The organism is Paenibacillus urinalis (assembly GCF_028747985.1).
Classification (GTDB): domain Bacteria; phylum Bacillota; class Bacilli; order Paenibacillales; family Paenibacillaceae; genus Paenibacillus; species Paenibacillus urinalis.
The window spans coordinates 1,898,600-1,956,270 of record NZ_CP118108.1 but is presented as its reverse complement, the minus strand read 5'-3'; the positions used below and the strand labels follow the sequence as shown (position 1 = coordinate 1,956,270).

Sequence of the window (57,671 nt, the reverse complement as noted above, 5' to 3'; positions counted from 1 at the left end):
ACAATACTTTTCATCGAAGCATCAGAGCTTTGACTGAGTACAGCCTGCAATAACTCATCGCCTATGGTAACCCCAGTATCAAACATGAACTTGATATCTCCATCACGAATGGTAAACTGCCGTTTTAACGTGATCTCTCCTTCGATAACCCCCGATGGTGTTCGATAGGAAGATGGCCCCGGTGCCCCGTCGTAATACAGATTCGATATCGAAGCACGCCAGTCATAGACAAGAAATTCATTCTCCTGCTCTGATAAAAAGGATGCAATTCCTAAATATATAGGCTCTGCTGTATCCGTTCCCTTCTCCACAAAATCAATACGACCGAAATAGGGATTCCCTTCCAGCTTATTGAGCTTTTTCAGTGCATTAAATGCATTTTTGTGGCTCCGTTCCCGCTCTGACAGCACCTCGGATTGCTGTCTTAAGTTCGTAGAAGTCTCACCGACATCATCTGCTTCACTAAAGTTAATGGTGACTTCATCCCAAAATTCTTTTCGCATCTCAACCACTTCTCCGCGAACAGAACCTACTTCACCCTCAAGCTTGTTAATTGATTGTCGAATTTGTTCTGTAACTTCGTCCACTCTAGCCTGTTCGAGTTGCCATTCCTTGTCCGTACTCAAGTGATCCGCTCCTTCTTCATATTATTGAATTCATTTTAACCAATATATTAGTCCATCCTCAGCTCTTCCACCGTTTCCATCCATCGTGTAACTACGGAATCTGGGTCTATCAGCTGAACCCGAATACCTGCTTCAATATGAGCATATTTGGCTTGATCTATCTTTAACGCATGAATATGCGCAGTGAACCTGTCTCTTTCATGTTTGGCAGATCTTAATGGAGCAAGCGGCTTAACGGCCATTTTGAGATAATAGACTCGTTCTGCATACACAATAACGAGTTCGGCTTTGCCGCTGCGAAGCATATTGTGAGAAGTCGTCGTACCACACCATAATGCCAGCCTTAGTGTATAGGCATCTATTGCTACAATCTCACCGACACTGATCATTGCTGTATGCGGCCAGCCATCCTCCGTTACCGTCTGCAGCATGAATGCTTCATTCTGTTTAGACGAAAGGTGTTCTCCATCCAGCAGCTTCAGTAAGGGTGCAGGAATTGTTATATATTTATTCATATTTTTCCCCCATATTGCATTCTCAATCTTCCGGTGTTAAGCAAAGTATCACATACTCTTTATCAGAAAAACCAAACAACAAGAACAAACCCGGGCAACTTTCTTAGTAGCCCGGGCTGTTCTATTATTGTAGCCAATCAATGGATATCATGCAAATGAACATGTATAAGTTCAGGCTCTTGCTTCAGAATCTTGCAAGGATTAGAAACGGTCTAATCGAAAAGCGGACAAATTATAACGAATGGAATCGCCGTTCACAAGATGGGAAATGAGCTCCCCTACAGCACTGGCAAACTTAAATCCATGTCCAGAGAAACCACAGGCCAGCACCACTCCCTTATGCTCAGGGTGATAATCGATAATAAAATCCTCATCTGGTGTATTCTCATATTTGCATGCTGCTCCTCGAAGGAGTCTACCGCTCGCTTCCGGAATATATTTCTGAAGCGCCTGTCGAAGAATTTCCTCATCTTCTCCGCCTGCCTGAAACGGAAGCAGAGGAGCATTCGGATCTACAGCCGTTCCCCAATCATGGCGGCCGATCTTTAATCCAGAGCCATCCTTGCTGGGGAACCCATAATATAGTCCGTTCTCTGTATCGAGCGTAAATCCAGGGAAGTGCGATACATCGAACAGCTTAGGAGCCTCAAACCATCCGATGACCTGTCTGACCGCTGCAACAGGCGGCTGAATCGATCCTCCCGTTTCAGAAGCCCAGGCGCCTGTCGTAATTACAAGCTGTTCTGCTTCGTACTTCTCTGTCGCCGTATGTACGATAAATCCTGAGCCTGAGGGTTCCCAGTGCCGGACCTTGGCACCTGTAACAAGTCTTGCACCATGCTGACCGGCTAATCCCTTATAAGCCTGAAGTACAGGCTCCGTCAACAGATAGCCTGCCCTGCGTTCGAGAATTCCAGAATATCCTTTTGGCAAATGAAAGCCCGGCCATCTGTGCTTAATTTCCATCGTGCTGAGTCGTTCTACCGAAAGATTAAAGGCAAGTGCATTATTCCACTTCTCTTCGGCTAACGGGTCATGATCAGGAGATATATTTAGCACACCTGAAGGAATTAACAAGGTACTGCTGCTTTCTCGTTCCAGCTGATTCCACAGTTCGTGGGCTCTTACTGCCATTGCATTGTATACGAGATCTCCAGTGTATGCATAGCGGAACAATCGTGTATCCCCATGATGGCTACCTTGCGTATGCGGCGGTTCATAAGCATCGAGCATCAATACGGATTTGCCTGACTTCGCAAGATAGTAGCCGCTGCTAAGACCCATGGTTCCTGCACCAATAATAATGACATCCACCTTTTTCTCCACGGAACACACCTTCTTTATAAGTATTCAGGATGATGATCCAGCACAAAGTCTACTAAATTACCCCGAATTAGATTTTGTAAAGATCATAAACGAATTTACTTCGTCCGTGCAAGTGTACATTTTACAAAACATCTTTATTTTTTCAGCCACGCTGACAGCCCCTCCGAGCTATCCTTCGTTTCTTCGGAGTCTAGAATATGGTCAGCCAAGCGATTTAAACGTTCAAGCTGATAACCATAATCGTACATTGCTGCTGCAACGATCGACAGCCGGAGCATTCCCTCCCGCTCAAAATCAATGCCTTCGATCGCAGATTCCATGAACTCCACATTGGTGCGCACCAGCTCTTCGCCTTCCCGTTCATTGGGCTTAAGCTTATCTTCAAATTTGAGCAGGACATGCTCATGGAATTTAATCAATTTCTCCAGATGCTCATCGAAATACTGATCCGTTCGGTCTGATCGTTCCGCCTGAAAATAGTGTCGATCCACCGCATCCAGCACTGCAAAGCCTTTTTGAAGACTAGATAACATCAGCTTATAGACGACCATCTGCCTCGTTGAGCTGAACTTCGCCCGTCTCAGCTTCTGCTGTTCTTCTTCAAACAGATGATATTTGTCAACAAGGGATTTGATTTGACCTTCAAGATCATTCTTCTCATCACGAAACACCGATTCTTTAATCTCATCCGATATAGAGGTTCTGAGCAGCAAGGACATGCGGTCAAACACACTTCTGATCTGCATCACAAATTGCAGCTTCGGCTTCGGCGGAGAGACAGTGACGTTGATTACCGATGCAGACACGATACCGATCAGCGTCAGAATGAATCTGTCCACTGCATAATGCCAGTCCCCAGAGGCCTCCATAATAGAAACAACCGTGACGAGCGTAAGACCGATCGTGTCGCCCATTTTTAACTTAAGACAGATACTGATGACCAGTATACAAGCCAATCCGACAGCAATGGGTTCATTGGAGAACACCATCCCTCCGATCAGCGCAACGATGGCGCCAAGCGTCGTTGACTGCACTTGATCAAGAAAGTATCGCCAGGATCGGTATATAGAGGGCTGCATTGCAAAAATGGCCGCAATTGCCGCACCCACAGGTGACTGGGAAATGTTCAGCAGCATGCTTATATATAAAGCTAGAGTTACTGCAATCCCGGTCTTTAACACCCGAGCGCCGAAAGACATCCCTATAAGCCCTCCTTCTAGGAATCATGATTAGATATTTTTGTATTATTACCCCAAAACCACAAATTACGTAAACCTGCTTTCTCAAATGAACGATTTATTGTACCATGACTTTCCTGAACTTTCGAGCACATTTGTAACAAATCATTGACAGCCGCGTTCACTTCGCTTAATAGAGCTATTCGACTATTGTATATAATTACCTTGGTAAATCTCTTCCACCTGTATTGCTTAACTTTTCCAAGCCGAGTAATATGGTTTCGCATGGGAACATTTCCAATATTTTTTGGGGCAGGAAGTCTGCTGTTCCTATAGCAAAATAATGTACAACTTAGAGGGGTTGACAACATGTTCAAAAAGAAGCTAGGCCTGCTAACACTCGCTTTCCTAATGGTATTCTCCATGATGGGTGGAGTCGTATCCGCAGCCGCAACAACACCAAAAATCAAGGTATACCTGGACGATGAATTAATGACGTTCCCTGTGACACCTGCCATCAAGAAAGGGGTAACGTTTGTTCCCTTCCGAGCACTATTCGAGGCGTTTGATTACTCGGTGAAATGGAACAATGCAGAGAAACGCATCAACGCAGACAACGGCGAAGTGAAGCTTCAGCTCTACGCCGGTAAGACTACGGCCCACATTGATGGTCAAAGAACCAGCCTTCCTGCCGCACCTTACATAGAGAAAGGCACCACGCTGATTCCACTCCGTTTCGTTGCTGAAGCTACAGGCTACAATGTGTCCTGGGATCAAAACAGCAAAACAATTCATATTTCTACCTCAGCTGGAGAAGAAGAGACCCAGCAAAAGGTAGATGCCTTCCTTACGGATTTCGGCAACGCGGAAAACGAACGTAACCTGAATAAGATTAAATCTATGCTCGATTCTGAATCATACAGCTATGATTACTTCGTGGAATATTATACGGAGTTATTCAAGTCACAAGGAACGACGACTTATTCCAATCTCGAGATTGTTGGTGCAGAGGATGGCGAAATTATTGCCTCAGTCACCCGTACCGAAATTTGGACCGGAGGTCCATTCTTCTTCGACCTCACTCAAGATGAATTGTGGCTGTTCCTGACCGAATCATCAGATGGAAGCTTGAAGCTGAATGATGAAATTCCAGGTTACAATTATTATCATGCACTGGACCTGATCGGTCAGACACCGGCCGTTCCTGCAGAGGATCAAACAAGTATCGAAGAAACACTGCAAGCTCAGTATGATGGATACAATAACAAGGATGCAGACCTCGTATTGTCAACACATGATCAGTCCACATGGATTTATCGCAGTCTTCAACAATTGTTTGATACCGGCTATCTGAACGAGGTAGACTATGATCTCTCCGCTTCTTCTATTAATGTCGTTCAGTATGATGGGAATACCGCTATTGTTCATGCCGAAGAGTCAGATATTGAAGGCGATCTGACAGGGATGTACTATATGGTCAAATCAGAGGATGGAAGCTGGCTCATCGCCGATGCATTCTCCCTTTACCCAGAAGAAGATTACAGTGTAATGTCTCTGATGGACAGCCCGCAGGCTCATAAATCAGATAAAAATCACCGTTAATTAATAGCCTGCCAGACGGTGCGGCTGACCTAAGAATACAAAAAGAGCCCTGATTCCTCTGCAAGCACTTGCAGGTTAACCAGGGCTCTTCTTATATATTTAGCATATTCCTAACGCTAAGCATTTTCGAAGAAAATGCACGATTAACCAGAAATATCACTGCTCTTCCTTGGCACTCTTCTCGCTACTCCCGTCTGAAGAGCCGCCTCAATGACCCGCTCACGAATGGATTTGACAACTCGATCATTAAAAACACTAGGAATAATATAATACTTCGTCCGTTCCTCATCCGATATAGAGGAAGCAATGGCCGTTGCAGCTGCCAGCTTCATCGCTTCATTAATTTCGCTCGCTCTGCAGTCCAGTGCGGCACGGAACATTCCAGGGAAGCATAGCACATTATTAATCTGGTTCGGATAATCGGATCTCCCTGTGGCCATAACCGCTACGATATCCTCTACTTCATTCGGCATAATTTCGGGTACCGGATTGGCCATCGCAAATACAATCGGGTCCTCCGCCATCGTCATGATGTGCTCTCTTGTAAGCAAATTCCCTCTAGAGAGACCAATGAAGATATCCGCATCCTTAATAACCTCATGAAGTGAGCCGGTCTGAAGATTAGGGTTTGTCCGCTTGGCATAATCCTGCCAGATCGGATTATCATAGGCTTCTGTTCTTACAAGAGCTCCCTCGCGGTCAACCCCAATCAAATTTTTGGCTCCGGCAGATAACAAGATGTTACTGCAGGCTACTCCAGCTGCTCCAATACCGCATACGACAATCTTCGTATTCTCGATGGATTTGCCGACCAGCTTCAGTGCATTAATCAGTCCTGCATATAATACGACCGCTGTACCGTGCTGATCATCGTGAAAGACAGGAATATCCAGCTCCTCATTAAGTCTCCGTTCAATCTCAAAGCAGCGAGGAGAAGAAATATCTTCGAGATTAATACCGCCAAAAGCCGGTGATATCGCTTTGATCGTCCGAATAATCTCTTCTGTATCCTGCGTTTCCAGGCAGATCGGAAAAGCATCTACTCCCGCAAGCTGCTTGAACAGCATCGCTTTACCTTCCATTACGGGCATTGCAGCTCTTGGACCAATATTACCAAGACCGAGTACTGCACTTCCATCGGATACAACAGCTACCGTATTTCTTTTGATCGTTAAAGAATATGCCTTCTGCGGCTCCTCCGCAATTGCATTACATACTCTGGCCACGTCCGGCGTATATACTCTCGACAAATCCTCTCGGTTGTTAATTGGTGATTTGGGAGCGATTTCAATTTTGCCGCCCAAATGCAGCAGAAAGGTACGGTCGGATACGTTGATAATAGAGACTCCATTAAGATTTCGGACTGTCTCTACAATCTTTTTGTTATCATCTGCATGAGAAACCGCAACAGTCAAATCTCGAACGGTAATATCCTGGTTAGTGGAAATTACGTCAATGGCAACGATATCTCCTCCGGCCTGCGAGATTGCAGATGCCACTTCACCAAAATTAATGGTCTTGGTCTTCATTTCGAGCCGAATAATAATGCTGTTTCCGTCAAGATTGCGCTGTATCATGTAGGTCCCTCCCGTGAGATGTAGTCAAAGCATTCATGAACTGTGATTTCGAGATACAACCCTCATATTCCTTCTAAACCTTACATAAAAAAGCTCTCCTCGACAGCAGTTTACGGGATAAAGTAAATGCCAATCGTTAGAGAGCTGTATTTCCTATTTTCTAATAAAAAATCAATTTAATCCATTTACCTAGAAGGACGTTTCAAAATGCGAATTCCGTAAGGGGCTATTTTTACCCTCTCTGCAAATGTGTCCTCCCCATCTGCTCCGGTCAATGAAGTACCGATCTCCGTATAGGACCGCTCATCCAAAGGCATAAATTGGATCTCATCTGTGTAGTTCTGCAGGAAGACATAGTCCGTCTGACCATCTGTTCGCACATGGGCTGTTACACCTTGAGGGTATTCCCCGCTAATCGCCTGGGTGATGCTAAGCTCTGTAATTACTAGATTATAAAAGTCTTGATGGAATGGAGCTGTATTGCGTGAAGCAATGTAATACGCCTTGCCAGATCCCAGTGCATTGACAGTAAGTGCCGGACGGCCTTGATAGAAGTCACTGTCATATGCCGCGATTGCCGTCGCTGTCTCCAGATGTATGAGATCACACAGCTCTATCGCCTCATAAGCTCCAGTGAGTCCAAGAACATTGTCTTCTAGAGCTATGACCTTATTAACCTGTCCATCATGCAGTCCGTCAATTTCCTCAGACCAGATGCCGAGTGTCTTGCGCAGCGGTCCGGGGAAGCCGCCAAGGAAACAGAGATCATTCTCGTTTACGATACCTGACCAGTAGGTAGCGACGAAGGTGCCGCCATTCTGAACAAACGCCTCAATGCGTTCACCAACACCAGGTCTTACCATATAGAGCATAGGCGCAATGAGCAGCTTGTATTGGGTAAAGTCGGCATCCATGTTAATTATATCTACCGAAATTCCTTTTTCCCAAAATGTTTTATAGTGGGATTGTATCGTCTCATCGTATTTGATCCCTACATTACGAGGTCCTTGTGAATCTTGGATCGCCCATCGATTCTCCCAGTCGAAGATGATTGCCACTTCCGCAGGTACACTCGTACCTGTAACCTCTTCAAGACCGGATAATACTTCCCCGACCTCAGTTACTTCCTTGAATACACGGGTGTGTTCATTGCCTATATGATCGACGACAGCTCCATGCAGCTTCTCACTGGAGCCCCGGCTCTTACGCCACTGAAAATATTGAACCGTATCTGAACCGTGCGCCACAGCCTGAAGAGAAGACAACAGATGCATCCCCGGCTTCTTCAGCTTGCTGACCTCCTGCCAGTTCGTCATACTCGGCGTGCTCTCCATCAGCATAAATGGTTTGCCGCCTTTAATGGAGCGAACGATATCATGCATGAGTGCAACAGTCATTGCCTGATGGCTGTCATCCTGAGCATCATGCCACGTCGGATAACTGTCCCATGACAATACATCCAGCACATCTGCAAATTGCCAGTAGTCAAGACCATCAAAGTAGCTCATGAAATTGGTTGTTGCCGGCAGCTCGGGATTCGCTTCTTTGAGCGGTGCCAGCTCGTGCTGCAGGAAATCAAGGGTCCGATCGGTAACATACCGCTTCCAATCGAGATTCATCGCATGGACCTGAGTCTCTCCATGAGGAGCAGGGGACTCAATCTGATCCCAGCTCGTATACGTATGGCTCCAGAAGGTTGTCCACCAGGCATGGTTCAGCTCCTCTAGAGTTCCATACTTCTCCTTCACCCATTCCCGGAACCCTGTCTGACAATATTCACAATGGCAGTCTCCGCCAAGCTCGTTGGAAATATGCCAGCCAATGACTGCAGGATGATGAGCATATCGCTCAGCAAGCCTGCTGTTCATCGTGTGTACCTTCTCTCTATATACTGGAGAGGAGTAGCAGTGATTATGACGGAAGCCATGGAGATTACGCACTCGATTCCTGCCAACTCTCAGCACTTCCGGATATTGCTGAGACATCCAGGCAGGTCTTGCACCACTTGGTGTAGCCAGCAGAGCATATATACCGTTCTCGGCAAAGGTGTCCAATATCTGGTCAAGCCACTCAAAGGTAAATACGCCTTCTTCGGGCTCCAGGGATACCCAGGAGAAGATACCGACAGACATCACATTACAATTAGCAAGCTTCATTAGCCGGATATCCTCTTGCAATACTTCTGGATACCGAAGCCACTGCTCCGGGTTGTAGTCTGCCCCATGCAGCATTACAGGCGCTTTCGCAAATAACGGTGAATATTTCTTATTCATATAAGCCCACTCCTTTACGATCGTATCGATTGTCCTATCCATTGGAAACGATTACATTCCTGTTCTATATCTTACACTTTGATGCATATCCGAACAACTTTCGTCCAGAAACACGATTCACTCTATTGTTTAAAATCACCCTTTTACAGAACCAACGGTCATCCCTTTAACAAAGTATTTTTGCAGGAAAGGATACACAAGCAGAATGGGAGCAGCACCTATAAAGATCTGTGCAGATTTAACTGTGGTTTGGCTGATCAGTTCCATCTCCTGCGGATTCATAGCCATTGTGCTCATATCCCGCTGAATAATGACCGTCTGGAGAAATGTTGCGAGCGGAAAGTCCCCGGAATCATTCAAATACAGCAAGCCGTCAAACCAAGAATTCCAATGAAATACCATACTGAACAAGCTGATCGTCGCAATAGATGGCAGAGATATCGGCAGATAAATCGAGAATAATGTTCTAAAATGTCCTGCTCCGTCAATTAGTGAAGCCTCTTCCAGCTCCTTCGGGATCCCTCTGAAGAAATTCAGCATCAAGATGACTAGAAAAGTGTTCACTGCCGACGGAAGCACGAGTACCCAGAACGTATCGATGAGACGAAGGGTTTGAATGACTTCATAGAAAGGAACAAGTCCTCCGTTAAAGATCATGCTGAATACAAAGATCCAGGAGTACAGCGTTCTTCCTTTAAAAGCCGAGTTCTCTTTGGACAGCGGATAAGCAGCGAGAAAAGTCACGATTAAGGTGATGGCTGTACCAATGACGGTCCTCAGCACAGAGACCCAGATGGAATGCAGAAAGGCTGGATTGTTAATCGTCTTTTTGTAAGCCTCTAGCGAGAAATCGATTGGAATCAGCGAGACCAGATTGGCATCTGCCGCTGCTTTGCTGCTAAATGATACGGCAAGCACATGAATCAGCGGTATGATGCAAAGAATGGCAAGCAATATCAGAAACAGGTTATTGAACGCACTGAATATGCGGTATGATCTTGTTTTATGATACATGGTTTCTCCCTCCCTCTCAGGTACATATAATCTAGAAAATACGATAACCGGCCCACTTGTAGGCTAGCCTGTAAGATATGAGAATCAGCACCATACTGATGACCGATTTAAACAGTCCAATCGCAGTACCAAAGCCCATCTCTCCATTAAGTATCGCGGTTCTGTACACAAAGGTATCGATAATATCGCCCGTTTCATATACGAGGGGATTGTATAGGTTGAAGATTTGGTCGAAGCCCGCATTCAGGACGTTCCCAAGTGCAAGGGTACCGACAACAACGGTGATTGGTATTAGTGAAGGTACAGTAATATGGATCGTCTGCTTCCAACGGCTTGCGCCGTCCATCTCAGCCGCTTCATAGAGTGCAGGGTTAATTCCCGCCAGCGCTGCCAGGAAAATAATCGTGTTGTATCCGAACTCCTTCCATACATCAGAGATGATAACCGTCAATCGAAACCAGTTGTTATCTCCGAGAAACAGGATCGGATCAACGCCGAAGCTGCCCAGAACTCGATTGAAGAGTCCTGCGGGAGCGAGCAGATCCACCAGGATGCCGCCAAGAATGACCCATGACAGGAAGTGTGGCAAGTAGACTAATGTCTGGATTGAGCGCTGAAGTCCTACTTTCCGGACTTCGTTAAGCAGTATGGCAAATACGAACGGTACAAGCAGATTGAAGATCATCTTGGCTACAGCAATAATTACCGTGTTCCAAATGACCTGCATACTGTCTTCCCGTTCAAACAGGTATCGGAAATTATCCAGCCCAACCCATTCGGAGCCAGCAATTCCGAGCCACGGTTTATAATCCTGGAATGCCATGACAATTCCGGACATGGGCAGATAACTGAACAGGAATAGAAATACCATGGCGGGCAGCAGCATGATATGAAATGGCCATGTTTTTTTGAATGTTCTCATCCAAGTCCCTCCTATTTACATTTAAAAATGACTCTTTCTCTAGAAATAAGGTATAGAAAAGCAGCATACATGATTGCATGCTGCTTCCATTTCACACGCTTTATTTTACGCTGTCATACCATTCATTCACTTCCTGGGTAATCTGATCTCCTCCGCCGGATTTCCAAGTTTCAACGAAAGTATCAAATGCATCGACAGGCTTGTTGCCATATATGATTTCGTTAAACGTTTGATTTTCAATTTTGTTGAGGTAGTCGAGCTTGGATTTCATCGTTTCTGTCGGAGGACCCGTGAACATATCCTTATAGGAAATATCCTCTTGAGACATCAGCACCTTGGCTGCTTCCGGTGTTTCCAGTCCATAGTTCGCTTTTACCTCGCGCTCAAGTCTTGTTTCGGCTTCTTTACCATCCGCCAAATTAAGAAGTGCCTTCATCTGTGCGTCCGGTATTCTCGCTCCGTCTCTGACGAGCAGGTAACGAAGTACATTGACATATCCGCCTTCAATCTCATCGTACCTCACCTGATTACCGTCTGCGTCCAGTTGATAGTCATACCCTTCAAACAAGCCAAAATCATGCTCACTGCCGGCAGCTGGATCTGCAAAATTGTCAAACAAATAATTCTGATACGTGAAGAAAGCCTCTGGATGCTCCATATCTTTCTTAATCAGCGTTACTCCGTTTGAGAAATGAGTTCCATGACGCATTGCAGTTCCGTCTTCACCCGCAGGAATCGGATAAGGCTTCCATACGGCTTCTGGGTCGTTCTTGACTGTATCCACCAGCGGCCACCCGCTCATCCAGTAAGGACCTGGAATGATTCCTGCTGTACCGGCTACGGCAGGCTCCGCCGTCTTGTTCTCATCCCATAGCGCAACCTCTTGAGGTATATAGCCTTTATCAAACCACTCGCTCAGCTTCTGAAGACCCTGCTTCATTCCTGGATGCACAGAGCCGTATTCCAGCTTGCCGTCTTCACCTATATTCCATTGCTGCGGAAGAGTACCGTAGGCACCAAAGATCCAGGATGGATCAGCCATCCATGTATTCATCGAATTTTTGATTCCGATACTAAGCGGTGTTACCTTATCCGGAGACAGTCCGCTTGGGTTATTGTTCTTGAAGGCTTCCATCACCGCTTCCAGCTCATCAATCGTTGTCGGAGCCTTCAAGTTCAGCTTGTCGAGCCAATCCTGTCTGATCCACAGGAGATAGTCATTGTTATAAGCGTAATCAAGAACCGGAATTCCCATCTTCTTGCCGTCACGCGTATATGCATTCCAAACGGTAGGATCGATATTCATTGCTTCCTTCCATGTATCGGAAGCATACTTGTCGAACAGCTCGCCGACCTCGCCATAGATTCCAGACTCAATCAAGTCTTGAACGAGCTGTGTCTGATCTGCACCAATCGTTAATATATCTGGCATGTCCTGTCTTGAAGACATAGACAATCTCACTTTCGTAGCAAAGGCACCGTTCGTATCGGTTACAGACCAGAGTGAATTAATATTGATTCCGAACTGCTCCTTTGCCCATTTGGTTGCTACGCTGTTCTCAATGGTTTCCCCGTTCTTGAACGTCACCGCGGGATCAATCCCCCACACGGTGGATATCGTTACTTCCGGATCATACTTTTCTTTGTATACGTTTTCAGTACTGACCGGCGCTGTTGCGCTGTCGCTTGTGCTCTCCGCTCCCCGCCCGGAACAGCCCATGAGACCGACACTCGCTGCCATGGTCACTGCCAGAACTGAAAGCGTTGATCTTTTCCATCTAAACCCCATTTGAGTTCCCCCTTAAAGAACTTGTTCCTTACCCTTTTTATTATGAGTGGTGTCGGTCTTTTTTCCTATGATACTAAATTAAGGTTTCTGCACCTTTTTCAACTTATTGCTCCCGAAATTCGTTTGGTGACATGCCAAAATGCTTTTTAAACAATTTGCTGAAGTACTGCGGATTCTGGTATCCGAGTTCAGAAGTGATCTCGTAAATTTTCTTGTTCGTGTGCTTCAGCAGGTACAGCGCCTTCTCCAGTCGAATTCGAATCAAGTATTCACTTAAGCCTTCGCCCGTCTCTGCCTTAAATACTTTGGACAAATACACCGGATGCAGAAAGACCCGGTCTGCTATAATCTTTACGGTCAGCTCATAGCCATATTCGGATGCGACCAGATCCTTGACTTGCTTGACAATATGTCCCTTGGACGGTGGCTTTTCCTGCTGCTGCTCTTCCAGCTTATCAAGAATTCGATACGTATAATTTCGAAGCTCTGCCGGATACTGAATCAGCCTCTCCACATGATGGGGCTCCATGCCATGTACATCCAGCTCGCTGATCCGAAATTCAGTCCGGTGTGTGATATACAAGCAGGCGTTTATGATCGCCAGATAAATTTCATACATATGCTCTCTGGAAACGGGATAGCGATCGATAACATCAAATACTTCGGACAGCTTCTCCCGTACAGACTCCCATTGCCCAAGCTCAATCAGCTGCTGAAGGACAGGCGGCTTGTACAGCAGGCTAAACACTTCTTTGGAAGCGCCTGAAAGAGATCTAGACTCATCCTGAGGAGAATACAGAACCGCTGCTCCTTCATCCGTGCTGGCCAGGTACATCGAATTTAGCATGTGGTGATAGACCGTGCTGGTATCATTCGGAAACTGGAAGCTGGAGCTTATAATAACGGATACATCTCCGTGTAAGTACTGCCTGACATTCTCTTGAAAAGTCCTTAGAAGCGAATGAAGCTGTCTTCGGTCTTTATCTTCCATCTCCATCTCTAAGCCGGAGGTATTATCTGTCTGAATGAGTACAGCCAAGCAGTGATGAGGTGTTCTTCCCTGCCATACTTTATAATTCATGCCGAGTATCTCTTCTGATATGTTACCGATCGCATATTCAATAAGCACCCGGGATTTGGGATCCAGATCCATAAATCCTTGATTCAGCTGAACCAGGATCATGATGGACTCAACATCTGTCTGCAGAGGTATTTCATAATCCTGCAGCTGCTGCTTGACCCGCGACAAGGTATGTGGTGTCCCGAGCAGCAGGCCCTGCAGCATATTTTCCCGAAGCAGGACATAATCCGATTTGCGCTGATACATGAGCTGATGGTATTTATCCGTTTCCTTTTCTCTTTCTTTGATAGCCTCAACTGTCTGATTCACACTTTTTATAAATTCCTCATCATCTACTGGCTTAAGTATGTAATCTTGAGCCTGTAATTGAATCGCTTTTTTGGCATATTGAAAGTCACTGTATCCTGTAAGAAGAATAGATCGTATTTCCGGCCATCTCTCACTCGCCTTCTCAATCAGCTCAAGACCATCCATTCCAGGCATTCGAATGTCTGTCACCAATATATCTACGGGATGGCTTTGCAGCAACTGAAGTGCTCCTGCCGCCGAATCTGTTCTATACACATGCCTGATGCCCATCTCCTCCCATGGAATGGTTGCCTCCAGACTCTCCGTAACATAGCTTTCATCATCAACCAACAAGATGTCCATCATTATGATCGTTCCTTTCATATCTACTCGTATTCTCCCATTGAATGCTTGCCCTGAACCCGCCCATCGCGGATGTATCAACGGACAAATAACTGCTGTCTCCGTACCTTAACTGCATTCGTTGATTTACATTCCACAATCCGCAGCCCGAGTTCTCATCCATCGGCTTCGTCAGGCGTTCCCTCAAATCCTGAAGTCTGCTCTCAGAAATACCGAGCCCGTCATCCTCAACTACAATTCGCATCATTCCGTTCGGATCCTGACAAGCCCCGATGCGTATAAACCCGGCATCCGGGGACCGTTCAATGCCGTGAATGACAGCATTCTCTACAAGCGGCTGAATCACTAATGGTGGAATGGTCTGATCCAGCAGCTCGTCTGGAATCTCGATCACATAGTCAATGCGATTCATGCGCATCTTCTGTATCTTGAGATATGCGACTACAAAATCCATCTCTTCCTTTAGAGTGACCAGCTCCTTCTCCTGCCGGGTGGTATACCGATAATAACGGGATAGATTATGAGACATGGCTACAACTGCGTCCATCTTACCGAGCTTGGCCATACTTGTAATGAAGGAGAAGCAGTTATAAAAGAAATGGGGATTAATCTGAGACTGCAGCTGCTTCAGCCTAGCTTCTTTTACTTGAATTTGCTCCAGATATACATTCTCAAACAGCTCCTGGATCTGCTCCACCATGGAATTGAAGCGTTCTGACAGGAAGCTGAATTCATTCCTTCCCTTGGGTACCACTCGCACCGAATAGTCCCCCATCTTCAGCCGCTGAAACCCGCGAATCAGTCCTTTAACGGGAATTTGGACCTGTACGTACAGCAAGTAAGCAGCCAAGAAGCTCATAAGCAATAGACTCCCTACGGCCCCGTAGAATAACTGATTGGACTTCTCGATCGGTGCAAGCACATCCGTTAGAGGGATATAATCCACCAGGTACCATCCTGTAGCTTGGGATAATACCGTGTGCACACTATAGATGTGACCATCCACCTCTACCGTCCGGTAATCGACATCATTCATCTCGGGAAATTTCAGCTGAGTGAGAAGCTTGGCACTCTGTGCAATATCCTGCGTTCGGTTATAGATAACACCGGTGCCCGGTTTGTAATAGAAGGGATCTCTTCTTCCATTACTCTTAAACTTGTCCAGCATATCCTGTATATTCGTGCTGTCAAATTCGATCTTAACGATACTGTTTGCCTTCGCAGGATCCTGAACCGAATAGGGAGAAACCGTGTACCAGGAAAAAAGATACTGCTCACTGTTGAGCCGCTGCACCTTCTCTACCTGCCACCCTGGCTTAATCTCTTCTCTCAGCTCGTCCGAATCGTACCGCCTGGCATTGCCTTCCGTAATCATCCTCTCCATAGAGGGGGAATAAAAAGTAAGACTGCTTCGCCAATTGGACGAGCTCTCCTGAATACTCAGCTTGTTCTGTACCCGTTTGACCTGATTAATGAGGTCTAAATTCAAATAATCGCTGTCCATATAAATATCTTTGAAGCTCTCAATGTCGGGATCATGGATTAGCAGATTCGTCCAGGAAGATAACTCTTCAATACTCGTATTAACCTGACTTTGAAAAAAGGCAAGCTGATTACTGCTGGATTTGTTCAGCTCACTGACGACGGTATCGGTTGCCATTTTGTTGGAATAGCTGTACAGAAACACGACAGGAATAAGCATGATAATAATCAGCAATACAATCTTCGTAAACAAGGAATATCTGATCATAGTAGAATATACACCTCATAGAATGATGTCGATGTGACTATTGTAAGCGTTTTATGTGGAAAATTAAATCAAAATTAACTTGACTCTGCTTTATCGCGATTTGTGTTAAAACGCCCGAGAACAGACATATCCCGCTGGATCCCACTGTACGATATATAGGAATAATGATTGGGAGGCGGATCGAGATGCGGATTGCTATATTTACGGACACATTTTTACCCGAGGTCAACGGAGTGGCAAATACACTTGGCAGATGGGTTGAATATTTACGAGCACGCTCGATCCCTGTTCTTGTGTTCGCTCCACAGCATGGCAGCCTCGTGAAGACAGATGGCGGTCATGTCGAGCGATTCTTCAGTCTTCCGCTGATTTTTTATCCAGAATGTAAGCTGGCTCTGCCCGGTCGTATGCGAACAGAGCGAATTCTCCACAATTTTCAGCCCACACTGATTCATGTCGCTACTCCTGCCGCTATAGGTCTGCTCGGAGCAGGATATGCTGCCAAGCACGGTATACCTCTAGTGGCATCCTACCATACCCACTTTGATCAATATTTGAAGCACTACAAGTTAGCTTGGATGGAGCAAGCGCTGTGGAAGTATATGCAGTGGTTTCATCGGAACTGTGAACGAATCTATGCCCCTTCGGAGTCCACGAAGCTCAAGCTTGAGGAAAAAGGAATGAAGCATGTAGAAATTTGGAGCAGAGGAATTGATGCGCAGCAGTTTCGTCCAGCGGTGTCTGCTGAGGAACGAGCAAGTCTTCTTCGTAACCGTGGATTGGATCCGGAGCTGACCTATATGCTGTATGTCGGACGACTGGCTCCCGAGAAAAATATCGAACACTTAATCAACAGCTTCGCTTCTCTGCCCTCCCGTATCCTGGATAAGTCCCGCCTCCTCATTGCAGGAGATGGTCCCCTGTATGGACTCTCCCCCTCAATACCCCACAACCTTTCAGAGGAGCACATCCAGTGGCTGGGATATTTGCGAGGAAATGAGCTTCAAGATATCTACACCATGTCTGATTTATTCGTTTTTCCTTCATCTACGGAGACGTTTGGCAACGTCATTCTTGAAGCAATGGCTAGCGGTCTCCCTGTTATTGCAGCCGGTGCAGGCGGAGTTCTAGACATCATTCAGCATGAAAAGACGGGCATACTGTGCCCGCCGGAAGAGCCTGCTTCGATGGTAAACGCAATCATCCATCTCTATGATCATCCTGATATAAGCAAGAGATTAGGGGAAGCAGGGAGAGAGTACAGTCTGAATCGTTCCTGGATTCCAATATTGGATCATCTGCTCAGCAGCTACGATCAGGTCATTGCTGAATTCTCGAAGGAGAATATGAGCAGATCACCGCAGAAAAAGGTTAAATGAGTCGAAGAATATATAAACTTCCCGGAATACCCGAAACACGTTTGTCGAACCGTAATACTAGATATAAACAGCGAGCCGTCATTATTCTGTATGATTCTCCATGCTGTCATTATGGGTCATATCATGTCAGTTAACCATCACAAATATTACGTAAACACTTGCTCTATTCGCTGGATCGCCCATTCCAGTTCTTGATCCGTAATGATCAGCGGTGGGGCAAACCGAATGACGGTATCATGTGTTTCCTTGCAGAGCAGTCCTTGCTGCATTAACCTCTCACAATAGGGCCGCGCAGGTGTTCTTAGTTCAATTCCAATGAACAGCCCTCTTCCCCTTACCTCTTTAATATCTTTGGACGTGATCTGCTTCAACCTGTGCAGCATTCGATTTCCAAGTACAAAAGAACGGTCCGCGAGCTTCTCGTCTTCTGTTACCTTAAGTGCTTCTATAGCAACCCTGCTCGCAAGCGGATTTCCTCCGAAGGTTGAACCATGCGAACCAGGTTCAAATAATCCAAGAATCGATTCATCCGCCGCTACAGCCGATACAGGCAGCACACCTCCGCCAAGCGCCTTTCCCATAATGTAAATATCCGGGACGACCTGCTCCCAATCGCAGGCAAATCTTCGCCCGGTTCTTCCGAATCCGGTCTGTATTTCATCTGCCATGAGAAGCACGTTCTGCTCACTGCACAGCCTGCGAACCTCTGTCAGATAGCCTTCTGGAGGGATCTGGATTCCAGCTTCCCCTTGAATAGGTTCAACCAAGAACGCAGCCGTGTTCTGATTGATGGCAGACGTTAAAGCAGTCATGTCACCATAAGGTATGATCCGGAATCCCGGTGTAAATGGTCCAAAGTCTTTTTGATAATAAGGATCGGAGGAAAAGGAGGTGATCGTCGTCGTTCTGCCATGAAAATTCCCTTCGCAGACAATAATCTCTGCCTGATTATAAGAGATCCCCTTCACTTCATATCCCCAGCGTCTTGCTGCCTTGACAGCCGTTTCGACCGCCTCTGCTCCTGTATTCATCGGTAAGACCATTTGCTTCCCCGTAAATCCGCTTAATAGCTCCATAAGCTCTGCCAAAGGCGCATTATAGAACGCCCGTGATGTAAGAGTGACTTCATCGGCTTGCTGTTTCAGAGCAGCTATGATGCGCGGGTGACGATGTCCCTGGTTCAATGCCGAATATCCACTCAGCATATCCATATAGCGATGCCCATCGGGATCTGTGACCCATACCCCCTCTGCTTGTTGAATAACTATGGGCAGTGGATGATAGTTATGGGCTCCAAACCGTTCCGTCTTGTTCATGATTTCTTGTGAAGAAAACTTCATTAGACTAACCCCTCGTTTCCCTGTGTGCACTCGTTATTTGTGACCTTACATTCTATGCCGTTAGAAAAAGTAGGAGAACACCCACCTTGGCTGCAGCATACGATACAGCACAAGCATACTTGGTATAGCACGAGAGGGTGAAGCATTATGGACATTCATCTATTACCGCTCCATTACGTCTATTTATCGTTCATTATCTTTATTATGATCCTATTAATACGCAGACGGGATACGAGTGTCATCTGTATTTTGGGTATTATAGCCTTGGGTTTCCTTGCATCGGACAGCATCGTGACCTCCGTCTCCGGGATCTTCGGAAGCTTCATCTATGCTGCGAAGGAACTGATCAGCACCATATTCATCATTTCGATCGTTGTAGCCATGAGCCGAGTGCTCATCCGCACCGGAATCAATGAAATTATGGTTGCTCCTTTAACCAAGCTGCTGAGGACACCCGCTCACGCCTTTTGGGGAATCGGCATTATTATGATGATTGTTTCCTTCTTCTTCTGGCCGTCTCCCGGCGTCGCCCTTATCGGAGCTGTCATGCTTCCCGTAGCGGGAAGAGTCGGCCTTCCAGCGATTGGCACAGCCATGGCGATGAATTTGTTTGGACACGGTATTGCTTTGTCAGGTGACTATGTAATCCAGGGCGCACCCAAATTAACGGCAGACGCTGCAGGAATTCCGGTCTCTGATGTTGTAACCGCCAGTATCCCTCTAGTTATCACGACAGGCCTCGTTGCTACCCTCACAGCCTACATCATGCTCCGCAGAGATATGCGCCGCGGTACCATCAACAAGGAATCAGCCGTTTCTCAACCAGCCTCACCTTCTGATCTGTCCCCCTCCAATGACATCCAAATTCCACTACGGACCAAACGGATTATTGCTTATACCATTCCATTACTCTTTGTGCTTGATCTAGCGGCCATGTACCTGCTGAACCTGCAAGGTGGAGATGCAACAGCCCTCATCGGTGGTACAGCTATTGTAATCCTGATCCTGGTAACGATGGTTGCCCACCGAAATAAAGGGCTCGAGGAAACGACAGATTATTTGATCAAAGGATTTCAGTTTGGCTTCAAGGTGTTTGGTCCTGTAATACCTATTGCTGCCTTCTTCTATCTGGGGGACGCGGCTCTCACCGCATTATTCTCTAACCCCCTGCCTGAAGGTTCGCATGGGATCGTGAATGACCTGGGCCTCGCACTCGCACATACGGTCCCGCTGAATGAAGTGGTCGGGGCGATCAGCATGACTGTTGTCGGGGCAATAACGGGGATGGATGGATCTGGATTCTCCGGTATATCCCTTGTTGGCTCGATTGCTCAGATGTTCTCTGCATCCATTGGCTCGACTCCTATGCTCACGGCACTTGGTCAGATTGCTGCCATATGGATTGGCGGAGGTACGCTGATTCCATGGGCACTGATTCCTGCTGCTGCGATCTGCAACGTCAGCCCATTTGAGCTTGCAAGACGTAATTTAATTCCTGTTATTAGCGGACTGACCGCTGCAACCATTGTTGCGATTCTACTCATGTAGAAGATTATAGCTGAATTAACCTCATATGAAGACAAAAAGAGCCGCTTTTGTGCAATGAAGTAATTCTGTCTAATTGACAGCAAGTACTTCGTCCTCGCGCACAATACGGCTCTTTTTTAAATTTAATCGCTAAGACAATGTCTTAGCCTGATGGACTCGAGAAGCTTGTTCCATGCCTTATCAGATCCGCGCCAGTCGTTACCCTTTGGGATGGAATACCTGATGCATCCAGAAGGTTCGACCCATCTGGTCACAGGTGCATTCTCATCGGCCAGCGTATCAATAACAATCAAATCAAAGGAATGCTTGACTTGTTTCTTTAGACTATAATACAGTCGATCACCATCATCTTGTCCACCATTGACACGAACAAACAGGAGCCTCTCCCCTGCCTCCCATGCCTGCAGCATTCGTTCCGTCCTCCGAATAAGCTTAGACTTGAATTCAGGATATGCCAGTGCCCAATCCGCTTCCTTCGCGGTAATCGGGAAATCATGATAGGACAAAATTCCATATCTTGTGTCACGCACACAGTAGCAAGTCCTAAATGCACTTATCTTCTCCAGATTGCCTAAGTCCATAAATTCTGCAAACCTGGCGTCTATCAATCTGATGAGCTGATCTATGTTTTTGGATACAAACCAGTCGAGTGGACCTGCTTCCCGGCGAAGCGATAATCTTCTCAGCTGATAAGCAGTCTGGCAATTGGATCCAAGACTAAACACGGCATCATATTCCTGTATGTCCACGTCATTGGATTGACCATCTGTGCACAAGAGCCGCATTCCCCCTTATATGTCTCCCACCTCATCTTAAGACATATAGCAGTTTATGCTTAGAGACTCCTTCAGGTTTGGACGCTCCGGTGATGCATTCCAGATCAAACGTATTAAGGCTGAATGATATGTTTAACTCTGCCTACTTCTCCACTTTGCAGGCGAACTTTAATGCCATGCGGATGATTTGGTGAATTCGTCAAAATATCCTTTACCCTTCCCCTGGTGAGCTTGCCTGTTCTCTGATCCTGCTTCAACACAATATCGACTTCAAGACCTGGCTTGATGTCTGCACGATGATTACCATTCATTTGAGATTCCCCTTCCCTCTCCCTTGTGTCACTCATTAAGCGCTTTAAGGAAGCTCCATCACTTCTCTTTGCTTAGCCTCCAGCAGCTCGGATACGGTAACACATCTGTATCCCTGCTTCGTAAGCTCAGGCAAAATATGCTCTAATGCCTCAATGGTCTGACTCTTGCCGTGCACATTATCATGAAAGAGCACAATGTCTCCATTTCGAGCATTTCGCAGTACCTTGTTAATAATACGCTGTTTTCCTGGACGGTTCCAATCCCCCGTATCCTGATGCCAAGACCATAGAACGATCGAGTAGCCTCTCGCCTGAGCGCTTCTTACCACGACATCATTGTACACTCCTCCTGGAGGACGAAACAGCGTAGGTCTTACACCGCTCGCATCCTCAATGGCTTGATCCGCATCAGCAAGCTCCTTAAGATACGTATCCTCATCCTTAATCTGGTCTCCAAATGTGTGATGGAAGGTGTGGTTTCCCACCTCATGTCCTTCGGCAACTTCTCTGGCAATCAGCTCCGGTCTTTCTTTTGCCCATTTGCCCAGCACAAAAAAAGTGGCTTTCGCTTTATGCTTCTTCAGAATATCAAGAATTTGAGCCGTTTCATTTCGATCCGGCCCATCATCAAAGGTCAAAGCAATCAGCTTCTCCTTGATCGGGGCTTCCCAGACGATCTCTCCTCTTGCTTCATAATAGGCACGGTCTTTGACAACAGGAGCTGAGCTATGATCCGTCATGGGATGAACGAGCTGCATGAAGACAGCTGCTGCCATGGCTATTTTAAATCCGATAAGATTCATCCCATACCTCTTCTCATTCTGTAATCAATGTTGACTTAGTATCTCTTATGCGCAAGAAATATATAACCAGGTATGAAGCAGCTACTCTTCCCGAAGCAGGTGTGATTCCAGCTGATTCACATATTGTCTTAAGATCGCTGCCATGCTGCGGCTTATGACTCCATTTTCAAACATTTCCTGTACTGTATTTCGCTGCTCCTGGACCGCCTTCATATGAAGCTCCATTTTCTTCTCATTAAAAGCATTGTCATCCAGTTCACTGCTTCCTTGCTTTAACTTAACCAGAAGCTGTTCATATTGAGAGATCACCTTAATCGAAGCTGCTCGGTTTGTCTCGTTCATATGTGCACGCAGCGCTTCAATTGCACTTACGCTGGTATGGATTCTCAGATTTCGAGCAGCCTCAGCCCGGTCCCGCATAGGAGCAGCCGCTTCAGGTCTTTCGATAGCGAAGAAGCGAGCCACTGCTCTGCCGATACTGCGCAGGGAGGACCACAGCTGTGCTTTAATTCGGCTGGACATTCGGATCTCCCATCGATCAAGCACTTTTAAGAAGAACATGCCTGCTTCATCAGACACCATTCCTTTATTCATTAAGTGAATGATTTCTTTCCTCTCGGCCTGGAGTGCTCTCAATCGAACCTCAAGCTCCTGTTTCTGAAGCTCGGTAGCGGTCATTCCATAACTTCCTGCAGAGTACCGGGACAAACAATGATTCAGCTCCGCTATAACAGATAATGCAGCCGGCTTGGTATCCTCATCCGCTTCCAATTTGACCGCTTGAATGGATGCATGAAACATCTTGGCTAGAGCACGTACTTTTAGAACTTCTTTGTCTTCTCCTTCTTCTTTTTTGGCGATGATCGGCAGTAAGAGGCTCGCCAGAACTAAGGTGAGGAGGATAACACCTGCTGATAAAAAGATAATCAGATCACGTTGAGGAAAAGGGGATCCATCTGCCAGCATATAAGGGATTGAAAATGCCCCTGCAAGGGTTACCGCGCCTCTAACTCCTGAGACCGTAATCAGCGCCATGTTCCTGAATACCGGTTTGTCTTGCCTGTCCTTTTTCCACTCGAACAGTTCTAAGGCATACACCCACAAGAAACGCAGGACCAAGAGAAGCAGCGTTATTACAAAGACATAGAATAATACATCCATATGATCGAATACCGGATTGTCCCATATTGCACCCAGCACGAGAGGCAGCTGCAGCCCCAAAATAACAAATACTAATCCGTTTAATATGTAGACAATCACAGACCACGTACTCTCGGCCACCACCTGCATCTTGGGCTGAAGTGTTTCAGCTCTATCACGGTCAATCGCATGAATGATCCCTCCAGCCACAACCGCCAGAATTCCGGAAAATTCCAGATGCTCCGCCGTCAAATAAATGATAAACGGAGTTATGATCTGAATCAGCATATGGACCGTTACATCTTCCATTCCCCATCTACGCAGCAGCATACCGAGTTTACGGAACAAAAAGGACATCACAGCCCCAATGAAGAGTCCGCCTATCGCAATCACAAAAAAGCTGAGCGTCGCTTCCGTCAGGGAGAATACACCCGTTACTGTAGCTGCAATCGCAAATTTAAATGCAACGAGTCCTGATGCATCATTCATCAGTGCTTCGCCTTCAAGAGTTCGAAGTATTTTTTTGGGTAAATGCACGCGCTCTGCCATGGCCCCCACTGCAACTGCATCCGTCGGTGACAGAATAGCCGCAAGAGCAAAGGCTGCAGGTAACGGAATACTAGGAATCAGCATATGTATGCCGTATCCGGCAACAAGTACGGTTAAAAAGACCAGCCCAAGTGCCAATAAGAGAATCGGCTTTCGAAGCTTCCATAAATCTGCTCTTGGCGTTTTGCGGCCATCATTATATAAGAGAGGTGCGATAAAGAGGACAAAAAACAGTTCTGGATTCAAATCCAAATGGACGCCTATGGGGACAAACTCAAATACGACCCCAAGTGCAATCTGGATCAGCGGAACCGGAATAAATGGAACAAATCGATTCAAGATATTAGATAAGCCAATAATAATTAATAAGATCAAAATCGTAAAAAAGACTTCCAAAATGTCATCATTCCCTTCTCGTCACTCAAAGCCTATTGTTCGTATTATGGGGATTGGACATTCACGTCTTTCCTTTTTTAGAGTAAAATACAGTTCGTAATCACTCACAGATAAGGATGAAGCTAATAATGGCATTTGGCATATCACGGCAGGAGCTGGAAAATTGGAAGCATGAGGTGAAATCTGGGAAGCTGGCCTATTTAACCCACTATTGGATCGACCCGCGCTTTCCAGGAGTTACAAGTGTCACCAAGGTGGGCTGTGCAGATCTTGAACAATTACGAAGCTGGTGTATTAAGCATGACCTGAATCCAAAATACATCCATCATCGCAATCCTTTTCCTCATTTCGATCTCTTAGGTCCGAAGCAGAAAGAAATTCTTCAAAAAGAACAGCTCGATGAGCATATTGAAAGATTCCGGCTATAGGTACCGGTAATGACAAAGAACCCTTGAGGCTTAGGATGCCTCAAGAGTTCAGCCGCTTTGTTATTTCAAGACATCCATCATTCTGACATCAATCTTCTTCACAATATCCAGGAATTGATTGCGCTCCTCTTGCGTTAACAAGCCAAGCAGCTCCTCATTGAAATGTCTGCGGTTGGCACGCAGCGTATCCGCTGTTGATGCTCCCTCTTCCGTCAATGACAACCACACGATTCTTCTGTCCTCAGCGCTCCGTTCTCGCATAACGTACCCATCCGCCTCCAACTGATTAAGCACGATGGTCGTCGCTCCAGACGACAGTTGAAGTCTCTTGGCGATATCAACAGCCATTAACCGCTCACGAGACAACATATAAATGATTTGTATCTTCGTTGCATTAAGCTTATGATTCAGGTCTTTTTGATGCTGGGCATATACTTTATTCTTATAACGCACAAATGTCGTCAGAAAATGATCAAAGGCTTCCAGTTCTTGTGCTTGAAGTTCTTGTTCAAGTGACATGATAACGACTCACTTCCTTTTCCCCAATAGTTCTATGCTTATCATATCCTATCTGAATAGAAATAGAAATTAATCCCCAGTAAAACAATATACTTTTTTGAATATATCTTTAAAATGATTGCCGACTAGACCATTTTAATTTATAGTATTATAACATAAGTTACTATTAATAAGTCAGTAACTATAATATATTGACATCAGGTGAAAGTTTATGAATCTATACACAGAGATTTGCATTGTCGGTGCAGGGCCGGCTGGAAGCTTCCTTGCTTATTTACTGGCGAAACAAGGAATATCCGTCATTCTGTTAGAAAGACAATCTACCCTCCATAAACGGTTTCGCGGTGAATTAATTAATGCAGACGGTGAATCCCTTCTCAAAGACGCGAACGTATATCAAGATATCGAGTCACTGGGACTTCTTCCCCTTCAATCTGTAGAATATTGGCACAGCGGCAGTATCATTCATCGGATTGCAGCAACTAGTGAAGAAGCACACAAGGGAATTCATGTGCCACAAGATCATATGTTGCAAGCAATTCTCCATAAGGCGGGCGCCTATCCGCATTTGAAGTTGTACACTGGTGCGGCCTTCAAAGATTATATCGTAGATTCAGACGATCAAATCATCGGAATTAAGGCACAAATTCAAGGTCAAATAGCTTCCATCCATTGCCGAATTATTGTGGGCGCAGACGGCAGAGCTTCCCATGTTCGGAATAAGGCAGGGATTGAGCCCAGAATCAAGCTAAGACCATTTGATGTATTATGGGCCCGAATTCCTGAGCCTTCAGATTGGAGTCCCGCGACACGAATGGCTCTCATTGATGAGCAGCAGCTTGCTTTGTTCTCACAAACGGACGGTTACGTACAGATCGGCTGGAATATCGCCCAAGGGAGCTACCCTGAAATACGTAAAGGCAGCTTTGCTCCTTATATCGCTCGACTTACCGCTGCTTTCCCTGCGCTTGCACAGAGTGTATCGGCGAATATACATTCCTGGAGAGATTTCGTATTACTTCCGGTGTTCAGCAGTTTAAGTGAAACCTGGACCAAGCATAACATTGTACTGATTGGTGATGCTGCTCACACGATGACTCCAACCGGTGCCTTCGGAGTTAATGCAGCGCTTGAAGATGCGTATCAATTGTCTGTGCTGCTGCAACAGCTGTCCTTATCGCAATACTCCTCTATAGAGAAACTAAAGGACTTCGAGACAAAGCGCGTGGGTAAAGTAGTAAGGCAGCTTGAATTACAGAATCAGATGGAAATGGAGTTCCCGGCAAAGATCAAATCGTTTATGTGAGGTCATATGAGAAATATATGAAACGATGTAACCCTAATAAAAAAGCTTGCATGTCCTCAAAAAATGAGTATCCATGCAAGCTTCATATTTACTTATGATTTACTGTCCACAATAATAAGCTCTTCCTCTGGTACAAACCCAAAGGCTTCGTTAACGGACTGTTTAACTTGTTCAACGAGGTAGACGATATCCTTTGCCTTAGCCTCACCTTGGTTTACAATCATATTTCCATGCCAAGCGGATATGGATGCTCCGCCGTAAACAGTCCCTCTCATGTTCAGGCGATCTACAACCTTGCCCATGGGCTCCCCAAAATCATAGTTGTTCTTGAATACCGAACCGCAGGAAGGATAGTCAAAGTGGAATTTGCTTCCCCGGTCCTTGACGACATTATCAAATGATTCTGGCACTACTCCGTTATTCTCATCTGCCCATGTCTTCGCAAGCGTTGTATAATACTTGAAGAAGTTCGGCAGCTGTGACGGATTCTTATATTCAACGATCTTCTCAAGTCGGGTTATTTCCTTCATTCCTGTGGCAAGTGCCTCATGATCAGGATGCTTTAAGTAACCCCCGACGATGATCCAGTCATTTTTCATAAAGATTGAATTCTTATAGCTGTAATCACAAGTATCCACATCTATGGATTGAACCTTGAACTCCGGATCATTCATATCAATGTATAATGCGGTCTCCAGAATATCGCAAATTTGCCGGTTATAATATTTGGCATTCATATATATCCCCGCGCCCAGCGTACCCGGCAGCAAGAAACAGAAATCATAATCTGAAGTGCCTGAAGATAATCCAATCAAGGCAAGATGGGACATCGGCATACCTGCAGATACAAACCAGCCTTTATCGTCAATCTTCATTTCTCTCAGCTCTTTCAGGCTGATAAATAACATTTGATCCTTCGGATTGTCTGGGAATAAAATGTTGGAGCCCATTCCGAATAAGAATTGAGTCAGCTTCTCTTGTCTTGCGTATTCCAGAACCGTCTTTAAATCTTCAATGGTTTCAGGGGCGGCCAAGTACTTTGCCTTGCCACCAATCTCATAAGTCGAATAAGATGATAAATCCACATCGTGTTGAATTAATGATTCCTGTTTGTGTGTATTCACGTGTTTCCCTCCTACTTGCTGCACGAACAAATCCTTCATGATGCCTAATTATTATATACAATTATATAGTATGAAGCCATTATGTATACGCGCCTGCCCGAAGTCAAAATTTAAGCACTCTCATATTGAACATCCTGACGATAGGCAGCAAGCGATTGCTCTAATATGATGCTGATAAACTCAGGTTCCATATCGTCAATCCATTTCAGTCCGTTCTCCCAAGCATTCTCTTCAATTCGAAGTGCAATTTGTCTGCCTCGTACTTCGTCAGCATGATCTAATTCTCTGCTCAGCGAAGCTAAATAAACATCTGCGGCATGACCTAGTTCATGAGCCAGCACGACCTTGAAATAATCGTATACTTGTTCATTCGAGCCAAACAATTGCTGGCACTGCTGTTTAATCACTTCGGTATACATTGTGATGCAATGAGCATTCAAGCTATATTTTCCACCGATCAGGCGTCCACCGGGGAAGTAAGTCTCTATAGTAACGGCAGCACTGCTGCCCGAGCGTAACAATAGTTCAGAAACGATCTGATTTATAGCTACTTTTTCCAAGTTAAGCATAGCCCCTTTTACACTTTTTCGTTCGATGGGAAATACGATTTCATAACATTATAAGATGACATAATGAAAATATGCAATGAAAATTCCACTTTCTTTCATCAGAGATCGCAAATAAAGCTTCTTCTCAGAGCCAAGCCACAGCATGAATTCCATCGTCAAGATTATCTCAGTTATGAATATCCTCTCTTTCGTCCATACTATGAAAAATACAAATCAGCTCAACAGAAAACGAGGGAGGCTAGCTTCGTTTAAATGAATAGAAAACAAACTGCAAACCCATCCGAACAAGCAGCGCATTCACTACCGGTTCCTGTTCACTTTAATCAGAATTGGCTATCAGAACTCGATACACGACTTAACAAAGGAGGACCTTGGGGAGATTACCGTCTGTTTGAGCTTGCTGTAAAAGCCGAAGAGGCATCGCTGGTCCCCAGCTTTGATGATATCCAATGTCTGAAGCATCTGCACGATCTGACCCCTCTGCCCCACCAAATAGATACCGCGCGCAGAGTACTCTTTGAAATGTCGGGAAGAGCGATTTTGGCAGATGAAGTAGGACTCGGAAAAACGATCGAAGCAGGTCTCATCTTAAAAGAATATATAATTCGGGGACTCGTCTCCAAAGTTCTAATCTTAGTTCCAGCGTCACTCGTACTGCAATGGGTCAGAGAACTGAATTCCAAGTTCGGTATACCTGCCGTTGCCCAAAAGAAAGCGTACTCGTGGCAAAACGACGTTGTCGTTGCGTCGATAGATACGGCCAAGCGAGATCCTCATCAAGAGATTCTGTTAAGCAATGATTACGACATGATTATTATTGATGAAGCACATAAGCTAAAAAATAAAAAAACGTCCAATTATCAGTTCATGCTCAAATTGCGTAAAAAATACTGTCTGCTCCTGACTGCTACCCCGGTACAAAATGACCTAAGTGAGCTGTTCAATTTGATTACACTGCTGAAGCCGGGTCAGCTCGGAAGACAAGGTGACTTCGCAGCTAACTTTGTAGTGGATAAGCGGCTTGCCAAGAACGAGGATCAACTAAAGGATGAACTCGCTAAGGTCATGATTCGAAACCGCCGGGGCGAAGGCCCTGTACAGTTTACGAAGCGCAAGGTAACAAATATTAATCTGACACTTTCACCCGAGGAGCAGGCACTATATGAAGGTGTAACATCCTTCGTGAAAGACCAGTTCCATTCCGCGGGCGGAAATTTGAGCAGTATGTTCTCTATGGTCACCCTCCAAAGAGAGGTTTGCAGCAGCCGGGATGCTGTATTCGTCACCCTTGTCAATCTATCTAAAAAATTGCCTGAGGACTCTCCCTGGAGAGATCGAATATGGGATCTGGTAGCCAATATCAAAGCGATCAAGTCTAACACAAAAGCAGAAAAAACGATGGAACTCATCAAAGAAATGAATGAGAAAGTCATTGTTTTTACTGAGTACCGGGCTACGCAGGAATATCTGCTCAATTACTTCCGTGAGCGCGGACTTACGGCCGTACCTTACCGGGGCGGAATGAATCGCGGCAAAAAAGACTGGATGATGGATCTGTTCCGCGGACGTGTGCAGGTGATGATTGCGACAGAGGCTGGCGGTGAAGGCATCAATCTGCAGTTCTGTCACAATATGATCAACTTCGATTTACCATGGAACCCTATGCGTGTAGAGCAAAGAATCGGCCGGGTACACCGCTTAGGACAGCAGAATGATGTCAAAATTTATAATCTGGCAACGTTAGGAACCATTGAAGAGCATATTCTGAATCTCCTTCACGAAAAGATCAACATGTTTGAAATGGTCATCGGCGGTCTCGACGTCATTCTCGAACGATTTGAGAAACAGGAATCCTTCGAGAAGAGTCTGACCAAGATCATGCTGGAATCCAGCAGTGATGAAGAGATTCATCGTAAAATGCAGTCACTCTCTCAAAATTTGAATTCGATCAAACAGGAAGTTGAGCACCTGGAGGATGCTGCACCCGTCAAAAAAGCAGTCGGGAAAGGAGGGTTACTCAAGTGACCATGTCCAAAGAGGAGGTTCACTCCTACGTTGTAACTTATCTGGAAGCAATGGAGTGCCAAATCTTAGAGAAGTCCCCTGCTCATGTTACCGTTAAGCTGTCCGTTGATGCAGACAAAGCACTGACGAATCGTCCATATTATTGGGGATTTGTCGACCGAACCGGTGCCCCTGCTGAGACCATGTCCTTTACATTTATATTTGATGCGGAAGCTCACCTTCAGGCAGAGGAATCAGCGAAAATGAAGGAGCAGGCCGAGTCGGCCAAAGCATCTGGGAATGTAGCAAGCGAAGGCAAAGACAGCATCTTGGGTCGTTATTTTGGTCATGCCCCTTCCCTCCCTCAGATTGGTCCAGGAAGAGTGCTGCGTGAGAATGTCGTCTATGGAAGCTCGAGGCTGAAGCAGATTTTTACGGCTTCTCGTGAAGGCGGTGCTTACGTTAACTTGTTTGAGCAATCCTCCAAGCGTCAAATGAGTGCCTCCACTCCCAAATCCTATGAGCCTTGGCTTGGGGTTTGCTTTAAGATTGAATTTTCCTGTGACATGCGTAAGGAAGAGCTTCATTTTCTTGGTGTATCTCTATTGACTGGAAGAATTGTTGAGAATTTTGGTCAAGTGCTTAGTAAGAAGGACCTCAGTCCTCGTCTTCCCGAGAATATACATGCGCAGGCATCCAAAATTCCACTGGCAGCAGCAGGTGAAATGCTGGAGCAGCACATCTATGCGAGATTAAAGCTTGTCGATTACAGCTGGGCAGAAGCTGCGAAGCAAAGACTTGAGGAAGAGCTGGCTGTCGTTGATATGTATTATGAGGATCTGCTGAAAGAGGAGCAGGAAGAAGAGAAGAAACAGGCTGTGCAGGATCAGTACAATACCAGACGCAGTGAAATGATATGGCAATATGAACCTAAGATTCATGTGAATACGATCAGCTGCGGTATTTTTCATCTAAAGTGAATCAATTTCATAATACCTTTGGCTGCTTCAATCATATAAAATTGATTCAAGTGATGGATTAATTGAATAAATAGGTTCTTTCGTCAAAAAAAGTGCTTGTCCGCCCAAAATTCATAACACCATACAGCATCCTTTTCATTTCCTTATTATTACAATTGGGTTATGAGCAACGGGTGCTGTATTTATCTTCTAACAGTGTCCCGAAGAAATGAGGGTATATAACGTCAATGAAACGTGTTCTGCAACGTATAGCTCTGGTCGTATCCAGCTTATTCATCTCATGCTCTCTGCCAAATATTCCGTCCGTCTACGCTTCAGCCCAGCTCACAGCTCAGCAGAATCTCAACATTCCAGCTGCAGTCGAACAACTTGCACAGGACACCTTGTCCAAGCTCTCAATGGAAGATGAGTTTAGCCCATTTGCTAATGCGGAACTGCTCATCATGCCCTTGGGTCCAGGAACCCACGGCTATATCGTACATATTCTTCAATCAGCTGAGCCGGTAGGTTATCTTATTATCACGGCCACCGAATCCAGCGGTTATACTGTTACGGAATATGGTACAGGCAGCACTCCATTGTTTAGCTCTCTCCTCCATCCCGAAAATATCACATCTTCAATAGACATATATGATTCCCGGTTCATGGAGTACAAAGGTGCGCTCGCCTATTGGCAATTAAGAGATCATGATGGTCATCCTATCTATATTGATGCATCTAATGGAGATCAGCTTCCAGACTTCGTTTCCCATGAATCCTCCCCGAGTACTCTCAGCAAGAATCTCAAAGGCATTCAGCTTGAAGATGAGCCTGGCAGGCTGGAGCTTGCTTCCGTTCCCTTCAGCCCGTCCTCTAATTTGCTGTGGCTGGTATCTGATCCAGTTAAGGTACTGAATGATGCAGGGCTTGTGAAACAGCTTCATCGACATGAGCGGCTTATATTTTCTGCTCATAAGCATAATGTGTGGTATAGCGGCCCACTCGCGATTACCGGCTATCACTCCTGGAAGAGCAAGCAAGTAGAAGAAGCTGTCATCTTCGCTCGAACGGGAACTTCCTCAGCGCAAATACGTTATATTCCGATAGATAAGCTGCTCGGGAGTGGTTCATTTTATGTGCCCACACTCTAATCAATAAATGAAAAACAGCGCTGATCATTGAACTGCCCACCGTTGTTAGATAGCTTCTAACAATATCGAGGAGCAGTTCAATTCTATGCGCTGTTTTTCATTATCATTTGGAGTTCATGTCCATCTTTTTCCGCTTGACCGGTTTTTTAATATCCTTCACCCACATCGATACGCCCATAGGCATCATACCAAACCATTTCATATGCCATGGTTCCTTCACTTTATTCCTTTTATATTTCCGCTCTTCCTTTGGCGTTCCTATATATCCTACAACCTGCTCTGTAATATATCTTACAAGTTCATCTCCCTTGGCCATTGACCTGCTCCACCCTTCCGCATGAATGTATATTTGAAGCTTCTCTCGTTAGTGTGTACGGGAATAAGCCGGATTAAACATATGCAAATCATTCATACCTGAATGAAACCCATAAATCTGCACAGTCTATTCATATGCCAGGAAGGGGGGAAAGCCGCGTGATTACATTTAGCAAATCGTCCATTCTGCTTGCGATCTTATGTATTTTGCTGCTCCAGGAATCATCATTTGCGGCTGCGGAACCGACACATAGCAAGGAGCCCGAAATATCAAATCACTTGTTTCGCCATCCTGTTATTATCATCGACGCTGGTCACGGCGGCATTGATGGAGGAACCTCTGCAGATGATCTACTGGAGAAGGATATTAACCTTGCCATTTCACAAAAAATATTCATGATTCTTAAAAGTAAAGGCTATCCTGTTGTGCTTAATCGTGACGATGATTATGCGCTGAGTGATGATAATCATTGGCTGCGGAGTCATTCCCGCCATATGAGAGATCTGGCACAGCGCAAGGGCCTCAGTGATCATGTGCCTTCCGATCCGATTGTGAGCATCCATGTCAATTGGAGCAAGAAATCTCGCACCCATGGACCCATTGTGCTGCATCAGCAGGAAGCAAGAAGCTATATGCTTGCAGATTCTATCCAGCAATCACTGAACGAGATGTATGACACCAATCGGCAAGTTGAATGGGGCAAGCCCTTTTACCTGCTTAATCATGTGAATAAGCCCTCTGTTATTGTGGAAGCCGGATTCATCAGCAATCCTGAAGACCGCGCTGTCCTAAGCAGCAAAGCGGGACAAAAGAGAATTGCCCAAGCGATTAGCTCAGGCATCATTTATTACTTGTCGGTAATGTAGATTCTGGAGTCCAATGCCAGACCTGCCTTACCATCTCACTAATACTCATCGTTTCAATCTTACCCGACCAGCGATTAATGGAGTCTCGGATCACACCTGCTGTCAAATGACCTTGCGTACCTACGTGACCGATCATTACACAGGTGTCCTGAGTCTCCAGCTTTTGTTCGGCGAGCTTCATCTGCCCAGTAATATGAGAAATCGAGTGATGATCATCCAGAAAGATCTGATTCTCTACAGGCGGAAGTCCCTTCTGTACAGCGAGCTCTGCCACGACGGACTTATGATCGGTTTTGCTGTCGACGAAGAACAGACCTCTTTCTTTACATACATCAAGCACGATGGACATAATACGCCGATCTGTCGTAATTTTCGAGCCCATATGATTGTTCATTCCAATGGCATGGGGCACATTATCGATAGCAGCCTCCACTCTTTTCCGTACCTCTTCATCAGATAGATCTGAAGTAATCGCCCCTGGTCCAAGCCAGTCCCTTCTGCCCTTATGCGGCTCCATCGGCATATGAACGAGCACATCAATCCCTTTTTGATGCGCAAGCTCAGCATCTTTTTTCGTCGTAGGCAGAAACGGCATGATAGCAACATTTACCTTCGCCGGTAAATTCATGATTTCTTGTGTCCCCTTCATCCCGTTACCCAAATCATCAATGATAATCGCAACCCTCTTCAGAGGTTCAGCATGTGCCGCAGATCCGTATCCGTCCGCATTTATACATACCATGCTTAAAGTGAGCATCATCACGATCATTCGCAAACTTCCCCATTTAAAGGAAGAGAGCACTTTCTTTTTCAGTTTTCTTCTTCTTTGCTTGCGTATCGTCATCGTTATAACAGTCCTTCGCGTAAATTCTTGAAGATATATACATTATTTGAATAAACGAGACGAATTATGTGAGCTTTCCAATAAAAAATACAGTCAATAAGTTGATAAAACCAAGCTCATTAGCATAAAATAAGAACATAAGTTCGCTTATGCAAACAAGGAGGGACCCTGATGACAGCGAAAATGCTACCGGAAGAACATACACTGATTAAGAGCTATCTTCAGCTCTTGATGGTCATCAAAATTTTTAAGCGCGATCTTCAAGTGATGAGTAACCATGCCGGGCTTAAGACCCCTGAGCTGTATATGGAGATGATCCGGGCGGGAATCGCTCGCGTAGCTGTATTGCTTGACGAAGTAGAGGAAGAATTCAGACGAATGGACATCCATTTGAACAGAGTAGATATATACGATGGTGCGATTCGGGCATTGGCTTCTATACGGGGACATCGCGTTCACATCTACATCCCAGGAACCATTTATAAAGATGAGCTGTACAAACGGATGCAAGTTTATTTAGGAGTCATACCCTTAACTTTGTAAATAAAAAACCACCGCAATCCATGCTGGGCATCGATTCGGTGGTGTTTGTTAGTTGTTCAATGCAGCTTGGACACGCATAACACCTTGAGACAAGGCATGTCCACCGCCAATTGCAGCAGCTACAGCAACCGTCTCCATAATTTCTTGCTTGCTGGCCCCTTTGGAAAGCGCTTCTTGCACATGATACAGGGTGCACACTTCGTTATTTGCGAACAAGCCGATTCCGAGAGCTATGAGCTGTTTCGTCTTGAGATCGAGCTCGCCTTCCTTGAAGCATTCTCCCGTAAACTCATGATAGGACTTCAGAACATCCGGCAGCGTCTCTGACAAGTGCCCGATTTGATCCTTATACGCATGAACCTTATTATTGATTAATGTCACATCAGCACATCCTTCGTCGAAAGAGTTATATAGACGTATCATTGGTACTTTCTCCACTTGATCTATATCTATGCCGCTCTTTGACGAGGTAATTTTTGGACTTAATCTGCAGCTTACAGGTCGGTCGGTTTTTGTCTGGGCTCTGAATAGAGCTGAATGCTGTAATTTCGATCCAGCTTAACGACTCTGCGGTTGCGCCGGCGGACAAGAATCTGGTCGCTGCTCCAAGCAACAATAATGCCGATGACATCATTGCTCTCCAGATCGTCTCTCACCACACGAATTCGCTCACCTGATTCACGCAATTGGTTTAATTCCTCATCACTAATCATATAATCCCCTCCAATGCAACCCTATTATTTGTGCAAAAAAAGACCTAAATGCGCGCATTTAGGTCTTACGTTGTTATTTACGTGATAAAACCTTATATTGCTTAACGTGAAGCGTGCTCTTTACTGTCGTTTTTCTCAAACCAGAAATCAAGCACCTTCGCCGACATTACCCGTTGCTCAACATACTCTACCTGATGAGGTGTAAACTGCTCTCTCCATGAGAAGGATAATTCTTCACACAGGTTCACTACTGTTAGAAGCTCCGACCATGCGACGTAACGTTTATACCAGAAGAACTGAGGATGTTCAAGCATATAGGGATAAAGGTCATCAAACTCCGTGTGCTTACAATCAAGGGCCCGTTCAAAATGAACTTTGGATTTGACTAACTTGTCAAGGAAAAACTGTTCGTTTGCTTCTTTCCCCATTGTTGTTGCCTCCTCTCCCTAATCTTATTTCATTATAAGCCATTATCCTGCCCCGTGCAAAGATAATGAGCAAAATTAGGCCATTTTAATACAGAATTACCCATCTATGGACTTAAGCAAACCTTACGACTCCGTCTTTGAGTGATTCGATTCTCACAAGTGATTCAACCCGAATCCCTTGTTCACGAATGGCACTCGCTCCGGACTGGAAGCATTTCTCGACAACAACACCAAATCCCGCGAGCGATGCACCGGAACGCTCAACGATCTTAATAATCCCCTTTGCCGCATCCCCGTTTGCAATAATATCATCTATAAATAATATTCGATCCTTCGGATCTATAAATTCCCGCGATACCATAATATCGGTCACAATGCCTTTCGTAAAAGACGGCACCCGTTCACAATAGGCGTCAGGATCGGCCAGCAGCGTCTTCTTTCTTCGTGCAAACACAAGGGGTACTCCCATATGAAACGCAGCTGCGAACGCCACCGGAATTCCCGAGGATTCGACAGTGACAATTCGAGTAATGCCCTCCGCTTCAAAGCGCCGAGCGAACTCTCTTCCCATCTCCATCGTCAATTCAGGATCAATCTGATGATTAAGTATGGCATCCAGCTTCAGCACCTGATCTGATATGACTACACCCTGCTCTACAATTTTTTGTTTTAATATTTCCATGCATATGACCTCCCAGCCTATCCTATGACGTAAAAGTATCACACCTCAGCAGCTTCTTTCAAGAAGTTTATCTTCATCTAAGAGCCAGGTCATGTCCAGGTGGACAAGTGCATACCTTGTAAGAGGGCTTATTTACACCTGTGAAGGTGCTGCTCTGGCATATGTAGATAACAAGGAGGAGAAGCATGAGACAGAGTACCAAGGTGCTGCAAGTCGCATTCACCTATGTTGGAACTATTGTTGGTGCGGGATTTGCCACCGGACAAGAAATACTGCAGTTTTTTACCGAATATGGAAAATGGGCAACTCTTACGATATTGCTGTCCTGCCTGCTCTTTGTTTGGCTGGGGACCAAGATGATGCTGGTGGCACATGATACCGGAGCTAAATCATACGAAGATCTGAACAGCCACTTGTTCGGCAAAAATGCAGGAAAATGGATCAGCTTCTTCACCTTGTTCGTGCTGATCGGCGTCAATAGTGTCATTCTCGCAGGAGCAGGCTCGGTGTTCATGGAGCATTTGCATCTGTCTTATCAAACCGGACTAATAATTACGCTGGTCGGGACCTATCTTCTGCTTGGTCGAGGAATCCATGCCATCCTGCAAATGAACAGCATCGTCGTTCCGCTAATGATGACCCTGTCTTTATTCATACTTTTCCATACCACAGGTCATCCGGGCGCAGCCAATTTTATAAGACTGGAAACCGATCGCAGCATGTTTGCAACTTGGCTGTCACCCATATTGTACAGCTCATTTAATCTAGCTATGGCACAGGCCATCCTTGTGCCGCTTGGCAGTCAGATTACCGATAGACGCGTCATTAAATATGGCGGAATTCTCGGGGGAATTGGGATTGGGTTCATGCTCATGACAGCCCATTTTGCCATGTCGGCTTATATGCCTGGCATTGTGCAGTTTGAAGTTCCCATGGGAAGCATTGCATTCGCTCTCGGCGCAGCCATACAGCTCATGTATATATGTCTGATTTTTATGGAAATCTTCAGTACCTTTGTTGCCGATATTTACGGGATAACCTTACAGGTACGGGAGCATCTCAAAGTATCGCCCAAGCTCATCACCCTATTTATTATGCTGTCCTGCTTCTTGCTCAGCCAGTTCGGCTTCAGCTCACTTCTGTCGATCTTATACCCGATCTATGGAATGCTGGCCGTCGTATGGGTAGCTCACTTGATCAAGAGCCCGCTTGGCTCCTTCAAGAATAAGGACAATAAATAATAACAGCCAGGTTCAATTTGCAGGCTCAAACTTCAAGTACAGCTTCTTCAGCATATGAACAGACCGTCGTAGAGAATATTCCGTTTTTGCCTTTTCACTCGCTGATCGGGCAAGCTCATAGCGGTATGAAGGATCCTGGATGACCTTCTCCAATGCATCAGCAAGTGCCGCAGCATTGTCTTTGGGAACGAGCAGGCCATTAACACCATCCTCAATCTGTTCGCTTATTCCTCCAACATCAGTCCCTACTAACGCCAGTGAACTCAGTGCTGCCTCGGCAAATACGGAACCAAACGCTTCAGCTCTTGATGGGAGAACGAAGATATCAAAGAAAGGGACGAACTCTTCAGGATGAAGCGTGTAGCCATAAAATATCGTTTCATTGTAGATGCCGAGCTGCTGGGCCAATTCCTCCAGTTCAGAACGGATCGGACCATCTCCAATAATGTGAAGTACATAATCATGACCCCGTTTTTTCAATTCGCAGCAAGCTTCAAACAACACATCAATCCCTTTTGCCGGAACGAGACGGCACACCGTTACCAGCTGAGGCACCTCATTCTCATGAGGAATCGGCTTGAATCTTTTCTCATCGAAGCCATTCGGCACGATCTCAATTTTTTCAGGGGATTCCACATAAGGCGACATATAAGTGCGGAACGATTGAGATACAGTTAACATGCAATCGGCCGCATGCTCCAGCTCACCATAGAGAGAGGTTAGAAAGCGATGCTCTAAGCCGTTCTCTTCAATCTTGCCATTCAGGATCAGCTCCCGCTCATAGCTGGAGTGAATGGTTTGGATCAGAGGCGTTGCTGGAAAAGCCTTCTTCATCGCCAGTCCTGCAATCGGATGATGTGCATGGATCAAATCATAAGGCTTATGTATACGAAGCTTGATCCACCATAAATAATCACGGAAGGTTTGGATATATTTCTGAACGATCGGGCTCTCCCCGTACTGCGTCCAGTCAAATGTGTCAAAGCGGATCTCTTCGCTTCCCTTGTTGCGGATTCGTTTCGGAAGCGAGAACAGCTCCATCTCCCATCTTGGGCTGTTGAAGCGTTCCTGGAGGTATGGAATCATAGATGATACTCCCCCTGGCTGCTCAGGAGGGAAAAATAAAGCTTGGAGCAATCGCATCATATAGTGCCCCTTTCGTGGTTTCTTTTGAAAGCAAGTCTGTAATCATGATATATTAGCTCATATGTTCCAGTAAAGAAGATACGAAGGAGTTTTGAAAAAACATGAGTAAGGAAACACTGCCCCAGGACTTTATCGATCAGATGAAATCCATGCTCGGGCAGGAGACGACTGCATTTCTGGATAGCTACAACAAGCCGCGTACACAGGCTCTCCGGCTCAACACCCTGAAGCTCAAGGAAGAAGATATACAGCCCATTGCCCAGCAGTTCCAGCTTAGCAAGGTTCCTTGGTGCAGCACAGGATACTATTACAATAGTCAAGATAGACCTGGCAAGCACCCTTATCATACTGCCGGGTTATATTATATTCAGGAGCCTTCGGCAATGTCCGCGATCGAGCTGCTTAATCCACAGCCATACGAAACTGTCTTGGACCTTGCAGCAGCACCTGGCGGCAAGACGACGCATATGGCTGTCAAAATGAAGGATACGGGTCTCCTCGTCTCTAACGAAATTCATAACGGCCGGGCACGAATCCTTGCGGAAAACGTAGAAAGAACCGGACTAGCCCGGACGGTGGTCGTGAATGCCACTCCTGATGAGCTGTCCGCCCGGTTCCCGGAAGCATTTGATCGAATTATGCTTGATGCGCCCTGCTCTGGTGAAGGCATGTTTCGTAAAGATGTTGAAGCCATTAACGAATGGTCTCTATCCTCTGTTCACATGTGTGCTGCCCGCCAGTGGGACATTCTGCAGGAGGCCTATAAGATGCTGAAGCCCGGAGGACATCTCGCCTATTCCACCTGTACATTTAACCGACAGGAAAATGAGGATACGGTAGAGCGTTTCATAAACGAATATAAGGATATGGAGTGGGTCCGGACCGAACGAATCTGGCCGCATCGGAGTGAAGGAGAGGGACATTTTGTTGCTCTGCTCAAGAAAAAGGCCGCCAGTGAAGGAACCGAACGAGCCCATGGACAGCTGCCTGCAGCCAAGCCGCGAAAAAGAGGGAAAAAGAACGCTGCAGCCGGAGTTACAGAAGCCTGGGCCGGATATCAAGAATGGGCGGACACGAATCTCCCTGGTTTCTCACTACAGCCCGGTAGGCCACTCCTCTATGGGGAAGCATTATACTATTTGCCCGAAACGAGTGGGCTTAGCATCTCAGAGGAACAACTGAAGGGATTAAAAACCCCTCGCCCTGGACTTCATCTTGGAGATTGGAAGAAGGGAAGGTTCGAACCAGCACATGCGCTGGCGATGTCAGCTGCTCCAGAGCAGGCACTGCTGTCCTATGATCTTCCACCCGACTCCACGGAGCTGCAGGCTTATCTTCGCGGCGAGACCCTTACTCTGGATGCCCCGCTTCAAGGCTGGGTAATGGTGACAACAAGGGGTTACCCTGTGGGGTGGGCAAAAGCAAGCAGCGGTCAGCTTAAGAATAAACGACCAAAGGGTCTGCGTATTCACGGATAAGCTCTGCTAACCAGCTCAGAGTCAAGATATATCTCTATCCAAAACAAAAACAGCACTCGAACGGGACTTCGCACTCCTATTAGGAGAAGTCTCGATCGAATGCTGTTTTCTCTTCTACTGGCTATACTGCGTATAGGCTGCTCATGCTTCAAATCATGGTCAATCTAACTCAGCTAGCTCAATCTCATCAATTACGGCATTTCGGTAGAGCATCGTCAGGTGAAGCTCATTCACATCCGTTTCTTTGTCAAGCTCCCGAGCCATGAGCAGAAACAGCTGCTCACGCTGCTCTTCACTTGGATGAATATAAAAGTCGATGTAGCCTGAAATTTCAACATCACTAATATCGACCGTCGCTGTTGCTGCCGGATATCCTCCATTTTCCTTAAAAAACAGCTCATATGTCAGGATATCGCGGTCATGACGAATCAGAGTGGCGTAGCAGTTCTCATTAACAGATTCGTGAACCGTCATTTTCAGCTCCATGCCGTCTTCATCCCAATCCGGTCCCTCATCGGTCTCCTCATCATCCAGCTCGACAAAATCTCGATGCTCCAGCTCTAACAGTGCAACACGCTGACCTTCAAATTGCATATCTATCGTTATTGTATCAATTTCTTCATCGTTAACCTCGGATACCAGCAGCTCTTCCGCAGTTTCAAGGTCCTCTTCGTCAGGGTCAATGAGCCAGTCCACAATTCCCTTGATATCTGTCCCATACTGCTTAAGCACAGCTTCAGCAATCCTATAGCCATTTCCTGTTTGCAGCTCATATGAGGACACGTTCCGGCCACTACTTATCAGTTCAATCTGCATTTCACCAGTCTCAGCTTCATACCGAAAAACCGATGGCTCCTCCGTATGAAAAGCCCCATGCTCAATCAAGCCTTCTTCAGAGCTCTCATCCATAACATCATCAAGCGTGTACTCTTCGTATACCTCTTCATCACCCAGAACGCACTCAACCCTGCCCCACGATAACATAATATCAAAGTGCTCAGCGGCTACTGCATCACGGAATTGAAGCACATATTCTTGCACGTAGGCAATAATCTCATCCTTAGCATCTCCGGGAATACTTTCTGCATCCAACTGGACACTTCCTGCCAGTCTTTGTCCTTCCCGGAATACAAGGATTAGTGAGCCTGCATATTGATGTTCCACCATGATGTCATGGACTTCACCATTCGATGTTCTTAGATCAGGTCTTAGCCGAATATGATAGCTCACGATATAACTACCTCCTAATTATGCCGGAAATTATAACTGTAACCATGTGTTAGCTGGCTATGCATCTAGAATGCCCTAATGAGAGGAAGAATATTACTTACACATTGACCACATGCTTAACTAACGCATGATGAACCCCGCTGTCATTGTTCGACAAGGTAACCTCATCGGCTGCCGCCTTCACTTCGACAGGTGAATTATCCATTGCAATCCCTTTACCCGCAAAGATGAGCATTGTAATGTCATTGTAATAATTCCCTATTGCGAGTACTTCCTCTGGGCGATATCCTCTTTTCTCAGCCAATCGCTGCAGCGCCGCTCCTTTGGAAGCATCCTTGTGCATCAGATCGAGGAAAAAGTCCCCGCTGCGAACCATATAAAATGGACTATTCCACGTTCTCCACTCCTTCTCCAATGCATCCATGGCTTCTAAGCTTCCAAAGGCCGAGAACTTCACTACAGGCTCTCTTAGATCCGCCCATACAGGAAGATCCAACGGTGTAAGGAATACAGCCTCATACATGCTCCGAACCTCTAGCGTCATTTCGTCTGCACGGTCAACATACAGCCCAAACGCCGTATTTACGTCAAAATGAATGCCGTGATCACGGCAGTAATCGATATATGGCATCAGCTCTTCAGCCTGTATCGGAAACTGATCAACCACCTCACGAGACTTGATATCTACCGTTGCTGCACCATTGTGAGTGATGACGTATCCGCCAAGTCCCATACCCTCCATAATGGGAATCGTATTAACAGGACCTCTGCCCGTACATAGAACAAATTCAGCGCCATTCTTGGCAGCCTGCTGTATACTCTTCTTATTTGCCTCTGACAATTCATGATGGTCATTTAACAGCGTTCCGTCCACATCAAGTGCGATTAATCGATATGTCATATCCTATCCATCCTTACTCTCTATTTTGTACAATACATCAAAAATCAATTGATAAGGCTGTTTAGTTCTTCTTCTGTCAACTCCCGATAGGTTCCTATCGGAAGCTCCGGGTCGAGCCTGAGACTTCCCATCGAAATCCGTTTTAAATAGAGCACCTTAGAGTCTACGGATTCAAACATCCGCTTGACTTGATGGAATTTGCCCTCATGAATCGTCACCTGAATATTCGAGATCATTCCCGTATCTGTTTGTTCTCTCGAGGTAACGATCAGCTCTGCCGGCTTCGTAACATAACCATCATCCAGAGTAACCCCCTGCTGAAAGGCTTTAATTTCCTTATCTCCAATACTTCCGACGACCTTCGCCTCATACGTCTTCGGGACATGCTTCCGTGGAGACAGCAGATTATGAGCAAGCTGTCCGTCATTGGTGAGCAGGAGCAAACCTTCCGTATCCTTATCCAACCTTCCCACCGGGAACGGCTGAAAAATGATATATTCTTCATCCAGCAAATCAATAACCGTTTCTTCTCTTACATCTTCTGTAGCCGAGATGACTCCAGGAGGCTTATGCAGCATTAAGTAGATAAACTCTCTATATTTCACCACTTCTCCATCGATATCAACAATATCAAGGTCAGGATCAACCTGCATACCGCTGTCTTTAATCGTTTTACCATTCACGGTAACATAGCCGTTCTTGACGGCTTTTTTTATTTCAGATCGGGTCCCGTACCCCATGTGGCTCAGTATTTTATCAATCCGCAGCTTTTTGACTGTTTTTTTCATCGTGTTCTCACTCATACCGAGGTCCACCTCCATCCTGCCGGATATTCATTTTTGAGTCTGCCATCCTGCCATTTCGCCCAGCCAACGGAATAGCCGTCAACGGTCACGAGCGTGTATCCTTTTGAGGAAGCAGTGCCTGACTTAACCAGTCGATCCTCACTTATTTCCAGTGTTTCACCTTTTAAATATTTGACTGCCTCACTGCTATCTGAGGTAAGCTGTACACTCCGCTTCACTTCCTCTGCGTTCAGTGCGGAAGCTAATGCCTGGGAAGGTATGAATCGCCCATTCTTAACCGATCCCATAAACCATCCTGCACGTATGACTCGAAGTCCTGCAAGCCGTTCCGGCCGAGTGGGCGTCTGGTATACTTTCTCTCCATACAATACCGTTTGTCCTGGCAGCTCCGCATTCAGCTGCTCAGCAGCAAATGCTCGAAAGACCGACTCCGCATCCACTGGCATTTGCTCAGACCGGTTTCTGTGCTTCGCTCCCCCATGCTTGACGTTGTGCTTCTGCTTCTTCATCAGGGCGGCGTTTCTACCGTGAGCGGATCCCTTCTCCACTGTACTATGCACGTATAATGGCTGATCAGCAGGTTCGTCAAGAGGGGTACCGTCATGCTGAAGCACGGCGACAAAATGTCCTTCTCCTTCCACTAAATGCGGCCATAATCTTCCTGTGCCTTGAAGCTGGGCATACAGATCAGGATGCTCATCCTGCGATACAGGCTCGATCTGGAGTCCCTCAAATTGCTCTTCGGCCGCAGCCTGCTCTATCCACTCAGGATGACCACCGGATATCCCGCTCACATGACGGACAGGAACAACTCGGAACGATGGGTTCTTCCGAAGAAACTCTCCAATCATGCCTTCGTTCTCCTCTGGAGCAAACGTACAGGTTGAGTAGACGATTCTTCCCCCAGGAGCAAGCAGCCTCGCCGCGGTATCTAATATATCACGCTGCATCAGGACACAGCGCTCAATGGAGTGGTGCTCCCATTGCCGCACCATGTCCTCATCCTTACGAAACATTCCTTCCCCGGAGCAAGGAGCATCTATTAGTATTTTATCAAAATAATGCGGGAACGCATCGGCTATGCGATCTGGGCTTTCATTAAGCACCACTGCATTTCGAACGCCATACATTTCTATATTTTTGGCAAGCGCTTTGGTCCGGTCCGTACTGATATCATTTGTCACCAGTATGCCGCTTCCCTGAAGCTGTGCGGCGATCTGGGTCGATTTCCCGCCCGGAGCAGCACACAGATCAAGTACATGATCACCAGGCTTGGCTTCCAGCAGCTCCACCGGTGCCATTGCGCTTGGTTCTTGAACGTAATATAGACCTGCATGGTAAAATGGAGTGAGGCCTGGCTTGCTGCCGGCAGGGATATAATATCCTGTCTCACACCATGGGATGGGTTTCAATGGAAACGGAGTGATCTCAGCAAATGACACAGGATCTATTTTTAACGTATTAACACGGATGCCAGCACGAGGCGCACTCTCATATGACTTCACAAATTGTTCATACTCATCGCCAAGCATCTTCTTCATTCGTTCAGCAAATTGTATAGGCAGGCGTATCGCCATTTTTTCATCATCCTGTTCTGACTTAGTTCATCATTTTTATAATTCATCAATTTAGTTCACAAATATAACTTGCTTCCCCTGTTTCACTACACAGTGTAATGTTGTATAATGAATGGCATCTAAGGCTTGTCCTTAGTATTAATTATGACGGGGGATGGATATGAGTTCAAAAACGAAAAACACCACAAAATCCACAGCAAAATCGAATACCAAGGCAAGCAAAAAGTCAAGCAAGGCCATTATCGCCTTTATTGCCGTATTTGTCATCCTGATTGGTGCACTGATTACCATGAATGAGCTGAATAAAAATAACATTAATGAAGTGTATGGTCTTCCAGAATCAGATCTTGCTCCTGCAACACGTGAAATTTTAGAGGATCCAAATTATCAGAATATCATATTACCTGAGGAGCTTGATACTAAAATTTCGAACAAAGAAAGCTTCTTTACTTACTTTTTCGCTTCTGATTGTCCTCACTGCCGGGCAACCACACCGCAGCTGATGCCGATTGCTGATGAAGCAGGCGTTGATCTCCCTCAATTTAACCTCAAAGAATTTGAGGACGGCTGGAGAGGTTACAATATCGAGTTTACACCAACCCTCGTCTATTTTGAAAATGGCGTGGAGAAGGATCGCCTGGAAGGCGGAATGCAGGCTGAAGGCGCAACCGCAGGATATACCGCTGAACAAATTGAAGAGTTCTTTACCAAATATAAAGGGACTGCTGCGGAATGAAGCCAAAAACTTATGGAATTCTGTTTACAGGTCTGATGGTAGGCAGTTTGGTGCTTGCTGCATGCGGTGAGAAGGGAGCTTCCCACGATCACAGTATGCACGGCAAGGATAATGAGCAATATGAGGCAAGTGCATCGATATCTGAAATGCCGGCCTTCCTTGCCAAGTACACGGATAATACCCAAGCAACCTATGCGCTTGTATCCGAAGTGCAGGAAGAGCTCAAAATGCTGAACTGCTACTGTGGCTGTATGGACTATGAAGCAGCGCATGATTCACTCTATCGCTGCTTCATAGCGTCCACATCATCGAGTGAAGTAACGTGGACCGATCATGGTGCACAATGCGGCATTTGCATGGAAGAGGCTAAGGATGCCGCCCGCCTGAAGGCCGAAGGCAAGTCCATCGAAGAAATCCAGAAGTTTATTGATGATAAGTATGCCCCGGATGGGGCTCCAACATCTAGTGAAGTGCATCCCATCATATAAGAAAATAATCCCCCGGTGATTATCTGGACAAAATGTCCTCTCGCCGGGGGATTCCTTTTATTTTATAGGTAAGCAATATAATTTGGATAAGTGTTATAAGTTCTGACCTAATGCCTTTATTCGTTCTTCATATATTCTTCCACGGGTTGGGCTTCGTCTTTGTGGAATAATGGGCATAATCGACTGAGCCCTCACGCGCACAGCTTCATCCAGCTCATCATCACAGATCACAATCGTGAAATCTTGATAAGAAATCGGCTGGCTGTCATAGCTCCGAAGCTTCTTCGCAAGGCTGCGGCTCGTATCGACCAGCAGCTCCAGCTCAATGCCAAGGGTCTGTGCCGGATACTTCTCCAGAATATCCACCGCACTCTCAAGCATCATGTAGCCGCCGCGTATATTTTGATTACGGAAATGATACATGCCGACGGCGACTTGCAGCAAGCCTTTATAGACCGGCTCCTTGTTCTGTTCAAGCCATAGCTCCTCAAGCACTTCATGACATTCGAAATAATCCCGGTCCCGATTAAAATACACCAGATAATCCAAATAGAGAGCCTCGTATTTAGACATCGCTGTTGTCGCTGCCTTTCCTAGCCTTATTCAGCAGTTCCTTCACTTCTACTGACAATTGCTTGATGGCTTCCATATCATGCTGCTGCCAATATTCGTTGAATTTCGCCTGAGCCTCAATGGCTTCATCAACAAGATGATAGAAATAAAGCTGGTGTATGATGGCAAGTGTTTTGGTAATGATGTTGGACTCATCTTCGAATGTTTTCTGTGCATCAAGAATTTCAAGCCGGATGGCTGACATCTCATTATCCAGAATAAAGGCTGCTTCCGCTGTTTTCTTCAATCTGCCTCTTACATCCTCGGGCAAGGAGTCTCTAAATTTGTAATTTAAGGAGTGTTCAATTGTCGCCCAAAAATTCATCGCCAGTGTCCGAATCTGAATTTCGGCCAGTACATGCTTCTGACCTAACGCTGTCTGGACTGGATACTCCACAATCATATGGAAGCTGCGATAGCCGCTCTCTTTGAAATTCGTAATATAATCCTTCTCATACAGCACCTTCAGATCTTTGCGCTCCCGTATATATTCGGCAACCCGCCGAATATCTTCAACGAATTGGCACATGATCCGAATCCCCGCAATATCCTCAATGCCGGTTTCGATCTGGTTCATAGGCACATCGAGACGTTTGGCTTTATCCAGAATACTCGATATTTTCTTGACTCTTCCCGTTACAAATTCTATAGGGGCATATTCTTCACGTTTTTTGAGTTCTGCCCGCATCGTCTTAAATTTAACTTTAAGTTCCTCTACGGCCTGTTCGTAAGGAAGCAAAAATGTCCCCCAATCTCTACCGTCCATAAGTATGCCTCCTGTCTTTTGCTTCTTGCTTCAAACCTTAATCGATACCTGCATCTTTATCGGTGCAGAGCGCCGACGGCTTCCGATATATGACGATATCCGTCTCTCTGCAGCAGTTCACGTAATCCGGCATGAAGCTTTTGATTTATTTCGGGACCTTCATAAATTAATGCAGTATAAATTTCAACCAGACTGGCTCCCGCCTTGATCTTCTCATAAGCATCCTCGCTCGTGAAGATTCCTCCGGACCCAATGATGGGCAGTCTTCCGTCCGTCTGACGATATACTCGGCTAATAATCTCAGTAGACCGCTCGCGCAATGGCTTGCCGCTGAGTCCGCCCGTTTCCTTGGCATTCGCATGGATTAAGCCGTCGCGGCTAATGGTCGTATTGGTAGCTATGATGCCCGAAACACCACTGTTTGAAATCGTATCGACCATGTATTCGAGCTCAGCTTCTGTCACATCTGGAGCAATCTTGACCAATACCGATTTGGAACGCCCATAGGAACGCGATTGCTGTTCCATTTCGTCCATTACCGCGGATAACAATTCCGTCAGCTCACTTCCATGCTGCAAGCTTCTTAAATCCGGTGTATTTGGAGAACTAATGTTTACGACAAAAAAGTCTGCGTATGGATACAAAATTTGGATGCATTTGCGATAGTCTCCTGGAGCATCCTCATTAGAGGTAGCTTTATTTTTACCAATATTGATGGCAACCGGAATGGAAATATCTTTAAGCTTGGATAAGATTCCCGCCATCGCTTCCGCTCCATGATTGTTGAAGCCCATGCGATTCACAAGTGCTTCGTCTGGTGGGAGTCTAAACAGCCTTGGCTGGTCATTCCCCGGCTGTGCCTTTGGTGTTACCGTTCCCACTTCCATGAAGCCAAATCCGATGGAAGAAAACCCAGGCACGGCTTCCCCATTTTTGTCCAGTCCGGCTGCAAGGCCTACCGGTGATGGGAAATGTAATCCGAATAAATCGGTCGCCAGATCCGGTGTTTCCTTAACACCGTACATGGTCTTGAGAAGGCTGGTGCCTCCGGGAAATGAGCCTGCTTGGTTCATTCCACCAATTACAAGATGGTGTGCTTTTTCCGGATCCATTTTGAAGAATAGAGGTTTACCAATATTACGATACAGCAAATGACCCACTCCGTTTACATATTCTTATGGATAAACTGCACTCTCGAAAAGGCAGAAATCCTTCTAAATTTTAGTTTAGCTGTTTTCGTTCTAAAAGAAAAGGGAGAGGGACCCAAGGGAATAACGGAGCTTTGAAAATACTCAGTAAATTGACTACAATGAAGTATACCATCCATTTTAAGCATAGAAACTTATGCATTTAAACGTCTGCTTATATTTTCCATTACGAGAAAGGAGATTCACTTTACATGGCAACCAAACGTCAGAAGCCCTCACTACAGCAAAAAAAAGAAGAAGTGAACCGCAAGGCCGTTTTTTGGACCGCATTAAGTGTATTGCTGCTCATCATCCTCATTGTTGTACTCGTGATTATTGGAGAAATGACAACCGCTTAATTAAGCCAGTGATATACTTTGTCCGGATTCGTCTGTCCGGGGACAAGCTCCGGCTGAAATCGGTCCCCGGCCTGTTCCGGAGCAATGATTTGCGTTGGGGTATCGGCGCTGTCTTTAATCGTAACCCGTGTACCCGGCGGTACAAACGCAAACAATTCTTCTACATCCTCTTGGTGCATGCGTATGCAGCCCAGGGATTCATCAAGCCCAATACTTCCCGGTTCGTTCGTGCCATGAATCGCGTAATCCGTATCTGACAACTGCATGCCTCTTGTTCCGAATTCGCCGTCTGCACGTCCATTCGGATTCACTACCTTATCTGATATAACGAAATCGCCCTCAGGTGTCTTCTCGCCTCCTAGACCCACTTCATAATTTCGCAATACGATGTTTCCGCTCAGCAAAGTCAATCGATGGGTCTCCTTGTTTACTATGATCGAAAGGGATTCCTTCATATAAGGTTCACCGCCATATGTATCTTCAAAGCTGGGAAGTGATGGCCCGTCTTCGCTGGACTGCTCTCCCATGATCGGGTCAGGCTCTGAATCTCTATAGTCTGCTGTGACCGATTGCATATAATCAAGCATCTCAGGATACAGCTCCCGCATAGAAGAACTTACACCGCCAATGTGATTATTCGGAAAAGGCTTCATTAATTGCTCAATACGTGCTGGATACACACCATTTAACTGTTTGTATGCTGTTATTGCACTCCGTAGAGCGATCGCCTGCTCTTCTTTTTGTCCCCAGCTTATAGCACTTGCAGACAGATTCTTAAGATCCTCAGGCGTGCATTTACACCACTCGGGCAGCAAGGATTGGCTCGTCACTGTGCCTTCACCATTACTATGAAATTGATACACTGGCGGCCTTGCAGTTGAAGCCCCCCATATGACAAATTCATTCTCCTGCTCCAAGCCAAGCGTTATAATTGATGCATCAGTACGTCGCAGCTGATTCATCAATTTGCCTGCAGCTTCATCCGTAACCTCCCCATTGATCTGAGGAATTCCCGTAAACCTAGGCGGTTCTAGACCTGCCTCATATGCTTCTGATTCATGTGCAGCACTCTGCTCTTCGGAGTAATCTATAATTTCAAGTCCTTGTTCAGGCAATGATTCTCCTGCAAGCTCTGTAACAACGTCAATATTCATTGCATCAGGTGCCATCGCTGAAGGAACCAGGCCAAGCAACAATAGCCATAAGAGGATGGCGGCAGTTTTGCGCTTGATCTGTTGTTTTTTCCGCTGCTGTTCCAATTGCATGAGCTTATGCTGATATTCCATCCACACCTGGGCAGGAGCTTTACTGTGCTCAAATGCTTCATATATTCCTCCTGAACGTTCAAAGCAATAGTTCGCTTTCGCTGTCTGACCGGATCGTTCATAATCCTTCCCTAGCAGATACCAGGCCATTTGATTATCCGGATGCTTCTGAACGTAGGATTTCAGATCGTGCGGCATGCGCATGACTTATCTCCCCTTGATATAGGTTATGAATGATATATCGGATAAAACAAAAAAAACCTGATACCGTATTGGTATCAGGTCTCAAAAAATGAAGGACGTACATTAGCCTTCCTTGTTAAAAGGATCATCTGCAATTTTGATGGAGTCTGTCGGGCAACCATCACAAGCATCTTGCATATCATCATGAAGATCTTCAGGAATTTCTATAACTCCACGGTTGGAATCGCCATCAAAGATGACCTCTGCCAGACCCTCGTCATCGTAGTCGTAGATATCAGGTGCCGTCGCTCCACAAGCTCCGCAGGCGATGCATGTATCTTTCTCTACCCAAGTATATTTAGCCATTTCTTCTCTGCCTCCTATTAATTAACACCAAACAGTAGGTTCAACTATGCTAACAATCATATTAATACAAAGTGAAAACAAATACAAATCATTTTGGGTTATTATCCCTCTTATAATCCACCCTATTCCGGTCTCGGGAGATTGTCTTTTTGCAAGGAAGTACCCCGTTCCTTATAGTTTCTGATCAGCACCGAAGGGTCATTACCTAACATACCCGCAGTTAATACTGCATTCTCTCCGAACTTATTCCGAAGCTCATCCATGACATGGGTTAAGGACTCTCGCTTGAATTGCTGCTCATAGTCGAACAGGTCCAATTGCACGGCAGATTCACTTTTTGGAATCAAGCTGTGAAGCGTAATCCCGAGCAGTCGAAGCGGCTTACCCGCTCCAAACTGTCGATAGAATAGTGAAGTTGCTTCCTTATATATATCCTGATCATGATCGGTCGGCGTTTGCAGCATCTGCGAGCGAGTTATTGTCTTCATATCAGGCGTGCGGATCGTAATTTGAATCCCCTCTGTCACCATCCCATGCCTGCGAAGTCTCCGGGCCACCTGGTCACTTATATTGAGCAGCACACGATTAATATCCGCCTCACTCGAGATATCCTCGGGAAGCGTTGTCGTGTGACCAATGGACTTGTTCGGCTCCCGCACCGGGCTTACCTGGGAATCACTAATTCCATGAGCTGCTTGTTTCATCCACGTTCCGAGCACTCCAAAGTAATCCCGCAATAAGCTCTCTTCAGCCTTTGCGAGTTCTCCAATCGTATGGATGTTGATCTTGCGCAGCTTCTCTGCTGTTTTGCGGCCAATTCCGAATAGCTCTCCGCATGGTCTATGCCACAGCTTCTTCTGGACATCCCGCAGCCGCAGCACCGTGATTCCGTTCGGTTTTTTCATATCCGAAGCCATTTTGGCCAGCAATTTATTGGGGGCAATTCCGATGGAACATGGGATTCCCAGCTCCTCGTTAATCCTGTTTTGAATCGTCTCTGCAATCTCCATCGGGGTTCCAAATTGCTTGGAGCCGGTAATATCAAGATAACATTCATCTATGGAAGTGGCCTCCAGCTGCGGAGTATATTCGTAAGCAATGCTCATGAAGGCTTTAGAGTATTTTCGATACAGATTAAAATCGGGTTTAATAACAATGAGCTCAGGGCACTGGCGTAGTCCTTGATTGACCACCATACCCGTGCTGATTCCACGACCCCGTGCCTCGTATGAACACGTGACAATTACACCCTTGCGCTGTTCACTGCTTCCTGCGACTGCCGTTGGTTTACCTGCATATAAATGTGGTTCTTCTGCGGCATGAACCGAGCAATAAAAAGCATTCATATCCACATGTAAAATGACGCGTCCATTGGCAGGATAGTAATCTTTAACGTTGTTCACATCACATACCCTCTGTCTATTTATTCTAATTTCCTGTTTACTATATAGAATAATAAAAGACTACCTCTCATTCTATATAATAACACAGCAATTTTTCATTCTATTATTTATAATCATAAATTATCAAATTTCCATCTTACATTCCAGGTGAGAACTGCTATAATAAATTATTAAAAACGGTTTTAGTGGACTTCCAAAGGGGGATCAACATGTCTAAGAACATCTCAATCTTCGATACGACACTTCGTGACGGTACGCAAGGGGAGGGAATTAGTCTATCGGTTGATGATAAGCTGAACATTGCCAAGAAGCTCGATTATCTGGGCGTTGAGTACATTGAAGGCGGAATTCCAGGAAGCAATTCGAAGGATATTGAATTTTTTAAGCGTGTTCAACAATTGGGGTTAACCTCGAAGATTGTCGCTTTTGGCAGCACTCGCCGGAAGGGCGGAAACGCCGAGACGGATGCTAACCTGAACCGAATTATTGAATCTGGTGCCGATGCAGCTACACTGGTCGGCAAGTCATGGGATTTTCATGTTCATACGGCGCTGCAGACGACTTTGGAAGAGAATCTAGATATGATTTATGATTCGATCCATTATCTGAAACGAAACGGTTTGGAAGTCATTTTTGACGCCGAGCATTTTTTTGACGGTTACAAGAACAACCCCGAGTATACGCTCTCCGTAATGACAAGAGCCTATGAAGCGGGTGCGGATTGGCTTGTAATGTGCGATACAAACGGAGGAACGATGCCTCATGAAATTCAGGAAATCGTAAGAGCGGTGGTATCTCACCTTCCTGAAGCGAACTTTGGCATTCACACGCATAATGATTGCGAATTAGCGGTTGCCAACACACTAGCCGCCATCTCTGCCGGGGCCAGACATGTTCAGGGAACGATGAATGGTTATGGCGAACGCTGTGGAAATGCCAATTTGTGCTCGGTGATCCCGAATCTGCAGCTTAAATTAGGTTATCATTGTATTGAGGAAGACAAGCTTGCACAGCTAACGAATGTCTCGCGTTATGTCAGTGAAATCGCCAATGTCAATATGCCGGTGAATCAGCCTTATGTCGGCAGTGCAGCTTTTGCTCACAAAGGAGGCATACACGTATCCGCCATTTTACGTGATTCTCGTACTTATGAGCACATTGCCCCAGAGCAGGTCGGAAACAAGCAGCGAATTCTTGTATCTGAACTGGCCGGTCAGAGCAATATTATATCCAAAGCCCAGGAGCTCGGCATTGAATTAGATCCTACCAGCTCCCACTCCCGTCAAGTGATTGACAGAATCAAAGATATGGAGCATCAAGGCTATCAATTTGAAGGTGCAGACGGATCGCTCGAGCTTCTGATCAGGGAGGCCAATGGAGAAGTCAAGGAACTGTTCACCTTCGAATCCTTCAAAATGCTAGTTGAGAAGACAGCAGGAAAGCCAGTTGTATCTGAAGCTTTTGTTAAATTAAGTGTCGGCGGTCGAAGTCATTATACAGCAGCTGAAGGCAACGGGCCGGTCAATGCACTGGATAACGCGCTTCGCAAAGCCCTAGTGACATACTATCCTTCTCTGCAGGAAATGCATTTGTCGGACTACAAGGTTCGGGTGCTTGATGATAAGGATACGACGGCAGCCAAAGTAAGAGTACTTATTGAATCTAAGAACTTCAGCGATGGCTGGAATACAATAGGGGTATCGGAGAATGTCATCGAAGCCAGCTGGGAAGCACTCGTCGACAGCTTTAGATATGCGCTCCTGGACGAAGTACCCTCGGAAATTGTAGAACCAGATACATTGGCTCAAGGAATGGTCAATCATTAAGATGATTGAAAAAAAGGCTGCTGAGATGGTCAGCAGCCTCTTTTTGTTCATGTTCTATAGGATTACTTCAGTAAATCCTTGATTTTATTCTCAAGCTCTTCTTCGGACAGGATGCCGAGAATAACCTCTTGAATGACGCCATTCTCATCAATCAATACATTGGTAGGAAACGCCATTCCCTTGTACAAATCATAGATCGCGCCATCTGAATCCATCAGGATGGGGAATTTGACATGAAAGGTATCAACAAATTCAGCTGCATCCTTTTCCGTGTCATATTTAGTAACATTAACCCCGTAAATATCAAGCTGATCCTTGTAAGTTTCAGATATATGATTCAGCGTAGGCGCCTCCATCTTGCAGGGCTCACACCATGAGGCCCAGAAGTTCAGCATCACTGGTTTGTCACGCTTCCCGCCTACTTCATATGTACCTTCTTCCATTCCATTTAATTGAAAAGAAGGTGCGAGCATTCCAGCCTTCGCTCCTACTTCTGTTGGCACTGGCTCCTCTGCCTGAAATACAGATTGAAGCTGACTCAGTCCTCTCCCTCCGCCGGCTTGCCATATCGCAATGCCAACGAGCAGCAATACTCCAATGATAATGTATAGATTACGTTTCATTTGTCCGTCCCTTTTCATTTATTATAAAGTAATGAATCATACCCTGAGCTGCTTCATCTAAGGGTATATTTAAACATTTTGGTTGTTCATTTTTATCATTCTACCCTTTTTTTGAAGATTGTATCAATCCAAGGGACAAAAGAAGGATGGATGTAAAATAAAAAAAGCTCCTGCTCAGGAGCCTTATCAGAAAAAGTATATATATGATGTCGAATCATTAGGAGAATAGAGATGATTATTACACAAGAAGTATTTACGGCACTGGAAAGGCATCTGGTTGAAAAATATCCTTATGAAGCTTGCGGCATACTTCTCGGCCATATGGATCAGCATCATGTCATCCGCCTGCTTCAATATATCCCGGTCCCGAATACCGCACCTGACCCATTACACCATTTCGAGCTGGATCCAGGCATCTGGGTTAAACACGTGCTTGGCACACCCGATATAATAGGTTTATTTCACAGCCATCCTAATTCGTCACCTTATCCTTCGCCTGACGATCTGGAATCACTCCAGCAATATGGCGCCTTGCTCAAGACTTATCTCATTGGTTCATTAACTTATGATAAGAAACAAATGGAGCTCAAGGGATACACGATCCAAAAAAGTGGAGAGAGGCTGACTCTTATTGAATCTTCACTAAGCATGACTTAAGTGGTCATACAAATCGGATAGGGTATGAACCTCCATCTCAGCGATATCATCCAAATAACAACCCCATAAGCGTGCCGTCATCATGGCATCCTTAAGCGCATGGTGTCTTCCGTGAATGGGAATTCCCCGAGATTCCAGACATTCATCTAGCCCGTATCCATTCCGCTGAGGCTCCAGCCATCTGGCCAGCATCATCGTATCAATAACCCGATGACTAAGTCTCACTCTGGAGGTCTTCCATAATGCCGCATTCAAAAAGGATTTATCATGAGCGCTTGCATGAGCTACCAAGACACGTCCACCTACAAAGGACATAAAGTCATGAAGTCCCTCCAATATTGGCGGAGCATCACGAGTCATATCAGGTGTAATACCCGTCAATTCGGTGATATGTTCTGGTATAGGGACTTTGGGTTTGACCAGCGTATAGAACTGCTCATCTTCAATAATCTCACCGCCTACTACCCGAACTGCACCAAAGGATAGGATTTCGTCTCCATGCTGCGGCGCAAAGCCTGTCGTCTCCAGATCGAATACAACCGCATCCAGCTCGGATAAAGGTGTTCTGAGCGCTTCTGGTTTCCGATTCTCCCGCATCAATGAACGTAAAAAGGCCATCTGCTGTGCGGTAGGGGCGCCGAGCATAGAAGCGATTGCCGAGGGCACCCCTCCCTGCCTAAACGAGTTCCAAAAACCGTTATTGCCCCTTACCGGGTCTTTCATGGGCGTCTCCTCTCCACAAATCGAAGCTGTCGCTGTAGGTTACGGTGCACTTTTTTCACTGTACTTAAACCTTCCCTAAGCTCATACAGAATCGTTCTTTGTTTTAATTGTTCTTCTCCAATGTAGCCGCTGCTTGAAATAATACCATTCTCATCTTCAACCTCAGTAACTCTCCTCAGCTTCAGAGCAATTTTAAAGGCATCTTCACATGCATCCACTGAATGAAGAGGAACCGCTTCAAGCCTGGCAAGCTTGTTAAGACGTTTAATCGTGTTCGTATCCCTTAGTCCGTTCAGCAAGGCCATATAACGAGCACTGTTAACAAGCGGAATATACATGCCGTATTTGATATCGAATCCGCCAGCATGCTCACCAAACCTCTCGGTTACCACGCGCCCCAGGATGTTCAGGGTTGCCTTGTGCTTTACCGTATTTCTCAATACGGCCGAGGCAAGATCTGGCGTAGATTGGAACAATTGGCTAAAGTGACTGCGAAAATCCTCTGATAAGGTACGCTCTCCACCTACATGCCTTAGATCTGCAGCGATGATCAAGTATCGAACAGGCTCCCATTTCAGATCATCTGTCCAATCCGCAAGCTGCTGCTTCCATGAGGCAAGCGTTCGTCTCCATAAAGGCTCCGAGCACATGACCTTACCTTCACACTTGGCATAACCAACGGCTTCCAGTGAATTAGATACCCTCTTGCCCAGCTCCTGAAAGTAAGTCTCCTTGCCTGGATGAGGCAAGTCGCTAATAATCATGCCATTGTCCTGATCACTCCACAGTGTAGCCTCACCTCTGCCAGAGCTCCCAAATACAACAAATGCATAAGGCACAGGCCGCAGCCCATATCCTTCAGCTTCCATCTCACTCTCACATATTTCAATGACTTGTCTAGCAATACAATCATGCAAATCATTTACCATCTGATACCATTCAATCAAAGATACTGTTGCTGCTAGGTCTTGCAATTCCTCTTGCTTCTGCATTCGAGCTTGTTTCAGTGCAGGTATAGAATGCACTTTCTTCAAATCATCCAATGAGAATGAAGCTTTGCCCGTAGATTTCAGAGGTTCCATAGATCTGTCCCCCTAGAC

Annotated in this window: 56 protein-coding genes (1 of these 56 cut by a window edge); 17 read left to right on the top strand and 39 right to left on the bottom strand. The window is 45.8% G+C overall.

Annotated features, from left to right (window positions below; all coding sequences use genetic code 11):
* The 4 genes from helD to PUW25_RS09070 form a co-directional block, all read right to left on the bottom strand.
* Nucleotides 1-626, bottom strand: partial view of an RNA polymerase recycling motor HelD gene (helD, locus tag PUW25_RS09085; protein ID WP_047909802.1) — the beginning only. 1,738 nt of this gene lie to the left of the window's left edge; 626 of the gene's 2,364 nt are visible here — the first part of the coding sequence; the start codon lies at nt 624-626; the stop codon falls past the left edge of the window.
* A gap of 47 nt (nt 627-673) precedes the next feature.
* Nucleotides 674-1,141 carry a hypothetical protein gene (locus PUW25_RS09080; protein ID WP_047909803.1) on the bottom strand — a complete coding sequence of 156 codons (468 nt, stop codon included), beginning with the start codon at nt 1,139-1,141 and terminating at the stop codon, nt 674-676.
* 201 nt (nt 1,142-1,342) lie between these two features.
* Nucleotides 1,343-2,467, bottom strand: a complete 1,125-nt coding sequence (gene solA, locus PUW25_RS09075) for an N-methyl-L-tryptophan oxidase (protein ID WP_081872146.1) — start codon at nt 2,465-2,467, stop codon at nt 1,343-1,345.
* Between the two features lie 134 nt (nt 2,468-2,601).
* Entirely contained in the window at nt 2,602-3,666 is a 1,065-nt protein-coding gene (locus PUW25_RS09070) for an FUSC family protein (RefSeq protein ID WP_047909804.1), read from the bottom strand.
* Between the two features lie 348 nt (nt 3,667-4,014).
* Here PUW25_RS09070 and PUW25_RS09065 point away from each other — a divergent pair, with 348 nt between their 5' ends.
* Nucleotides 4,015-5,247, top strand: a complete 1,233-nt coding sequence (locus PUW25_RS09065; RefSeq protein ID WP_047909805.1) for a copper amine oxidase N-terminal domain-containing protein — start codon at nt 4,015-4,017, stop codon at nt 5,245-5,247.
* Nucleotides 5,248-5,390: 143 nt separating this feature from the next.
* Here PUW25_RS09065 and PUW25_RS09060 read toward each other — a convergent pair whose 3' ends face one another.
* The 7 genes from PUW25_RS09060 to PUW25_RS09030 all read right to left on the bottom strand — a co-directional run bounded on the left by PUW25_RS09060 (nt 5,391) and on the right by PUW25_RS09030 (nt 16,304).
* The gene (locus PUW25_RS09060; protein ID WP_047909806.1) at nt 5,391-6,824 is read right to left on the bottom strand and encodes an NAD-dependent malic enzyme; all 1,434 of its coding nucleotides are present in this window, start codon (nt 6,822-6,824) and stop codon (nt 5,391-5,393) included.
* Between the two features lie 185 nt (nt 6,825-7,009).
* Nucleotides 7,010-9,097: a beta-galactosidase gene (locus tag PUW25_RS09055; RefSeq protein WP_047909807.1), complete on the bottom strand. Its 2,088-nt coding sequence runs from the start codon at nt 9,095-9,097 to the stop codon at nt 7,010-7,012.
* Between the two features lie 135 nt (nt 9,098-9,232).
* Nucleotides 9,233-10,111 (bottom strand): carbohydrate ABC transporter permease, encoded by an 879-nt coding sequence (locus PUW25_RS09050; RefSeq protein ID WP_047909808.1) that lies wholly within the window; start codon nt 10,109-10,111, stop codon nt 9,233-9,235.
* 31 nt (nt 10,112-10,142) lie between these two features.
* Nucleotides 10,143-11,033 (bottom strand): ABC transporter permease, encoded by an 891-nt coding sequence (locus PUW25_RS09045; protein WP_047909809.1) that lies wholly within the window; start codon nt 11,031-11,033, stop codon nt 10,143-10,145.
* 100 nt (nt 11,034-11,133) lie between these two features.
* The gene (locus PUW25_RS09040) at nt 11,134-12,822 is read right to left on the bottom strand and encodes a type 2 periplasmic-binding domain-containing protein (RefSeq protein ID WP_047909810.1); all 1,689 of its coding nucleotides are present in this window, start codon (nt 12,820-12,822) and stop codon (nt 11,134-11,136) included.
* A 103-nt stretch (nt 12,823-12,925) separates the two neighbouring features.
* Complete coding sequence (locus tag PUW25_RS09035; RefSeq protein WP_052511666.1) at nt 12,926-14,575, bottom strand: response regulator; 1,650 nt, start codon at nt 14,573-14,575, stop codon at nt 12,926-12,928.
* Entirely contained in the window at nt 14,535-16,304 is a 1,770-nt protein-coding gene (locus tag PUW25_RS09030) for a sensor histidine kinase (protein WP_047909811.1), read from the bottom strand. The genes PUW25_RS09035 and PUW25_RS09030 overlap by 41 nt, the downstream gene beginning before the upstream one ends.
* Nucleotides 16,305-16,489: 185 nt before the next feature.
* On the opposite strand from PUW25_RS09030, the gene PUW25_RS09025 reads away from it, so the two are divergent.
* Entirely contained in the window at nt 16,490-17,683 is a 1,194-nt protein-coding gene (locus tag PUW25_RS09025) for a glycosyltransferase family 4 protein (protein ID WP_047909812.1), read from the top strand.
* Nucleotides 17,684-17,829: 146 nt separating this feature from the next.
* Here PUW25_RS09025 and PUW25_RS09020 read toward each other — a convergent pair whose 3' ends face one another.
* A complete protein-coding gene (locus PUW25_RS09020) occupies nt 17,830-19,023 on the bottom strand; it encodes an ornithine--oxo-acid transaminase (protein WP_047909813.1) in 1,194 nt (397 codons plus the stop codon).
* A gap of 147 nt (nt 19,024-19,170) precedes the next feature.
* Here PUW25_RS09020 and PUW25_RS09015 point away from each other — a divergent pair, with 147 nt between their 5' ends.
* Nucleotides 19,171-20,571, top strand: coding sequence for a hypothetical protein (locus PUW25_RS09015; RefSeq protein ID WP_047909814.1), 1,401 nt, complete (start codon nt 19,171-19,173; stop codon nt 20,569-20,571).
* 122 nt (nt 20,572-20,693) lie between these two features.
* On the opposite strand, the gene PUW25_RS09010 is transcribed toward PUW25_RS09015, so the two are convergent.
* The 4 genes from PUW25_RS09010 to PUW25_RS08995 all read right to left on the bottom strand — a co-directional run bounded on the left by PUW25_RS09010 (nt 20,694) and on the right by PUW25_RS08995 (nt 24,546).
* Complete coding sequence (locus PUW25_RS09010; protein WP_052511668.1) at nt 20,694-21,347, bottom strand: DUF1796 family putative cysteine peptidase; 654 nt, start codon at nt 21,345-21,347, stop codon at nt 20,694-20,696.
* A 113-nt stretch (nt 21,348-21,460) separates the two neighbouring features.
* The gene (locus tag PUW25_RS09005; RefSeq protein WP_047909815.1) at nt 21,461-21,658 is read right to left on the bottom strand and encodes a YwbE family protein; all 198 of its coding nucleotides are present in this window, start codon (nt 21,656-21,658) and stop codon (nt 21,461-21,463) included.
* 44 nt (nt 21,659-21,702) lie between these two features.
* Nucleotides 21,703-22,461 (bottom strand): polysaccharide deacetylase family protein, encoded by a 759-nt coding sequence (locus PUW25_RS09000; protein ID WP_052511670.1) that lies wholly within the window; start codon nt 22,459-22,461, stop codon nt 21,703-21,705.
* An 81-nt stretch (nt 22,462-22,542) separates the two neighbouring features.
* A complete protein-coding gene (locus PUW25_RS08995) occupies nt 22,543-24,546 on the bottom strand; it encodes a Na+/H+ antiporter (RefSeq protein WP_274336930.1) in 2,004 nt (667 codons plus the stop codon).
* 128 nt (nt 24,547-24,674) lie between these two features.
* Between PUW25_RS08995 and PUW25_RS08990 the strand changes: the two genes are divergently transcribed.
* Nucleotides 24,675-24,974 carry a hypothetical protein gene (locus PUW25_RS08990; RefSeq protein WP_047909817.1) on the top strand — a complete coding sequence of 100 codons (300 nt, stop codon included), beginning with the start codon at nt 24,675-24,677 and terminating at the stop codon, nt 24,972-24,974.
* A 60-nt stretch (nt 24,975-25,034) separates the two neighbouring features.
* Here PUW25_RS08990 and PUW25_RS08985 read toward each other — a convergent pair whose 3' ends face one another.
* Nucleotides 25,035-25,493 (bottom strand): MarR family winged helix-turn-helix transcriptional regulator, encoded by a 459-nt coding sequence (locus tag PUW25_RS08985; protein WP_047909818.1) that lies wholly within the window; start codon nt 25,491-25,493, stop codon nt 25,035-25,037.
* Between the two features lie 211 nt (nt 25,494-25,704).
* Between PUW25_RS08985 and PUW25_RS08980 the strand changes: the two genes are divergently transcribed.
* Nucleotides 25,705-26,799, top strand: coding sequence for an FAD-dependent monooxygenase (locus PUW25_RS08980; protein ID WP_047909819.1), 1,095 nt, complete (start codon nt 25,705-25,707; stop codon nt 26,797-26,799).
* A 92-nt stretch (nt 26,800-26,891) separates the two neighbouring features.
* On the opposite strand, the gene murB is transcribed toward PUW25_RS08980, so the two are convergent.
* Both murB and PUW25_RS08970 read right to left on the bottom strand, forming a co-directional pair.
* Nucleotides 26,892-27,923 carry a UDP-N-acetylmuramate dehydrogenase gene (gene murB / locus PUW25_RS08975; protein WP_274336929.1) on the bottom strand — a complete coding sequence of 344 codons (1,032 nt, stop codon included), beginning with the start codon at nt 27,921-27,923 and terminating at the stop codon, nt 26,892-26,894.
* A 110-nt stretch (nt 27,924-28,033) separates the two neighbouring features.
* On the bottom strand, nt 28,034-28,492 hold the full coding sequence (locus PUW25_RS08970; protein ID WP_193745969.1) for a hypothetical protein: 459 nt from the start codon (nt 28,490-28,492) through the stop codon (nt 28,034-28,036).
* A gap of 252 nt (nt 28,493-28,744) precedes the next feature.
* On the opposite strand from PUW25_RS08970, the gene PUW25_RS08965 reads away from it, so the two are divergent.
* The 3 genes from PUW25_RS08965 to PUW25_RS08955 all read left to right on the top strand — a co-directional run bounded on the left by PUW25_RS08965 (nt 28,745) and on the right by PUW25_RS08955 (nt 32,606).
* Complete coding sequence (locus tag PUW25_RS08965; protein WP_205053403.1) at nt 28,745-30,517, top strand: DEAD/DEAH box helicase; 1,773 nt, start codon at nt 28,745-28,747, stop codon at nt 30,515-30,517.
* On the top strand, nt 30,514-31,476 hold the full coding sequence (locus tag PUW25_RS08960) for a YqhG family protein (RefSeq protein WP_047909823.1): 963 nt from the start codon (nt 30,514-30,516) through the stop codon (nt 31,474-31,476). The genes PUW25_RS08965 and PUW25_RS08960 overlap by 4 nt, the downstream gene beginning before the upstream one ends.
* A 227-nt stretch (nt 31,477-31,703) precedes the next feature.
* Nucleotides 31,704-32,606: a hypothetical protein gene (locus tag PUW25_RS08955; RefSeq protein WP_274336928.1), complete on the top strand. Its 903-nt coding sequence runs from the start codon at nt 31,704-31,706 to the stop codon at nt 32,604-32,606.
* Nucleotides 32,607-32,709: 103 nt separating this feature from the next.
* On the opposite strand, the gene PUW25_RS08950 is transcribed toward PUW25_RS08955, so the two are convergent.
* Nucleotides 32,710-32,922, bottom strand: a complete 213-nt coding sequence (locus PUW25_RS08950; RefSeq protein WP_047909825.1) for a YqzE family protein — start codon at nt 32,920-32,922, stop codon at nt 32,710-32,712.
* Nucleotides 32,923-33,080: 158 nt separating this feature from the next.
* Here PUW25_RS08950 and PUW25_RS08945 point away from each other — a divergent pair, with 158 nt between their 5' ends.
* The gene (locus PUW25_RS08945; RefSeq protein ID WP_238546257.1) at nt 33,081-33,788 is read left to right on the top strand and encodes an N-acetylmuramoyl-L-alanine amidase family protein; all 708 of its coding nucleotides are present in this window, start codon (nt 33,081-33,083) and stop codon (nt 33,786-33,788) included.
* On the opposite strand, the gene PUW25_RS08940 is transcribed toward PUW25_RS08945, so the two are convergent.
* On the bottom strand, nt 33,763-34,557 hold the full coding sequence (locus PUW25_RS08940) for a divergent polysaccharide deacetylase family protein (RefSeq protein ID WP_047909827.1): 795 nt from the start codon (nt 34,555-34,557) through the stop codon (nt 33,763-33,765). The two genes, PUW25_RS08945 and PUW25_RS08940, sit on opposite strands and share 26 nt — an antisense overlap.
* A gap of 246 nt (nt 34,558-34,803) precedes the next feature.
* Between PUW25_RS08940 and PUW25_RS08935 the strand changes: the two genes are divergently transcribed.
* Entirely contained in the window at nt 34,804-35,175 is a 372-nt protein-coding gene (locus PUW25_RS08935) for a YhjD family protein (protein WP_047909828.1), read from the top strand.
* Nucleotides 35,176-35,223: 48 nt separating this feature from the next.
* Here the strand turns inward: PUW25_RS08935 and PUW25_RS08930 are convergent, their stop codons facing one another.
* The 4 genes from PUW25_RS08930 to PUW25_RS08915 form a co-directional block, all read right to left on the bottom strand.
* Nucleotides 35,224-35,556: a carboxymuconolactone decarboxylase family protein gene (locus PUW25_RS08930; protein WP_047910215.1), complete on the bottom strand. Its 333-nt coding sequence runs from the start codon at nt 35,554-35,556 to the stop codon at nt 35,224-35,226.
* 113 nt (nt 35,557-35,669) lie between these two features.
* Nucleotides 35,670-35,888 (bottom strand): hypothetical protein, encoded by a 219-nt coding sequence (locus PUW25_RS08925; RefSeq protein WP_047909829.1) that lies wholly within the window; start codon nt 35,886-35,888, stop codon nt 35,670-35,672.
* A 101-nt stretch (nt 35,889-35,989) separates the two neighbouring features.
* The gene (locus PUW25_RS08920) at nt 35,990-36,316 is read right to left on the bottom strand and encodes a hypothetical protein (protein WP_047909830.1); all 327 of its coding nucleotides are present in this window, start codon (nt 36,314-36,316) and stop codon (nt 35,990-35,992) included.
* A 112-nt stretch (nt 36,317-36,428) separates the two neighbouring features.
* Nucleotides 36,429-36,998, bottom strand: a complete 570-nt coding sequence (locus PUW25_RS08915) for a xanthine phosphoribosyltransferase (RefSeq protein WP_047909831.1) — start codon at nt 36,996-36,998, stop codon at nt 36,429-36,431.
* A gap of 185 nt (nt 36,999-37,183) precedes the next feature.
* Between PUW25_RS08915 and PUW25_RS08910 the strand changes: the two genes are divergently transcribed.
* Complete coding sequence (locus PUW25_RS08910) at nt 37,184-38,239, top strand: YkvI family membrane protein (RefSeq protein ID WP_047909832.1); 1,056 nt, start codon at nt 37,184-37,186, stop codon at nt 38,237-38,239.
* Between the two features lie 12 nt (nt 38,240-38,251).
* On the opposite strand, the gene PUW25_RS08905 is transcribed toward PUW25_RS08910, so the two are convergent.
* Nucleotides 38,252-39,382: a glycosyltransferase family 4 protein gene (locus PUW25_RS08905; protein WP_047909833.1), complete on the bottom strand. Its 1,131-nt coding sequence runs from the start codon at nt 39,380-39,382 to the stop codon at nt 38,252-38,254.
* A gap of 104 nt (nt 39,383-39,486) precedes the next feature.
* On the opposite strand from PUW25_RS08905, the gene PUW25_RS08900 reads away from it, so the two are divergent.
* Entirely contained in the window at nt 39,487-40,863 is a 1,377-nt protein-coding gene (locus tag PUW25_RS08900) for an RsmB/NOP family class I SAM-dependent RNA methyltransferase (protein WP_047909834.1), read from the top strand.
* 159 nt (nt 40,864-41,022) lie between these two features.
* Here PUW25_RS08900 and PUW25_RS08895 read toward each other — a convergent pair whose 3' ends face one another.
* The 4 genes from PUW25_RS08895 to PUW25_RS08880 form a co-directional block, all read right to left on the bottom strand.
* Nucleotides 41,023-42,093 carry a hypothetical protein gene (locus tag PUW25_RS08895; RefSeq protein ID WP_047909835.1) on the bottom strand — a complete coding sequence of 357 codons (1,071 nt, stop codon included), beginning with the start codon at nt 42,091-42,093 and terminating at the stop codon, nt 41,023-41,025.
* Between the two features lie 97 nt (nt 42,094-42,190).
* Nucleotides 42,191-42,994, bottom strand: coding sequence for a Cof-type HAD-IIB family hydrolase (locus tag PUW25_RS08890; protein WP_047909836.1), 804 nt, complete (start codon nt 42,992-42,994; stop codon nt 42,191-42,193).
* Between the two features lie 44 nt (nt 42,995-43,038).
* A complete protein-coding gene (locus tag PUW25_RS08885) occupies nt 43,039-43,797 on the bottom strand; it encodes a pseudouridine synthase (RefSeq protein WP_370510306.1) in 759 nt (252 codons plus the stop codon).
* Nucleotides 43,794-45,377 (bottom strand): RsmB/NOP family class I SAM-dependent RNA methyltransferase, encoded by a 1,584-nt coding sequence (locus tag PUW25_RS08880; RefSeq protein WP_047909837.1) that lies wholly within the window; start codon nt 45,375-45,377, stop codon nt 43,794-43,796. Before PUW25_RS08880 ends, PUW25_RS08885 begins: the two co-directional genes overlap by 4 nt.
* A gap of 160 nt (nt 45,378-45,537) precedes the next feature.
* Between PUW25_RS08880 and PUW25_RS08875 the strand changes: the two genes are divergently transcribed.
* The gene (locus tag PUW25_RS08875) at nt 45,538-46,113 is read left to right on the top strand and encodes a thioredoxin family protein (protein ID WP_081872152.1); all 576 of its coding nucleotides are present in this window, start codon (nt 45,538-45,540) and stop codon (nt 46,111-46,113) included.
* A complete protein-coding gene (locus PUW25_RS08870; RefSeq protein WP_047909838.1) occupies nt 46,110-46,601 on the top strand; it encodes a PCYCGC motif-containing (lipo)protein in 492 nt (163 codons plus the stop codon). The genes PUW25_RS08875 and PUW25_RS08870 overlap by 4 nt, the downstream gene beginning before the upstream one ends.
* Before the next feature lie 93 nt (nt 46,602-46,694).
* Here the strand turns inward: PUW25_RS08870 and PUW25_RS08865 are convergent, their stop codons facing one another.
* From PUW25_RS08865 to PUW25_RS08855, 3 genes are read right to left on the bottom strand one after another with little or no spacing between them, the layout of a single operon-like run.
* The gene (locus PUW25_RS08865) at nt 46,695-47,174 is read right to left on the bottom strand and encodes a DUF309 domain-containing protein (protein ID WP_047909839.1); all 480 of its coding nucleotides are present in this window, start codon (nt 47,172-47,174) and stop codon (nt 46,695-46,697) included.
* Nucleotides 47,167-47,979 carry a GTP diphosphokinase gene (gene yjbM, locus PUW25_RS08860; RefSeq protein ID WP_047909840.1) on the bottom strand — a complete coding sequence of 271 codons (813 nt, stop codon included), beginning with the start codon at nt 47,977-47,979 and terminating at the stop codon, nt 47,167-47,169. Before yjbM ends, PUW25_RS08865 begins: the two co-directional genes overlap by 8 nt.
* Nucleotides 47,980-48,035: 56 nt before the next feature.
* Nucleotides 48,036-49,130 (bottom strand): quinone-dependent dihydroorotate dehydrogenase, encoded by a 1,095-nt coding sequence (locus PUW25_RS08855; protein ID WP_274336927.1) that lies wholly within the window; start codon nt 49,128-49,130, stop codon nt 48,036-48,038.
* 248 nt (nt 49,131-49,378) lie between these two features.
* Between PUW25_RS08855 and PUW25_RS08850 the strand changes: the two genes are divergently transcribed.
* Nucleotides 49,379-49,525: a hypothetical protein gene (locus PUW25_RS08850; protein WP_193745970.1), complete on the top strand. Its 147-nt coding sequence runs from the start codon at nt 49,379-49,381 to the stop codon at nt 49,523-49,525.
* On the opposite strand, the gene PUW25_RS08845 is transcribed toward PUW25_RS08850, so the two are convergent.
* The 3 genes from PUW25_RS08845 to PUW25_RS08835 all read right to left on the bottom strand — a co-directional run bounded on the left by PUW25_RS08845 (nt 49,522) and on the right by PUW25_RS08835 (nt 52,742).
* The gene (locus tag PUW25_RS08845) at nt 49,522-50,994 is read right to left on the bottom strand and encodes a L,D-transpeptidase family protein (protein ID WP_274336926.1); all 1,473 of its coding nucleotides are present in this window, start codon (nt 50,992-50,994) and stop codon (nt 49,522-49,524) included. The genes PUW25_RS08850 and PUW25_RS08845 overlap by 4 nt on opposite strands.
* Nucleotides 50,995-51,096: 102 nt before the next feature.
* On the bottom strand, nt 51,097-51,339 hold the full coding sequence (locus PUW25_RS08840) for a ferredoxin (RefSeq protein WP_047909843.1): 243 nt from the start codon (nt 51,337-51,339) through the stop codon (nt 51,097-51,099).
* A gap of 122 nt (nt 51,340-51,461) precedes the next feature.
* Nucleotides 51,462-52,742, bottom strand: a complete 1,281-nt coding sequence (locus PUW25_RS08835; RefSeq protein ID WP_274336925.1) for a DNA polymerase IV — start codon at nt 52,740-52,742, stop codon at nt 51,462-51,464.
* 209 nt (nt 52,743-52,951) lie between these two features.
* Between PUW25_RS08835 and cimA the strand changes: the two genes are divergently transcribed.
* Nucleotides 52,952-54,568 (top strand): citramalate synthase, encoded by a 1,617-nt coding sequence (cimA, locus tag PUW25_RS08830; RefSeq protein WP_047909845.1) that lies wholly within the window; start codon nt 52,952-52,954, stop codon nt 54,566-54,568.
* Nucleotides 54,569-54,630: 62 nt separating this feature from the next.
* On the opposite strand, the gene PUW25_RS08825 is transcribed toward cimA, so the two are convergent.
* On the bottom strand, nt 54,631-55,191 hold the full coding sequence (locus tag PUW25_RS08825) for a TlpA family protein disulfide reductase (protein WP_274338592.1): 561 nt from the start codon (nt 55,189-55,191) through the stop codon (nt 54,631-54,633).
* 231 nt (nt 55,192-55,422) lie between these two features.
* Here PUW25_RS08825 and PUW25_RS08820 point away from each other — a divergent pair, with 231 nt between their 5' ends.
* Entirely contained in the window at nt 55,423-55,848 is a 426-nt protein-coding gene (locus tag PUW25_RS08820; RefSeq protein ID WP_274336923.1) for a M67 family metallopeptidase, read from the top strand.
* Here PUW25_RS08820 and PUW25_RS08815 read toward each other — a convergent pair.
* Together PUW25_RS08815 and PUW25_RS08810 are read right to left on the bottom strand one after the other, a co-directional pair.
* Nucleotides 55,834-56,571, bottom strand: coding sequence for an exonuclease domain-containing protein (locus PUW25_RS08815; protein WP_047909847.1), 738 nt, complete (start codon nt 56,569-56,571; stop codon nt 55,834-55,836). The genes PUW25_RS08820 and PUW25_RS08815 overlap by 15 nt on opposite strands.
* Entirely contained in the window at nt 56,568-57,653 is a 1,086-nt protein-coding gene (locus tag PUW25_RS08810; protein ID WP_047909848.1) for a DUF294 nucleotidyltransferase-like domain-containing protein, read from the bottom strand. The genes PUW25_RS08815 and PUW25_RS08810 overlap by 4 nt, the downstream gene beginning before the upstream one ends.
* Nucleotides 57,654-57,671 lie beyond the last annotated feature (18 nt).

Excerpts from the sequence above, each read along its gene's own strand:
- PUW25_RS09080 (WP_047909803.1), bottom strand. The coding sequence starts at position 1,141 with ATGAATAAATATATAACAATTCCTGCACCCTTACTGAAGCTGCTGGAT.
- PUW25_RS09070 (WP_047909804.1), bottom strand. The coding sequence starts at position 3,666 with ATGTCTTTCGGCGCTCGGGTGTTAAAGACCGGGATTGCAGTAACTCTA.
- PUW25_RS09065 (WP_047909805.1), top strand. The coding sequence starts at position 4,015 with ATGTTCAAAAAGAAGCTAGGCCTGCTAACACTCGCTTTCCTAATGGTA.
- PUW25_RS09060 (WP_047909806.1), bottom strand. The coding sequence starts at position 6,824 with ATGATACAGCGCAATCTTGACGGAAACAGCATTATTATTCGGCTCGAA.
- PUW25_RS09055 (WP_047909807.1), bottom strand. The coding sequence starts at position 9,097 with ATGAATAAGAAATATTCACCGTTATTTGCGAAAGCGCCTGTAATGCTG.
- PUW25_RS09050 (WP_047909808.1), bottom strand. The coding sequence starts at position 10,111 with ATGTATCATAAAACAAGATCATACCGCATATTCAGTGCGTTCAATAAC.
- PUW25_RS09045 (WP_047909809.1), bottom strand. The coding sequence starts at position 11,033 with ATGAGAACATTCAAAAAAACATGGCCATTTCATATCATGCTGCTGCCC.
- PUW25_RS09040 (WP_047909810.1), bottom strand. The coding sequence starts at position 12,822 with ATGGGGTTTAGATGGAAAAGATCAACGCTTTCAGTTCTGGCAGTGACC.
- PUW25_RS09035 (WP_052511666.1), bottom strand. The coding sequence starts at position 14,575 with ATGAAAGGAACGATCATAATGATGGACATCTTGTTGGTTGATGATGAA.
- PUW25_RS09030 (WP_047909811.1), bottom strand. The coding sequence starts at position 16,304 with ATGATCAGATATTCCTTGTTTACGAAGATTGTATTGCTGATTATTATC.
- PUW25_RS09025 (WP_047909812.1), top strand. The coding sequence starts at position 16,490 with ATGCGGATTGCTATATTTACGGACACATTTTTACCCGAGGTCAACGGA.
- PUW25_RS09020 (WP_047909813.1), bottom strand. The coding sequence starts at position 19,023 with ATGAAGTTTTCTTCACAAGAAATCATGAACAAGACGGAACGGTTTGGA.
- PUW25_RS09015 (WP_047909814.1), top strand. The coding sequence starts at position 19,171 with ATGGACATTCATCTATTACCGCTCCATTACGTCTATTTATCGTTCATT.
- PUW25_RS09005 (WP_047909815.1), bottom strand. The coding sequence starts at position 21,658 with ATGAATGGTAATCATCGTGCAGACATCAAGCCAGGTCTTGAAGTCGAT.
- PUW25_RS09000 (WP_052511670.1), bottom strand. The coding sequence starts at position 22,461 with ATGAATCTTATCGGATTTAAAATAGCCATGGCAGCAGCTGTCTTCATG.
- PUW25_RS08990 (WP_047909817.1), top strand. The coding sequence starts at position 24,675 with ATGGCATTTGGCATATCACGGCAGGAGCTGGAAAATTGGAAGCATGAG.
- PUW25_RS08985 (WP_047909818.1), bottom strand. The coding sequence starts at position 25,493 with ATGTCACTTGAACAAGAACTTCAAGCACAAGAACTGGAAGCCTTTGAT.
- PUW25_RS08980 (WP_047909819.1), top strand. The coding sequence starts at position 25,705 with ATGAATCTATACACAGAGATTTGCATTGTCGGTGCAGGGCCGGCTGGA.
- PUW25_RS08970 (WP_193745969.1), bottom strand. The coding sequence starts at position 28,492 with ATGCTTAACTTGGAAAAAGTAGCTATAAATCAGATCGTTTCTGAACTA.
- PUW25_RS08965 (WP_205053403.1), top strand. The coding sequence starts at position 28,745 with ATGAATAGAAAACAAACTGCAAACCCATCCGAACAAGCAGCGCATTCA.
- PUW25_RS08955 (WP_274336928.1), top strand. The coding sequence starts at position 31,704 with ATGAAACGTGTTCTGCAACGTATAGCTCTGGTCGTATCCAGCTTATTC.
- PUW25_RS08950 (WP_047909825.1), bottom strand. The coding sequence starts at position 32,922 with ATGGCCAAGGGAGATGAACTTGTAAGATATATTACAGAGCAGGTTGTA.
- PUW25_RS08940 (WP_047909827.1), bottom strand. The coding sequence starts at position 34,557 with ATGATCGTGATGATGCTCACTTTAAGCATGGTATGTATAAATGCGGAC.
- PUW25_RS08935 (WP_047909828.1), top strand. The coding sequence starts at position 34,804 with ATGACAGCGAAAATGCTACCGGAAGAACATACACTGATTAAGAGCTAT.
- PUW25_RS08925 (WP_047909829.1), bottom strand. The coding sequence starts at position 35,888 with ATGATTAGTGATGAGGAATTAAACCAATTGCGTGAATCAGGTGAGCGA.
- PUW25_RS08920 (WP_047909830.1), bottom strand. The coding sequence starts at position 36,316 with ATGGGGAAAGAAGCAAACGAACAGTTTTTCCTTGACAAGTTAGTCAAA.
- PUW25_RS08915 (WP_047909831.1), bottom strand. The coding sequence starts at position 36,998 with ATGGAAATATTAAAACAAAAAATTGTAGAGCAGGGTGTAGTCATATCA.
- PUW25_RS08910 (WP_047909832.1), top strand. The coding sequence starts at position 37,184 with ATGAGACAGAGTACCAAGGTGCTGCAAGTCGCATTCACCTATGTTGGA.
- PUW25_RS08905 (WP_047909833.1), bottom strand. The coding sequence starts at position 39,382 with ATGCGATTGCTCCAAGCTTTATTTTTCCCTCCTGAGCAGCCAGGGGGA.
- PUW25_RS08900 (WP_047909834.1), top strand. The coding sequence starts at position 39,487 with ATGAGTAAGGAAACACTGCCCCAGGACTTTATCGATCAGATGAAATCC.
- PUW25_RS08890 (WP_047909836.1), bottom strand. The coding sequence starts at position 42,994 with ATGACATATCGATTAATCGCACTTGATGTGGACGGAACGCTGTTAAAT.
- PUW25_RS08885 (WP_370510306.1), bottom strand. The coding sequence starts at position 43,797 with ATGAGTGAGAACACGATGAAAAAAACAGTCAAAAAGCTGCGGATTGAT.
- PUW25_RS08880 (WP_047909837.1), bottom strand. The coding sequence starts at position 45,377 with ATGGCGATACGCCTGCCTATACAATTTGCTGAACGAATGAAGAAGATG.
- PUW25_RS08875 (WP_081872152.1), top strand. The coding sequence starts at position 45,538 with ATGAGTTCAAAAACGAAAAACACCACAAAATCCACAGCAAAATCGAAT.
- PUW25_RS08870 (WP_047909838.1), top strand. The coding sequence starts at position 46,110 with ATGAAGCCAAAAACTTATGGAATTCTGTTTACAGGTCTGATGGTAGGC.
- PUW25_RS08865 (WP_047909839.1), bottom strand. The coding sequence starts at position 47,174 with ATGTCTAAATACGAGGCTCTCTATTTGGATTATCTGGTGTATTTTAAT.
- yjbM (WP_047909840.1), bottom strand. The coding sequence starts at position 47,979 with ATGGACGGTAGAGATTGGGGGACATTTTTGCTTCCTTACGAACAGGCC.
- PUW25_RS08850 (WP_193745970.1), top strand. The coding sequence starts at position 49,379 with ATGGCAACCAAACGTCAGAAGCCCTCACTACAGCAAAAAAAAGAAGAA.
- PUW25_RS08845 (WP_274336926.1), bottom strand. The coding sequence starts at position 50,994 with ATGCGCATGCCGCACGATCTGAAATCCTACGTTCAGAAGCATCCGGAT.
- PUW25_RS08840 (WP_047909843.1), bottom strand. The coding sequence starts at position 51,339 with ATGGCTAAATATACTTGGGTAGAGAAAGATACATGCATCGCCTGCGGA.
- cimA (WP_047909845.1), top strand. The coding sequence starts at position 52,952 with ATGTCTAAGAACATCTCAATCTTCGATACGACACTTCGTGACGGTACG.
- PUW25_RS08825 (WP_274338592.1), bottom strand. The coding sequence starts at position 55,191 with ATGAAACGTAATCTATACATTATCATTGGAGTATTGCTGCTCGTTGGC.
- PUW25_RS08820 (WP_274336923.1), top strand. The coding sequence starts at position 55,423 with ATGATTATTACACAAGAAGTATTTACGGCACTGGAAAGGCATCTGGTT.
- PUW25_RS08815 (WP_047909847.1), bottom strand. The coding sequence starts at position 56,571 with ATGAAAGACCCGGTAAGGGGCAATAACGGTTTTTGGAACTCGTTTAGG.
- PUW25_RS08810 (WP_047909848.1), bottom strand. The coding sequence starts at position 57,653 with ATGGAACCTCTGAAATCTACGGGCAAAGCTTCATTCTCATTGGATGAT.